General features: G+C 70.6%; 55 protein-coding genes and 1 pseudogene (1 of these 56 cut by a window edge). 25 read left to right on the plus strand and 31 right to left on the minus strand.

Annotated elements, in window-relative coordinates; genetic code table 11:
- Window positions 1-150 precede the first annotated feature (150 nt).
- The 10 genes from AC0IY0_RS22155 to AC0IY0_RS22200 all read right to left on the minus strand — a co-directional run bounded on the left by AC0IY0_RS22155 (window position 151) and on the right by AC0IY0_RS22200 (window position 6,683).
- On the minus strand, window positions 151-411 hold the full coding sequence (locus AC0IY0_RS22155; protein ID WP_471765546.1) for an exodeoxyribonuclease VII small subunit: 261 nt from the start codon (window positions 409-411) through the stop codon (window positions 151-153).
- A gap of 226 nt (window positions 412-637) precedes the next feature.
- Window positions 638-1,150, minus strand: a complete 513-nt coding sequence (locus tag AC0IY0_RS22160; RefSeq protein ID WP_471765548.1) for a tyrosine phosphatase family protein — start codon at window positions 1,148-1,150, stop codon at window positions 638-640.
- A gap of 76 nt (window positions 1,151-1,226) precedes the next feature.
- Window positions 1,227-1,847: an HD domain-containing protein gene (locus tag AC0IY0_RS22165; RefSeq protein ID WP_471765550.1), complete on the minus strand. Its 621-nt coding sequence runs from the start codon at window positions 1,845-1,847 to the stop codon at window positions 1,227-1,229.
- Window positions 1,844-2,458, minus strand: a complete 615-nt coding sequence (locus tag AC0IY0_RS22170; RefSeq protein WP_147908480.1) for a DNA-3-methyladenine glycosylase I — start codon at window positions 2,456-2,458, stop codon at window positions 1,844-1,846. The genes AC0IY0_RS22165 and AC0IY0_RS22170 overlap by 4 nt, the downstream gene beginning before the upstream one ends.
- A 75-nt stretch (window positions 2,459-2,533) precedes the next feature.
- A complete protein-coding gene (gene ygfZ, locus AC0IY0_RS22175) occupies window positions 2,534-3,388 on the minus strand; it encodes a CAF17-like 4Fe-4S cluster assembly/insertion protein YgfZ (RefSeq protein WP_471765552.1) in 855 nt (284 codons plus the stop codon).
- A 110-nt stretch (window positions 3,389-3,498) separates the two neighbouring features.
- A complete protein-coding gene (locus AC0IY0_RS22180; protein WP_007564226.1) occupies window positions 3,499-3,753 on the minus strand; it encodes a hypothetical protein in 255 nt (84 codons plus the stop codon).
- Window positions 3,754-3,912: 159 nt separating this feature from the next.
- Window positions 3,913-4,341 carry a TIGR02301 family protein gene (locus tag AC0IY0_RS22185; RefSeq protein WP_147940107.1) on the minus strand — a complete coding sequence of 143 codons (429 nt, stop codon included), beginning with the start codon at window positions 4,339-4,341 and terminating at the stop codon, window positions 3,913-3,915.
- Complete coding sequence (locus AC0IY0_RS22190; protein ID WP_419828951.1) at window positions 4,338-4,811, minus strand: NUDIX hydrolase; 474 nt, start codon at window positions 4,809-4,811, stop codon at window positions 4,338-4,340. Before AC0IY0_RS22190 ends, AC0IY0_RS22185 begins: the two co-directional genes overlap by 4 nt.
- Window positions 4,808-5,938 (minus strand): hypothetical protein, encoded by a 1,131-nt coding sequence (locus tag AC0IY0_RS22195; RefSeq protein ID WP_471765554.1) that lies wholly within the window; start codon window positions 5,936-5,938, stop codon window positions 4,808-4,810. The genes AC0IY0_RS22190 and AC0IY0_RS22195 overlap by 4 nt, the downstream gene beginning before the upstream one ends.
- 22 nt (window positions 5,939-5,960) lie before the next feature.
- The gene (locus AC0IY0_RS22200; RefSeq protein ID WP_058193267.1) at window positions 5,961-6,683 is read right to left on the minus strand and encodes an SDR family NAD(P)-dependent oxidoreductase; all 723 of its coding nucleotides are present in this window, start codon (window positions 6,681-6,683) and stop codon (window positions 5,961-5,963) included.
- Between the two features lie 176 nt (window positions 6,684-6,859).
- On the opposite strand from AC0IY0_RS22200, the gene AC0IY0_RS22205 reads away from it, so the two are divergent.
- The 4 genes from AC0IY0_RS22205 (at window position 6,860) to thiL (ending at window position 9,664) form a co-directional block, all read left to right on the plus strand.
- Entirely contained in the window at window positions 6,860-7,429 is a 570-nt protein-coding gene (locus AC0IY0_RS22205) for a carboxymuconolactone decarboxylase family protein (RefSeq protein ID WP_471765556.1), read from the plus strand.
- Window positions 7,430-7,541: 112 nt separating this feature from the next.
- A complete protein-coding gene (ribH, locus tag AC0IY0_RS22210; RefSeq protein WP_147908475.1) occupies window positions 7,542-8,030 on the plus strand; it encodes a 6,7-dimethyl-8-ribityllumazine synthase in 489 nt (162 codons plus the stop codon).
- A gap of 11 nt (window positions 8,031-8,041) precedes the next feature.
- Window positions 8,042-8,665 (plus strand): transcription antitermination factor NusB, encoded by a 624-nt coding sequence (gene nusB, locus AC0IY0_RS22215; protein ID WP_471765558.1) that lies wholly within the window; start codon window positions 8,042-8,044, stop codon window positions 8,663-8,665.
- A 3-nt stretch (window positions 8,666-8,668) separates the two neighbouring features.
- On the plus strand, window positions 8,669-9,664 hold the full coding sequence (gene thiL / locus AC0IY0_RS22220) for a thiamine-phosphate kinase (RefSeq protein WP_471765559.1): 996 nt from the start codon (window positions 8,669-8,671) through the stop codon (window positions 9,662-9,664).
- Here the strand turns inward: thiL and AC0IY0_RS22225 are convergent.
- Window positions 9,584-9,985 (minus strand): hypothetical protein, encoded by a 402-nt coding sequence (locus tag AC0IY0_RS22225; protein ID WP_147908473.1) that lies wholly within the window; start codon window positions 9,983-9,985, stop codon window positions 9,584-9,586. The genes thiL and AC0IY0_RS22225 overlap by 81 nt on opposite strands.
- A 503-nt stretch (window positions 9,986-10,488) precedes the next feature.
- Between AC0IY0_RS22225 and AC0IY0_RS22230 the strand changes: the two genes are divergently transcribed.
- Window positions 10,489-12,633 carry a sodium-translocating pyrophosphatase gene (locus tag AC0IY0_RS22230; protein ID WP_471765561.1) on the plus strand — a complete coding sequence of 715 codons (2,145 nt, stop codon included), beginning with the start codon at window positions 10,489-10,491 and terminating at the stop codon, window positions 12,631-12,633.
- 243 nt (window positions 12,634-12,876) lie between these two features.
- On the opposite strand, the gene AC0IY0_RS22235 is transcribed toward AC0IY0_RS22230, so the two are convergent.
- Window positions 12,877-13,155, minus strand: coding sequence for a hypothetical protein (locus AC0IY0_RS22235; RefSeq protein WP_419828953.1), 279 nt, complete (start codon window positions 13,153-13,155; stop codon window positions 12,877-12,879).
- On the minus strand, window positions 13,152-13,700 hold the full coding sequence (locus tag AC0IY0_RS22240) for a hypothetical protein (RefSeq protein ID WP_471765562.1): 549 nt from the start codon (window positions 13,698-13,700) through the stop codon (window positions 13,152-13,154). The genes AC0IY0_RS22235 and AC0IY0_RS22240 overlap by 4 nt, the downstream gene beginning before the upstream one ends.
- A 458-nt stretch (window positions 13,701-14,158) precedes the next feature.
- On the opposite strand from AC0IY0_RS22240, the gene AC0IY0_RS22245 reads away from it, so the two are divergent.
- The 3 genes from AC0IY0_RS22245 to AC0IY0_RS22255 all read left to right on the plus strand — a co-directional run bounded on the left by AC0IY0_RS22245 (window position 14,159) and on the right by AC0IY0_RS22255 (window position 18,264).
- A complete protein-coding gene (locus tag AC0IY0_RS22245; RefSeq protein ID WP_471765564.1) occupies window positions 14,159-15,250 on the plus strand; it encodes an alkene reductase in 1,092 nt (363 codons plus the stop codon).
- 436 nt (window positions 15,251-15,686) lie between these two features.
- Window positions 15,687-17,600: a PAS domain S-box protein gene (locus tag AC0IY0_RS22250; RefSeq protein WP_471765565.1), complete on the plus strand. Its 1,914-nt coding sequence runs from the start codon at window positions 15,687-15,689 to the stop codon at window positions 17,598-17,600.
- A 1-nt stretch (window position 17,601) separates the two neighbouring features.
- A complete protein-coding gene (locus AC0IY0_RS22255) occupies window positions 17,602-18,264 on the plus strand; it encodes an HAD hydrolase-like protein (protein WP_471765567.1) in 663 nt (220 codons plus the stop codon).
- Window positions 18,265-18,409: 145 nt separating this feature from the next.
- Here the strand turns inward: AC0IY0_RS22255 and AC0IY0_RS22260 are convergent, their stop codons facing one another.
- Window positions 18,410-18,907: an outer membrane protein assembly factor BamE gene (locus AC0IY0_RS22260; RefSeq protein ID WP_147857231.1), complete on the minus strand. Its 498-nt coding sequence runs from the start codon at window positions 18,905-18,907 to the stop codon at window positions 18,410-18,412.
- A gap of 191 nt (window positions 18,908-19,098) precedes the next feature.
- On the opposite strand from AC0IY0_RS22260, the gene AC0IY0_RS22265 reads away from it, so the two are divergent.
- The 12 genes from AC0IY0_RS22265 to AC0IY0_RS22320 all read left to right on the plus strand — a co-directional run bounded on the left by AC0IY0_RS22265 (window position 19,099) and on the right by AC0IY0_RS22320 (window position 31,360).
- Window positions 19,099-19,656, plus strand: a complete 558-nt coding sequence (locus AC0IY0_RS22265; protein WP_147908467.1) for a ubiquinol-cytochrome C chaperone family protein — start codon at window positions 19,099-19,101, stop codon at window positions 19,654-19,656.
- Complete coding sequence (locus AC0IY0_RS22270; RefSeq protein WP_147908466.1) at window positions 19,653-20,168, plus strand: YceD family protein; 516 nt, start codon at window positions 19,653-19,655, stop codon at window positions 20,166-20,168. Before AC0IY0_RS22265 ends, AC0IY0_RS22270 begins: the two co-directional genes overlap by 4 nt.
- 419 nt (window positions 20,169-20,587) lie before the next feature.
- Window positions 20,588-21,622 carry a phosphate acyltransferase PlsX gene (plsX, locus tag AC0IY0_RS22275; RefSeq protein WP_147857119.1) on the plus strand — a complete coding sequence of 345 codons (1,035 nt, stop codon included), beginning with the start codon at window positions 20,588-20,590 and terminating at the stop codon, window positions 21,620-21,622.
- A gap of 307 nt (window positions 21,623-21,929) precedes the next feature.
- Window positions 21,930-22,922, plus strand: coding sequence for a beta-ketoacyl-ACP synthase III (locus AC0IY0_RS22280; RefSeq protein WP_147908465.1), 993 nt, complete (start codon window positions 21,930-21,932; stop codon window positions 22,920-22,922).
- A 217-nt stretch (window positions 22,923-23,139) separates the two neighbouring features.
- Window positions 23,140-23,469, plus strand: coding sequence for an integration host factor subunit alpha (locus AC0IY0_RS22285; protein ID WP_147908464.1), 330 nt, complete (start codon window positions 23,140-23,142; stop codon window positions 23,467-23,469).
- A 157-nt stretch (window positions 23,470-23,626) separates the two neighbouring features.
- A complete protein-coding gene (locus tag AC0IY0_RS22290; protein ID WP_419828957.1) occupies window positions 23,627-24,112 on the plus strand; it encodes a MerR family transcriptional regulator in 486 nt (161 codons plus the stop codon).
- Window positions 24,113-24,207: 95 nt separating this feature from the next.
- Entirely contained in the window at window positions 24,208-24,627 is a 420-nt protein-coding gene (locus AC0IY0_RS22295; RefSeq protein WP_147908462.1) for a hypothetical protein, read from the plus strand.
- Between the two features lie 160 nt (window positions 24,628-24,787).
- Window positions 24,788-25,243: a 4-aminobutyrate aminotransferase gene (locus tag AC0IY0_RS22300; protein WP_147940118.1), complete on the plus strand. Its 456-nt coding sequence runs from the start codon at window positions 24,788-24,790 to the stop codon at window positions 25,241-25,243.
- 228 nt (window positions 25,244-25,471) lie between these two features.
- The gene (locus AC0IY0_RS22305; RefSeq protein WP_147854846.1) at window positions 25,472-27,424 is read left to right on the plus strand and encodes a PrkA family serine protein kinase; all 1,953 of its coding nucleotides are present in this window, start codon (window positions 25,472-25,474) and stop codon (window positions 27,422-27,424) included.
- Window positions 27,425-27,612: 188 nt separating this feature from the next.
- Window positions 27,613-28,914, plus strand: a complete 1,302-nt coding sequence (locus AC0IY0_RS22310; RefSeq protein WP_419828958.1) for a YeaH/YhbH family protein — start codon at window positions 27,613-27,615, stop codon at window positions 28,912-28,914.
- A 97-nt stretch (window positions 28,915-29,011) separates the two neighbouring features.
- Complete coding sequence (locus tag AC0IY0_RS22315; protein ID WP_147908459.1) at window positions 29,012-30,583, plus strand: SpoVR family protein; 1,572 nt, start codon at window positions 29,012-29,014, stop codon at window positions 30,581-30,583.
- A 348-nt stretch (window positions 30,584-30,931) separates the two neighbouring features.
- Window positions 30,932-31,360, plus strand: coding sequence for a PaaI family thioesterase (locus AC0IY0_RS22320; protein WP_147908458.1), 429 nt, complete (start codon window positions 30,932-30,934; stop codon window positions 31,358-31,360).
- Between the two features lie 244 nt (window positions 31,361-31,604).
- Here AC0IY0_RS22320 and AC0IY0_RS22325 read toward each other — a convergent pair whose 3' ends face one another.
- From AC0IY0_RS22325 to glyA, 4 genes are all read right to left on the minus strand, one after another.
- Window positions 31,605-32,249 carry a riboflavin synthase gene (locus AC0IY0_RS22325; protein WP_471765569.1) on the minus strand — a complete coding sequence of 215 codons (645 nt, stop codon included), beginning with the start codon at window positions 32,247-32,249 and terminating at the stop codon, window positions 31,605-31,607.
- A gap of 4 nt (window positions 32,250-32,253) precedes the next feature.
- Window positions 32,254-33,360: a bifunctional diaminohydroxyphosphoribosylaminopyrimidine deaminase/5-amino-6-(5-phosphoribosylamino)uracil reductase RibD gene (ribD, locus tag AC0IY0_RS22330; protein WP_471765570.1), complete on the minus strand. Its 1,107-nt coding sequence runs from the start codon at window positions 33,358-33,360 to the stop codon at window positions 32,254-32,256.
- On the minus strand, window positions 33,357-33,896 hold the full coding sequence (gene nrdR / locus AC0IY0_RS22335; protein WP_419828962.1) for a transcriptional regulator NrdR: 540 nt from the start codon (window positions 33,894-33,896) through the stop codon (window positions 33,357-33,359). Before nrdR ends, ribD begins: the two co-directional genes overlap by 4 nt.
- 102 nt (window positions 33,897-33,998) lie before the next feature.
- Window positions 33,999-35,303, minus strand: a complete 1,305-nt coding sequence (glyA, locus tag AC0IY0_RS22340) for a serine hydroxymethyltransferase (RefSeq protein ID WP_147940121.1) — start codon at window positions 35,301-35,303, stop codon at window positions 33,999-34,001.
- A gap of 914 nt (window positions 35,304-36,217) precedes the next feature.
- Between glyA and AC0IY0_RS22345 the strand changes: the two genes are divergently transcribed.
- Entirely contained in the window at window positions 36,218-36,664 is a 447-nt protein-coding gene (locus AC0IY0_RS22345; protein ID WP_147908453.1) for a hypothetical protein, read from the plus strand.
- Window positions 36,665-36,757: 93 nt separating this feature from the next.
- Here AC0IY0_RS22345 and AC0IY0_RS22350 read toward each other — a convergent pair whose 3' ends face one another.
- From AC0IY0_RS22350 to AC0IY0_RS22365, 4 genes are all read right to left on the minus strand, one after another.
- Window positions 36,758-37,075 carry a cupin domain-containing protein gene (locus AC0IY0_RS22350; protein ID WP_147856674.1) on the minus strand — a complete coding sequence of 106 codons (318 nt, stop codon included), beginning with the start codon at window positions 37,073-37,075 and terminating at the stop codon, window positions 36,758-36,760.
- Between the two features lie 75 nt (window positions 37,076-37,150).
- A complete protein-coding gene (locus AC0IY0_RS22355; RefSeq protein ID WP_471765574.1) occupies window positions 37,151-37,897 on the minus strand; it encodes a DUF937 domain-containing protein in 747 nt (248 codons plus the stop codon).
- Window positions 37,898-38,052: 155 nt separating this feature from the next.
- Window positions 38,053-39,489 carry an MATE family efflux transporter gene (locus AC0IY0_RS22360; RefSeq protein ID WP_471765576.1) on the minus strand — a complete coding sequence of 479 codons (1,437 nt, stop codon included), beginning with the start codon at window positions 39,487-39,489 and terminating at the stop codon, window positions 38,053-38,055.
- 8 nt (window positions 39,490-39,497) lie between these two features.
- On the minus strand, window positions 39,498-41,492 hold the full coding sequence (locus AC0IY0_RS22365; protein WP_147908449.1) for a monovalent cation:proton antiporter-2 (CPA2) family protein: 1,995 nt from the start codon (window positions 41,490-41,492) through the stop codon (window positions 39,498-39,500).
- 203 nt (window positions 41,493-41,695) lie between these two features.
- On the opposite strand from AC0IY0_RS22365, the gene AC0IY0_RS22370 reads away from it, so the two are divergent.
- Together AC0IY0_RS22370 and AC0IY0_RS22375 are read left to right on the plus strand one after the other, a co-directional pair.
- Window positions 41,696-41,941, plus strand: a complete 246-nt coding sequence (locus tag AC0IY0_RS22370) for a type II toxin-antitoxin system ParD family antitoxin (RefSeq protein WP_471765577.1) — start codon at window positions 41,696-41,698, stop codon at window positions 41,939-41,941.
- Window positions 41,942-41,945: 4 nt separating this feature from the next.
- Window positions 41,946-42,229: pseudogene (locus AC0IY0_RS22375) on the plus strand (type II toxin-antitoxin system RelE/ParE family toxin).
- A gap of 173 nt (window positions 42,230-42,402) precedes the next feature.
- On the opposite strand, the gene AC0IY0_RS22380 reads toward AC0IY0_RS22375, so the two are convergent.
- Complete coding sequence (locus AC0IY0_RS22380) at window positions 42,403-44,010, minus strand: glucosamine inositolphosphorylceramide transferase family protein (protein ID WP_471765579.1); 1,608 nt, start codon at window positions 44,008-44,010, stop codon at window positions 42,403-42,405.
- A gap of 334 nt (window positions 44,011-44,344) precedes the next feature.
- Here AC0IY0_RS22380 and AC0IY0_RS22385 point away from each other — a divergent pair, with 334 nt between their 5' ends.
- A complete protein-coding gene (locus AC0IY0_RS22385; protein ID WP_147899151.1) occupies window positions 44,345-44,644 on the plus strand; it encodes a hypothetical protein in 300 nt (99 codons plus the stop codon).
- A 351-nt stretch (window positions 44,645-44,995) separates the two neighbouring features.
- On the opposite strand, the gene AC0IY0_RS22390 is transcribed toward AC0IY0_RS22385, so the two are convergent.
- The gene (locus AC0IY0_RS22390) at window positions 44,996-45,487 is read right to left on the minus strand and encodes an RT0821/Lpp0805 family surface protein (RefSeq protein WP_246692151.1); all 492 of its coding nucleotides are present in this window, start codon (window positions 45,485-45,487) and stop codon (window positions 44,996-44,998) included.
- Between the two features lie 93 nt (window positions 45,488-45,580).
- Between AC0IY0_RS22390 and pdxH the strand changes: the two genes are divergently transcribed.
- Complete coding sequence (gene pdxH, locus AC0IY0_RS22395; RefSeq protein ID WP_147908444.1) at window positions 45,581-46,222, plus strand: pyridoxamine 5'-phosphate oxidase; 642 nt, start codon at window positions 45,581-45,583, stop codon at window positions 46,220-46,222.
- Window positions 46,223-46,421: 199 nt separating this feature from the next.
- Here pdxH and AC0IY0_RS22400 read toward each other — a convergent pair whose 3' ends face one another.
- From AC0IY0_RS22400 to AC0IY0_RS22430, 7 genes are all read right to left on the minus strand, one after another.
- Window positions 46,422-47,111 carry a 50S ribosomal protein L25/general stress protein Ctc gene (locus AC0IY0_RS22400; protein ID WP_147908443.1) on the minus strand — a complete coding sequence of 230 codons (690 nt, stop codon included), beginning with the start codon at window positions 47,109-47,111 and terminating at the stop codon, window positions 46,422-46,424.
- Window positions 47,112-47,692: 581 nt separating this feature from the next.
- Window positions 47,693-48,586 (minus strand): ABC transporter permease, encoded by an 894-nt coding sequence (locus tag AC0IY0_RS22405; RefSeq protein ID WP_147856256.1) that lies wholly within the window; start codon window positions 48,584-48,586, stop codon window positions 47,693-47,695.
- A 15-nt stretch (window positions 48,587-48,601) separates the two neighbouring features.
- Window positions 48,602-49,510: an ABC transporter permease gene (locus AC0IY0_RS22410; protein ID WP_471765580.1), complete on the minus strand. Its 909-nt coding sequence runs from the start codon at window positions 49,508-49,510 to the stop codon at window positions 48,602-48,604.
- 138 nt (window positions 49,511-49,648) lie between these two features.
- The gene (locus AC0IY0_RS22415) at window positions 49,649-50,911 is read right to left on the minus strand and encodes an ABC transporter substrate-binding protein (protein ID WP_147941866.1); all 1,263 of its coding nucleotides are present in this window, start codon (window positions 50,909-50,911) and stop codon (window positions 49,649-49,651) included.
- Between the two features lie 16 nt (window positions 50,912-50,927).
- Window positions 50,928-51,923: an ABC transporter ATP-binding protein gene (locus AC0IY0_RS22420; RefSeq protein ID WP_471765581.1), complete on the minus strand. Its 996-nt coding sequence runs from the start codon at window positions 51,921-51,923 to the stop codon at window positions 50,928-50,930.
- A gap of 48 nt (window positions 51,924-51,971) precedes the next feature.
- Window positions 51,972-53,399, minus strand: a complete 1,428-nt coding sequence (gene hydA, locus AC0IY0_RS22425; RefSeq protein WP_147910394.1) for a dihydropyrimidinase — start codon at window positions 53,397-53,399, stop codon at window positions 51,972-51,974.
- Window positions 53,400-53,606: 207 nt separating this feature from the next.
- Window positions 53,607-54,094: the 3' end of a GlxA family transcriptional regulator gene (locus AC0IY0_RS22430; protein ID WP_471765583.1), read on the minus strand. 520 nt of this gene lie beyond the right edge of the window; 488 of the gene's 1,008 nt are visible here — the last part of the coding sequence; its start codon lies off the right edge, out of view; its stop codon occupies window positions 53,607-53,609.

The raw sequence follows: 54,094 nt of genomic DNA on the forward strand, positions 1-54,094 counted from the left end.
CGCACCGCGTCCGCCACCGCCTGCAACTCGGATTCGGGAAGCTGCCGGAGCGCCGCAGGCTCCGGGATACGGTCGAGAAGTGCGCTCAGCTCGGGGGAAATCGCCACGGCATCAACCTCTATCGGACGGGATCGGTCTGACCGCCGAGCCTCAGGATATATCGAGCGGCGCCACGCCCTCGGGCCGCCCGTCGGCGCCGAGGGTGATCCTCTGGATCCGCGCCTCGGCCCGCTTCAGCAGCGCCTCGCAGTGCTTCTTCAGCACCTCGCCGCGCTCGTAGATCGCCACCGACTCGTCCAGCGGGACATCACCCCGCTCGAGCCTGCGCACGATCTCTTCGAGTTGCTCCAGCGCCTTCTCGAAGGGCAGGTCGCCGGCGGCCGAGGCCACCTCGGGTCTGCTCGCGTTCATCCCACACACATCCTTTGGGTCGGTTCTAAGGCGGCAGCCGGTGCGGCCACAACCCACGCGAGGGCGAGGCCGGCCGGATAGGCCGCGTTTTGGCAGCATGCGGCGGCGTTTGCGCCACACTCTCCGCGCCTTGGGGCGCCCCTTAGCGAACCCGGCGTGGAACGCCTACCGGACGGTCGTGCGCGGCGGCGGGGGCGCCGACAACCGGAGGTTATCCGCCCGGCTGTCACGTCAGCGTCAGGCAGAACGGCGTCCCCTCGAACGCCTCGGCGCCGCGGCCGATCCGCGCGACCGCCGCGATCATCCGGCCGTCACGGTCGAGCATCCGGTCCGCGATCGCCACGAACAGCGGATTGGGCGTCGCGGACGGGGATGCCGCGCGCAGGGCCTCGGCGATGTCACCCTCGTCGCGGTCCGGTGCCAGCGCGCAGGCCGCGATGTAGGCGGCCGCGGTGGACCGGCTGATCCCGGCATAGCAGTGGATCACCAGCGGCTTGTCCCGGGGCCAGGCTCGGGCGAAGGCCAGGATGCCGGCCACGTGCTCGTCGGCCGGCAAGACGTGTCCATCCCGGGGCTCGGCGATGTCGCTGACCCCGATGACGGAGTGGTTCTCCGCATCGATCAGCGCCGGGCGCTCGAGCGGCGTGCCGACGTTGACGAGCGTGAGCACGTGGCTCGCCCCGGTGGCGGCGACGGTCTCGGGCAGGCGCGAGAGCGGACAGACGTGAAGGGTTGGCATGATGGCGGGCACCTGACGCGTGATCGTGACGGATCGAGGGCGACGCGGCGGCGGCCCGCAGCCTCGGCATGGCGCCTCATTCCGGATCGGGAGATGGGGGCCCGGAATCTTCCGCCAGGGTATGAAAGCGGTCGAGGAACCGCGCCTGCGCCTGCGCGGTCGGCCACGGTTCGGCGAGCGCGAGGACACCCGCCGGCAGGTCCGGGGCGCGCCCGAAATAGCGCTCGGCCTCATCCAGGGCGAAGCCGGCGAGTTCGACGGCCTCGATATGGGCCGCGATCCGGTCGGCCCGCTTCACCAGCCGTCCGATGGCGGGCACGGGAGCCGCGAGGCCGAACCGGCGGCGCACGGCCGCGAGCAGGCGCAATTCGACCCCGCGATAGGCGTCGCCGATCGCCGCCTTGAGCGGGGAGATGATGTCGCCGACGACATATTCCGGGGCGTCGTGCAGCAGTAGCTCAAGTCCGTCCCGATCGGTGCAGCCCGGGGCGATGTGGCGGCCGACCGCCTCCACCAGCAGGCTGTGCTGGGCGACCGAGAAGACGTGCGGCCCCCGGGTCTGGCCATTCCAGCGTGCCACCCGGGCGAGCCCGTGGGCGATGTCGGCGATCTCGATGTCCCGCGGCGCGGGATCGAGGAGGTCGAGGCGGCGGCCGGACAGCATCCGCTGCCAGGCCCGGGGTGCCGGGTCGATCATGCCGGCTGGCCCAGCGCGGCGCAGGGCCCGTGGCGGTGGCAGCCGACAAGATGGTCGTTCACCATGCCGACCGCCTGCATGAAGGCATGCACGATGGTCGGTCCACAAAACGAAAAGCCCTCCGCCTTGAGGGCCTTGCCGATCGCCCGGGAGACCGGCGTCTCGGTCTGGATCTCGGTGCGGCTCCGGGCGCTCCCCTGGATCGGTCGGCCGTCCACGAAGTCCCACAGGAACGGTGCGAAGCCCGGACCGCTCTCTTCGATCCGCAGCCAGGCCCGGGCCCCGGCGATCGTACCGACGATCTTCGCGCGGTTCCGGATGATGCGGGCGTCGGCCATCAGCCGCGCCACGTCGGCCTCGGTGTAGCGGGCGATGGCCTCCGGGTCGAAGCCGGAGAACGCGTCGCGGAAGCCCTCGCGGCGGCGCAGGATCGTGATCCAGGACAGGCCCGCCTGGAAGCCGTCGAGGATCAGCTTCTCGTAGAGCGCCTGCCCGTCGCGCTCGGGCACGCCCCATTCGGTGTCGTGATAGGCGACGTAGAGCGGGTCGTAGCCGGCCCACCAGCAGCGGGGGCAACCGTCGGGATGGTCGATCAGGCCGGTCTCGGGCATCCCGGTGGTTTAGCGAGAACAGGAGCGGAACGCTATCGCCACGCCAAACACGTCACGTTACGCTGCGATCAGCGATCAGGCGGCCGGCGATGCAGAGGCCTCAGGCATCGAGAACGTCGCATAGGCCGGCTTCTCGAACGTCACTGGACGATCGCCGGCGAGAGGGGTTGCACCGGCCGCGAGGGCGTCGGCCAGGCGGTCGAGCCGCACCAGCGCGAGGCCGTACTCGCCCGCGGTACTGCCGGTGGTACCCAGTCCCTTGCCACCGGCGGTGATTTCGGTGCCGGGGGGAGGGGCCTCGCCCGTATAGCGAGCCGCCAGGATCCGGGTGCGGGCGGTGCCCCGGTGCTGCATGCGCGAAACCACCTCCTGGCCCACGTAGCAGCCCTTCTTGAAGTCCACGCCGCCGAGCTGGTCCAACAGCGCCTCATGGGGGAACGCATCACCGTAGACGTAATCGCGTCCGCCCTCGGGCACGGCGAGGCCGATGCGGCGCCGGTGGTATTCCGCCTCCGACGCGTCGGCCGAGAAGGCACCTTCGCCGGCGTAGATCCGGGCGCCGAGATCCACATGGCGGGCATCCGCCACGGTGTCCGACTCGGCCGCCGGCGAGGCCCCGGCCCAGGCCGCCGCCACCGCCACGGTTGGGTCGACCGCGATCGCCACCTGCGCGCGCAGCCGGTAAAGCGTGAGGCGTTTGGCCAAGTCGGCCGCCCGGTCGATCGCCGTGTCGAGCCGGAAACCGTCCGGGATCCGCGAGATCAGGAAGTCGAACAGAATCTTGCCCTGGGGCGCCAGGAGGGCGCCGAGGCGGGCCTCTCCGGCCTGCAGGGTCTCGACGTTGCAGGTCAGCACGCCCTGCAGCAGTGCGGTGGATTCAGGCCCTGTGACGGTGACGAGGGCGCGGTCCGGCAGCAGGGCGACGGGCATGGCAGTCAGATCCTCACGCGACAGGGGCAATCCGGAATTCCGGAGTGCAGGGCCGGGAGGTAGTCGCTGCGCACCCGTGCCTCAACCGTCCGGGCTCCGCGGCCGCCTCGTCAATGCTGGAGGGTCGTGGTGAAAGCACCCCCGCGGATGCGCTCGGGAAAGCCCTCGGCGTAGCGGGCGGTGGCTTCCTCGCCGTAGGTCATCACGAGTTCCTGGAAGGCCGCGAACAGGGCGGCCTGAGCCATGCAGTCGCCGTCGAGCCCGTCGAGACAGCCTTCCGCGAACGCCTCCGAGACATAACTCAGCGCGACGCGCTTCTCCTCGACATCGACCTCGATGGGGGCGGTCTGAGAGATGTGCTGCATGGACCCGGTACTTCCGTTGCGCCGGGCACGGGACCCGGCGGACCAACGAATGATAGGTGGCTCCCCGCGGCTCGGCCAGCCGAGAATTTCAGATCGGTTAACGCGGACGCTCGAAGTTGATCCTTTCGGGGGATGCATCCCGCCTGTGATGCCTCTGCATCACCCACCGAATCGCCCAGCCAAGGCGTGCGACAGCCTGTCACCCTCCGTGACGTAGCGGGCGGCCGCCTCGTGCGCGGCCGGGGTGCAGACCCGGTAGGTCAACGCGTAGCCGCGATAGCCGCGATTGTAAGCGCCGGCCAGTCGATCACGCCGGGCCGGCGTCACGCCTTCGGACTCGATCAGCGCCTTCATGCGGGCCGGCCATTCCCCGGCGTCGGGTGCCACGCAGAGGCCGCGCAGGAAGGCCAGCGCCCCGATGATCTCGGACATCCGCATCAGGTCGCGGTCGTAGGGAGCGGGCACGTCCGCCGGTGGGGACGCTTCCTTGGGCGCCTCCTTGACTGGCGCCGCACGGCTGCCGCGCTGCTGCGCCAGGGCCGGCCCCGCGAGCGCCACGGCGAGGCAGAGGATGACCGGAAGCCTCACGGGCGCGCCTCTCCTCTGTCGCCGACCCGGTCGAACGCCTCCTGAAGGGTCCCGATCAGGCCCGGCGTCGTCGCCAGGCCGGCGATCTCGGCGAGCGTCGCCCACCGGACCCCGAGGGCCTCCGGGCCCGCCACGGGCTCGCCGCCGCACCAAAGGGCTGCGTGCGGGTGGACGACGTAGTGGTGCCGGACGCGGCCGGCCTCGTCCCGGACGATGATCTCGGTGGGTGAGAGCACGCCGACCACCTCGGCCGCCAGGCCGACCTCCTCGGACAATTCGCGCAGGGCCGCCTCGGCCAGGGCCTCGCCGGCCTCGACCAGGCCGCCCGGCAGGGTCCACACGCCGCGCATCGGCTCGTTCGCCCGGGCCGCCAGCAGGACGCGATCGCCGCGGATCACCGCGATCGACGCGCCCACGAAGGGCCGGGTCGGGAACAGGCGCCCGCCGCCATCGGCTTCGCCCGCCGTCACGGCTTGCCTCCGTCGGGGGCGACGATTGCGACCCGCCCGTCGGCGAGGCCGACCACCAGCCGCGTCGCGGCGCCTTCGCCGAGTGCCACGATGCCGATCGTGGCCGGTGCCGGCAGCGGGATGCGCAGGCGCTCGTGCAGCGCACCCTTCGCCTGAACGAGGGCGATCTCCGGCCGTCCGGCCACCGGCACCGCGAGCTCGGGTGGGCCTGCGGCCGGGGCCGTGACGGCGAGGTCCGCATCTCCCTCGCCCGCCGCGTAGCCCGGGGCCTCGCCAGCGGCCTCGATCCGGCCCGCCTGCAGGGTCCAGAGCTGCAGCAGGCCCCGTGCGCTGACCGTGGCGGCCTGCACGATGCCGGAACCCGCGAAATCCGCGATGCCGGCGATCTTCAGGGGCGGGCCGGGCTGCACCGGGGTGCGGGCCGTGACGCTCCAGGCCTCAGCACCGTCGGGGCGGCCGATCAGCACGAGGCCGCCCGAATCCAGTCCCGAGAGGGTCGCGGCCAGGAGGGCCGGGCGGCCGGCGAGGCGCAGCAGGCGCGGCCGGAGCGGCGCGAACGCCGCGTCGCCCCCCGCCGGGACCGTGACGGTGGCGACCGGGACCGGCTTCGGATCGGTGCTGACGGCCATCGGCTGGCGTTCGCGGATCGTCAGGACGGCGGCGGCCTCGCCGCCATCTGCGGCCCGGGTACGGCCGGTCAGGTAGGCGCTCAGAGGCCCGGCCAGGACCCGGCGCGAACCCGGCAGGGCGCCCCGCGGCGTCTCGGCGGCGGTCAGCCCCTCGACCGCCTCACGGCCGATCGGCCGCGCCGTAACGGTGCCGTCCGCGAGGCCGAGCACGGCACCGCCGTCGTCGCCCCAGACCACGGCGATCGGGGCGCTCTCCTCGTCGCCGGCCGGCTGGCTCGTCTTCGCACCGGCGATCGGCAGCAGGCCGGCGGTCGCCACCGAGATCGCGACCTCGCTGCGCGGCCCGCGCAGCGCCCTCACCTTGAACGGCAGGTCCAGGATCCGGAGGCCGGGTGGCTCGGCACGGGCGGCGGCGAGCGGCGCCGCACACAGGACCAATCCCATGAGGGCCGCGACGATCCGGCGTTGCCGGGGCGGGAAATAGCGCATGGCGGTCATGTCCGCCGCCCGGAGCGGCGGGTCAAACGTGCTGGCCGCCGTTGATGTGCAGCTCGGCCCCGTTCACGTAGGACGAGGCGTCGGTGCACAGGAAGTAGATCGCCTTTGCGACCTCGTCGGGGGTGCCGAGCCGCCGCTGCGGGATCTGCTCGACGAGCTTCTCCGTTCCGGGCGACAGGATCGAAGTGTCGATCTCGCCCGGCGAGATCGCGTTGACCCGCACCCCGAGGGGCCCGAAATCGGCGGCCATCTCGCGGGTCAGGCCGGCGAGGGCGGCCTTGGAGGTGCCGTAGGCGGCACCCGCGAACGGGTGGACCCGGGAGCCCGCGATCGAGGTCACGTTGACGATCGAGCCCCGGGCCCGGGCGAGTTCGTCGCGCAGGCCGCGGGCCAGCAGGATCGTGGCGAAGACGTTGACCTGGAACACCCGCTGCCACCCGTCGAACTCGGTGGCCAGCGCCCCCAGGCGCTCGCCCGCGGGGCCCTTCGGCGAGATGCCGGCATTGTTGACGAGCGCGTGCAGCACGCCGCCCTCGGCATCGAGCCGTCCCCGGACCTCCTCGATGGCCCGCATCGTGTCCTGGGCGTCCGCCAGATCGACCTGGAGGTGGTCCTCGGGACCCATCTCCCAGGGGCAGTTCTCGGGGAACGCGTGGCGCGAGCAGGTGATCACCCGCCAGCCGGCCGCCGAGAAGCGCTTGACGGTGGCGTGTCCGATGCCCCGGCTCGCGCCCGTGAGCAGCATGATGCGCCGGCGTTCGTTGACGGGGAGGGCCAAAGCCGTAAGCCTCGCTGGCGTGTGTTCGGATCGCGTCCGGCCCGGGCGCTCGTCGTGCCGGTGAGCCTGAACGGTCTAGGCTCACGGGGGCCGGAAATCCAGAGCGCGTGCCGCGCGCACGGTGCTAGTGAGGGCAGGAAGCCATGACGGGTACGGACCGCTTGCCGGAGATCCCCGCCGACCAGTTCTCGGAGGCGCAGGCCGCAGCTGCCGAGGTGTTCCGCGCCGAGCGCGGGGTCCCGGTCTTCGGGCCGTTCGTGCCGCTGCTGCGCAGCCCCGAACTGATGCTATGCGCCAGCCGCATGGGGCTTTACCTGCGCTACGGCAGCGCCCTCCCGTTGCGGATCAGCGAGTTCGTCATCCTGATCGTCGCCCGGCTGTGGAGCCAGCAGGTCGAGTGGCAGATCCACCACCCGATCGCGCTCAAGGCCGGGGTCGCACCGGAGACCGCACAGGCCCTGGCAGAGGGCCGCCGGCCCGAGACCATGAGTGACGACGAGGCGCTGGCCTACGCCTTCTCGACCGAGGTGCAGCACAACCGTGCGGTGAGCGATGCGACCTACGCGTCCGTGGTGGCGCGCTTCGGCGAGCAGGGCGCGATCGATCTCACGGGGATCAACGGCTACTACGCGCTGCTGGCCATGACCATGAACGTGGCCCGCACGGCACTCCCGGAGGCGGGAGCGCCGCCGCTGCCGCCGCTGGTGCGGTAGCGTACCGCGGTGCTTGTCGCGCCGGCCGCTTCGGTCTAACCGTCCCTCTATCCCGAGGGCGCCCGAAGCGCGGCGCCCTCGCCAACCCCCGAAAAACCGACCGGACTCAGCCATGGTCGCCCATAACCGCGCCGCCACGGCGCCGATGCCCGCGGATCCGGCCCTTGCCGGCGCCCGGATCCTCGTCGTCGAGGCCCGCTACTACGAGGCGCTCGCCGACGAGCTGCTGGCCGGCGCCCTCGCGGTGATCGAGGCGTTCGCCGCGCACGCCACCGTGGTCACGGTGCCGGGCGCCCTCGAAATCCCCGCCGCGGTGGCGATCCTGGCGGATGACTACGACGCCGTGGTGGCGCTCGGCTGCGTGATCCGCGGTGAGACCGGGCATTACGACATCGTGGCCGGCGAGAGCGCCCGCGCCCTGATGGACCTCTCGGTCCAGCGCCGGCTGCCGCTCGGCAACGGCATCCTCACGGTCGAGACAGAGGCGCAGGCGCTGGAACGGGCCCGGGTCGCCGAGATGAACAAGGGCGGCGGCGCGGCCGAGGCGGCGCTCGGGGTGCTCGCCCTCAAGCGCGCAGCCGAGGCGGCGCGCCCGCGATAACGAGAACCGACATGACCGCGACGACCGAGACCAGGCCGGACGACACCGCCCAGGATGGCGCCGGAGGCGGTGCCCAGGAGACGGCTCACGAGACGGCCCGGGCTATCAGCCCGCGCAGCGGCGCGCGCCTGTCCGTGGTGCAGGCGCTCTACGAGATGGACATCTCCGGCAAGGGCGTCCTCGACGCGCTCGCCGAGTTCGAGGCCTTCTGGATCGGCCAGGAGGTCGACGGGATCATGCATCCCAAGGCCGAGACCGCCTTCTTCCGTGACCTGCTGCGCGGCACGGTCGAGGAGCAGCGGGCGATCGACCAGAAGCTCGACCAGGCTTTGGCCCAGGGCTGGCCGCTCCGGCGCATCGAGATCGTGCTGCGGGCGATCCTGCGGGCGGGCGCCTACGAGCTGCTGTTCCGGCCCGACGTGCCGGCGCCGGCGGCGATCTCCGAATATGTCGACGTGGCCCACAGCTTCTACACCGCCGACGAGCCCGGCCTCGTCAACGCCGTCCTCGACCGGGTCGCCCGGGAGGTCCGGCCGGGTGAGATGAGCGCGCCCAAGGGCGGCAGCAACAAGGGCGGGAGCAACAAGGGGGGCGGCAAGCCGGGCTCCGGAAAGCCGCCCGCCAAGAAGGCCTGAGCCGTGTCCCGGCCGGGCCGCGCCTCCGAGGAGGGGCTGATCGCCCGCTACTTCGCCCCGCTGGCCGGGCCGGGAGCGGACGGGCTCCGGGACGATGCCGCGACCCTGACGCCCACCCCCGGGCATGATCTCGTCGTTACCGCCGACGCGGTGGTGGCCGGGATCCACTACTTTCCCGACGATCCCCCGGCCTCGATCGCCCGCAAGGCGCTCGGGGTGAACCTGTCCGACATCGCGGCCAAGGGGGCGGTGCCGCGCGGCTTCCTGCTGACCCTGGCACTTCCGGACGACTGGACGGAGGCGTGGCTCGCCGGCTTCTCCGGTGGACTCGGGGCGGCGGCGGCCGAGGTCGGCTGCCCGCTGCTCGGCGGCGACACGGTGCGTTCCGGCGGGCCGGCGCTGATCGGGGTGACGCTGTTCGGCGAGGTGCCGTCCGGCGGCATCGTCCGGCGCGGCACCGCCCGGGTCGGCGACCGGATCTGCGTCAGCGGCACGATCGGCGATGCGGCGCTCGGCCTGCGGCTGCGCCTGGAGCCGGACGCCGCCTGGGCGGCGGCCCTCGACCCGGCGCTGCTGGCGGTGCTGGCCGACCGGTACCTGCACCCGCGCCCGCGCCTCGCCCTGGCGACCGCGATCCGCCGCCACGCCTCGGCCGCGATGGATGTGTCGGACGGGCTCGCCGGCGACCTCGCCAAGATGCTGGGCGCGGGCCGCAGCGCCCGGATCGCGGTTGGATCCGTGCCGCTGTCGGAGGCCGCGGCCCGGGCGAGCGCCGCCGAGCCGGGCCTGATCGACCCGGTCCTAACCGGCGGCGATGATTACGAAATTCTCTGCACCGTAGCCCCCGAGGACCTCGACGCGCTCCGGGCCGAGGCGGCGGAAGCCGGGGTCCCGCTCACTGCCATCGGGACCGTCACTTCAGGCGACGGCCCGCCCCGCTTCGAAATGGGCGATGGCGCTGCGCGCGTGTTCGCGGCTGGGGCGTTCAGCCACTTCTGAGGCGGGGCCCGGATTGGTCCGGCCGAGGACGATGTGGGTCACCCCCTCGGGCTGGCGCCCGATCTGGCGGCGGACCTCGTCCATCATCCCGGCCGCCACGATCGGCATCCACAGGGCCAGGTCGCCGCTGGTCAGCGCGGCGCGGCCGGTGAGCGCCTCCTCCGGGCGGGGCGGCGTCGAGAAGGCGCGCTGCAGGATGTGCAGGAGGTCGCCCTGGACCGCCTCGGGTTGGGCCGAGACCCGCTCGGCGATCAAAAAGTGCACCGCCCCGGTCAACACCTCGATCGTCGCCGCCAGCTTGGCGACTTGGTCGCTGCTCATGTCCAGCCCCATCCGTTATACAACCGGAAGTAGAGATCCGTATGGTTAACCGCGGGTTAAGGCCCTGCGTAGCCGCGAAGAATTCGGCGGCCGGGGCGGCGCGGGGGCGGTCGGATCGGTCCAGACTTCGACGAACCGACACCTCGGACGCCGCTTCGCTGCGAAGAGCCTTCGCGGTCTGGGTCCGCATCCTGGCATGGCGCAATGCAGCATCGGCATGATGCAGTGCCCAAGCCGGAAAACGCGGCGTTTGCGCTCACCGGCGAAGTTTGGCAACTAGACTCCGCCCGATCACGCCATGCTCGGGCCGACTCTTATCCTTTGCTGAGACGGCTCACTGTCGCCGAACCGGTCTGCACTTCGGCGGCGGACGCGCTAAGACTTACCGACTGGGAAGGAATGCACTGATTCGCGCACAACGTCCCATGGTCGTCCTGCGACGGCCAAGCGCGACACCGATCACAAGCCCCCGCCAGGCACGATAAGAACAAGGACGGTAGAGCATGATCCCCTTGGCTTTGATCATCGTGGGCGGGCTCTGTGCCGTCGCCTACGGCATCGTCACGATCCTCGACGTGATGCGGCGGGACGCCGGCACCCAGCGCATGCAGGAGATCGCCGCCGCCATCGCGGAGGGCGCGCAGGCCTACCTGAAGCGGCAATACCTCACCATCGGCGTGGTCGGATTGGTGCTGTTCGTGCTGCTGGCGGTGTTCCTCGGGATCAAGGTGGCGGTCGGCTTCCTGATCGGCGCGGTCCTGTCGGGGGCCGCCGGCTTCATTGGCATGAACGTGTCGGTGCGGGCCAATGTCCGCACCGCCCAGGCCTCCTCGACCTCGCTGGGGGCGGGCCTCGACATGGCGTTCAAGTCCGGGGCGGTGACCGGCATGCTGGTCGCCGGCCTCGCCCTGCTGGGGGTGGCCCTCTACTACCTCTACCTCACCCGCGGCGCCGGGCTCGACCCGTCGAGCCGCGAGGTGATCGACGCGCTGGTGGCGCTCGGCTTCGGCGCCTCGCTGATCTCGATCTTCGCCCGGCTCGGCGGCGGCATCTTCACCAAGGGCGCCGACGTCGGCGGCGACCTCGTCGGCAAGGTCGAGGCCGGGATCCCGGAGGACGACCCCCGCAACCCGGCCACCATCGCGGACAACGTCGGCGACAACGTCGGCGACTGCGCCGGCATGGCGGCCGACCTGTTCGAGACCTACGCGGTGACCATCGTGGCCACCATGGTGCTGGCCGCGATCTTCTTCTCCGGGCCCACCGGCAGCGGCCGGGCGGTGCTCGAACCGATGATGCTCTATCCGCTGGCCATCGGGGCGGCCTGCATCGTCACCTCGATCGCCGGCACCTACGCGGTGCGGCTGTCCGCCAACCAGTCGATCATGGGGGCCCTGTACAAGGGCCTGATCACCGCGGGCGTGCTCTCCGTGGTGGCGATCGCGATCGTCAACCTGACCCTGCTGGGCGGCTTCTCGACGGCGTTCACCACCGCCACGGGCGTGACCTTCACGTCGGGCGGCCTGTTCGGCTGCGCGGTGATCGGGCTCGCCATCACGGCGCTGATCGTGGTGATCACCGAATACTACACCGGCACCAACTTCCGCCCGGTGAAGTCCATCGCGGACGCCTCGGTGACCGGCCACGGCACCAACGTGATCCAGGGCCTCGCGATCTCGCTCGAATCGACCGCGCTGCCGGCCATCGTGATCGTGGCCGGCATCATCGCGACCCACGCCCTGGCCGGCCTGTTCGGCATCGCCATCGCGGTCACCGCGATGCTGGCGCTCGCGGGCTTCATCGTGGCGCTCGACGCGTTCGGGCCGGTCACCGACAATGCCGGCGGCATCGCCGAGATGGCCGGGCTACCGCCGGACGTGCGCAAGTCCACGGACGCGCTGGACGCGGTCGGCAACACCACGAAGGCGGTCACCAAGGGCTACGCGATCGGCTCGGCCGGCCTCGGCGCCCTGGTTCTGTTTGCCGCCTATACGTCCGACCTGAACTACTTCATCGCGAATGCCAGCCCGACGCAGTACCGGTTCTTCCAGGGCGTCAGCGTCGATTTCTCCCTGTCCAACCCGTACGTGGTGGTCGGGCTGCTGCTCGGCGGCCTGATCCCGTTCCTGTTCGCCGGCATCGCCATGACGGCGGTCGGCCGGGCGGCGAGCGCTGTGGTCGAGGAGGTCCGGCGCCAGTTCCGGGAGAAGCCCGGGATCATGCAGGGCACCGCCCGGCCGGATTACGGCCGGGCGGTCGACATGCTGACCCGGGCGGCGATCAAGGAGATGATCGTCCCGTCGCTGCTCCCGGTGCTGTCGCCGCTCGTGCTGTTCTTCGTGATCCAGGCGATCGCGGGCAAGAGCCAGGCCTTCGCCACGGTGGGGGCGAGCCTCCTCGGCGTGATCCTCACCGGCCTCTACGTCGCGATCTCGATGACTTCGGGTGGCGGCGCCTGGGACAACGCCAAGAAGTACATCGAGGACGGCCACCACGGCGGCAAGGGCTCCGACGCCCACAAGGCCGCGGTGACCGGCGACACGGTCGGCGACCCCTACAAGGACACGGCCGGCCCCGCGGTGAACCCGGCGATCAAGATCACCAACATCATCGCCCTGCTGCTGCTGGCGGTGCTGGCGCATTATTGAGGGGCGGGTCCGGCGCGGATCCGCGCCGGACTCGGCGCTCAGCGCGCCGCCCGTGAAGGTCGCGTGTCCCTGGGTTGCTTCGCTGCGCTCGCAATGACGGTGGGGCAGCGATAACGCCTCAGTGGCCATCCCAATCCCTCACCCCATCCTGAGGCGACGGAGCGAAGCGGAGGCCTCGAAGGAGGGCTCCAGCCTGGCGCGCGAGCCCTGGAGGGTGCCTTCAAGTGTGCCCTCGCGAACAACTCAACGCGGTGGAATGACGTGTCGCGGACTCCGGGGCACAGTCGGCGGCACCCGTACATGGCGGATCGTAGCTAAATCCGTGTCGTAGTCACCGAGATGGACATTGAGACCGTTCAGGATGCGTTCGCAGGCCCCGACGACCTTCGTGCGGTCTGTGATCGGATTGCTATGATAGAGTTCGTTGCGAGCTTCCTTGATGACCCGCATCGTATCCTCGAACATCTTTCTGTCGAGCTTGAAGCCGAGTTCTGCGTCCGAGCAGAACATTCCGCGTGTCATCGACCAGTCTGCACTGAGGATGTTCCACAGGTCGCCGAGGTTGAGGGTGTAGAAAAACTCATCGGTGCGACCCGGTCCGAGACGCTCTGCACGTGGAGCGGATTGGCAATGGTATCGAATGCCCGCCAGACCGCCTTTAAGAAGGCAGCGCTCACGGGGATCGTCCAAATGGTTGGGAGGGCTTGAGCCGTCTGGCCGCGTGCCCGGGCATCCCGGATCAAGGTCCACCAATGCACACCGTTGAACTTGATCGCTGACTGCTCTGCCAGGGCCGACCTGAGGCCGTTCTCCACCGCGAACAGGAACGGGTAGATCGCGGAGAATTCCTTGATCTTCCGGGTGTAGATCTGATGCACCAGGGATCGCTGTGCGTCAGGTGGTACCAACCGGAGCTTGCGTATTTCCGTGGCCTCGCGAATCGCGTCCCGGAGCAGCGTTGGGTTCAGCGTCCGCATGTCCTTGTCGAGCAAGTCGACCTCATGCGAGCGAGGCGTGAACGTCAGGTACGCTCCGAGCAGTTCGCGAGTCGGGACATGGCGCTTCAAGATAGGCATCAGCACTTGTGATGGTCTGAGTCTCGCCTTATAACAAGCCTACTCGCTTGGTGGCGGCGCAATGGTGTCGCGAGCCCATGGGATTGCCATGGCACCTTGAGAGTCTAAACCAAAATTTTTGAAAGGCGTGGCTCGTAGGGGCCGCGCCTTTTTCTGCTTATAGACTGTCTCGAGCGTCAATTGCCGCGTGCGCTATACTGAGATGGGCGCACTTCTTTTCAGTGCCGAGCGATGCATTTGGCTCCCTACGATCGGCTGCGCCGACCGACCCCTGGAATCGTTCCACCCCCAAATCCAAAGAAAACCGGGATGATTCCACCCCCCTGGGACGTGCGCTCGCGCACGGACCGAGCCCCCATGCTGCGCTGCACCCTGGCATCACCGCGCCGCGACGCCACCTCGGCGGTTGAGTTTCGGACGCGGCGTCGCCGCACCAGCACGAGGTATCCATGCCGTCCCTGCACGACCCGATCCGCATCGGCGCCATCGAGGCGAAGAACCGGATCTTCATGGCCCCGCTCACCCGCGGCCGCGCCACCCGCGAGCACGTGCCGACCCCGATCATGGCCGAGTATTACACCCAGCGCGCCGGCGCCGGGCTGATCCTCACGGAGGCCACCGGCATCTCCCAGGAGGGCCTGGGCTGGCCGTTCGCGCCGGGGATCTGGTCCGATGCGCAGGTCGATGCCTGGCGGCCGATCGTGAAGGCCGTGCACGACCGCGGCGGCAAGATCGTCTGCCAGATCTGGCACATGGGCCGGCTGGTCCATCCGGACTTCCTCGGCGGCGAGAAGCCGGTCTCGGCCTCGCCCCTCGCGGCCCCGGACCAGGCGCACACCTATTCCGGCAAGAAGCCCTACGCCGAGCCGCGCGCGCTGGAGGTCTCCGAGATCCCGCGTCTGCTGGCCGATTACGAGCGCGCCACCGCCAACGCCCTGGCGGCCGGCTTCGACGGGGTGCAGATCCACGCCGCGAACGGCTACCTGATCGACGAGTTCCTGCGGGACGGCAGCAACCACCGCACCGACGCGTACGGCGGCACGATCGCCAACCGCGTGCGGCTGCTGCGCGAGGTGATCGACGCGGTCGCGGGCGTCGCCGGGCCGGAGCGCACCGGGGTGCGCCTGTCGCCCAACGGCGCGATCCAGGGCACCAACGATTCGAACCCGGAGCCCCTGTTCGTGGCCGCCGCCCAGGCGCTCGCCGACAGCGGCATCGCCTTCCTGGAGATGCGCGAGCCCGGCCCGGACGGGACCTTCGGCAAGGCCGACCACCCGCCGATCGCCCCGGCGATGCGCAAGGTGTTCCGCAACCCGATGATCCTCAACGCCGATTACGACGGGGTCAGCGGCCAGAAGGTGCTGGATGCGGGCGACGCCGACGCGATCGCGTTCGGCCGGACCTACATCGCCAACCCGGACCTGGTCGAGCGTATCGCCAAGGGCGCCCCGCTCGCCAAGGACGAGGCCGCGACCTGGTACAGCCAGGGGCCGCAGGGCTACACCGACTACCCGACGCTCGGCGAAGCCCGCGCCGCCTGATCGACCGGCACGGCGCCGGGGCCCGCGGCGGGTCCCGGTGCCGGATGCCGTCTCGATCGACAGGCCAACGCCGGCCGCGTGGACCGCCTCGTCATTCCGGGGCGCCGCAGGCGAGCCCGGATTGCGGGGTCACCGACGGCGCAAGGCCTCGCGATGTCGGCGGATCCGGATCCCGGGCCCCGGCATGGCGCAGCGAACCGCGCGCGTCCCCGCGACGATCAAGCCGGCCGAAAACGGGCGCGGTCCATACGGAATGGTGCAGAGTCCGGGCGCCGCGCCGACGCCGGGTGGATCAGCCGCCCCAGGGCGGCGATGTCGCCGACCCGACTGCGCGGGCCGGTGAAGCGAATACCCCGCCGCGCACCCTGACACGGGGCCTTAATACGCGGCCATGCCTATGCAGCCGCCCGTCGCGCGCCTATGTGAGCGCCAGACCATGGATGTGCCGCCCCCCAATTCACGCGCGGATCGCGAACCGACCGACCGGCGCTGGAGCAGAGCGGACCGGCTGGCGGAACTGCACGACCTCGCCATCCTCGATAGCGCGCCCGAGCCGCTCTACGACGACCTCGTCCGCATCGCCGCCCATGTCTGCCGGGCGCCGGTGGCCCTGGTCAGCCTGGTCGATGCCGAGCGGCAATGGTTCAAGTCGGAATTCGGCCTCGGCCAGCGGGAATTGCCGATCAACTGCTCGGTCTGCGCCCACACGATCGAGGCCGGCGACTGCCTCATCATCCCGGATCTCGCCGACGACCCGCGCACCATCGACAACCCTCTGGTGACCGGCGGGGCGGGCTTCCGCTTCTACGCGGGGGCGGTGATCCGGGGCGCGCAGGGCATTCCGCTCGGGGCACTCTGCGTCCTCGACCGGACGCCCCGGCCCGAGGGGCTCGACGCCGACCAGGCCGCCACGCTGTCCGCCCTGGCGCGCCAGATCTCGACGCTGCTCGAGAACCGCCGGACCCACGCCCAGGTCGCCGCCCGGGAGGCCGAGATCGCCGCCAGCGCGCGCCGCTTCCGGGTGATGACGTCGGCGATGCCCCAGATGGTCTGGACCACCCTGCCGGACGGGTTCCACGATTATTTCAACGACCGCTGGTACGAGTTCACCGGCATGCCGTACGGCTCCACCGATGGCGAGGGCTGGAACGGCGTGTTCCATCCGGACGACCAGGAGCGGGCCTGGACCCGCTGGCGCCATTCCCTGAAGACCGGCGAGCCTTACGAGATCGAGTATCGCCTGCGCCATAAAGACGGCGCCTACCGGTGGACGCTGGGCCGGGCCATGCCGATCCGCGACGCGGAGGGGCGGATCGAGCGCTGGTTCGGGACCTGCACCGACATCGACGACCTGAAGCAGGCGGAGGCCGAGGCGCGCAAGCTCGCCGCCATCGTGGAGACCTCCAAGGACTTCATCGGCCTCTTCACCCTGGACGGCGCCGTCACCCATCTCAACGAGGCCGCGCTGGCGCTGGTCGGGCTGCCCGACCTCGCCGCCGCCCGCCGGCACCGGATGGAGGATTTCTTCGGCGACGACAGCCGCCGGGTGCTGACCGGGACGGTGATGCCGGCGGTTCGCCGGAGCGGTTACTGGGAGGGCGAACTGGCCTTCCGGCATTTCGGCACGGGCGAGCCGGTGGCGGTGCTGTACAACATCTTCCCGGTGCGCGACCCGACCGGGGCCGAGATCGGCTACGCCACCGTCACCCGGGACCTGCGCGAGGCCAAGCGCGCCGAGGAGGCCCGCGACCTGCTGATCCGCGAGCTGTCCCACCGGATCAAGAACATCTTCGCGGTGGTGGGCGGCCTGGCGGCCCTCACCGCCCGCAGCGACCCGGCGGCCAAGCCGTTCGCGGCGGCCTTCCGCGAGCGGCTCGGCGCGCTCGCCCGGGCCCACGAATACGTCCGCCCGCATTCCCCCGACAGCGCCCCCGAGGTCGAGGGCCAGACCGTGCTCGGGCTGATGCGCCTGATCATGGCCGCCTACGAGGAGGACGGCCGGGCGCGCGTCGCGATCTCCGGGGACGATGCCGCGATCGGCGAGCGCACCGCCACCGCGCTCGCGCTGATCATGCACGAGCAGGCCACCAACGCGATGAAGTATGGCGGGCTCTCCACCAAGGCGGGCGGCGTCACGCTGAGCGGGCTGCGCGACGGCGCCCGCTACACCCTGACCTGGGCCGAGTCCGGCGGCCCCCCGGTCACGCAAAAGCCCTCCCGGAAGGGATTCGGCACCGTGCTGGCCGAGCGCAGCGTCGCGGGGCAGCTCGACGGCGTGCTGGAGCACGATTGGGCGCCGGGCGGGCTGCTGATGCGGCTCAGCATGCCGCTGGCCAACCTCCGGCACTGAGATGGCGCGCAGCCCCGGCGGGGCCGGGCCCGCGCTCGTCGTGCTCGATTTCGACGGCACCCTCGCGGACAGTTTCGGCTGGTTCTGCTCGGTCCTGAACGGCGTCGCCGACCGCTACCGCTTCCGCCGGGTCGAGGCCCACGAGGTCGAGGCGCTGCGGCTGCAGGGCGCGCGGGCGATCGTGGCCCATCTCGGCATCCCGCGCTGGAAGCTGCCCTTCATCGCCCGGCACATGCACGCGCTGGCCGCCCGCGACGCCGGTGCGATCGCGCTGTTTCCCGGGGTGCCGGAGATGCTGGCCGACCTCGCGGCGGCGGGGGTGCCCCTGGCGATCCTGTCGTCGAACCGCGCCGACACCGTCCGCCGGGTGCTCGGCCCCGAGAACGCGGCCCGGATCGACGCCTATGCCTGCGGCGCCTCGCTGTTCGGCAAGGCCCGGCGGCTGCGGGCGCTGCTGGCCCACCGGAAGGTCGCGCCGGAGCGGGCCCTGTGCATCGGCGACGAGGTCCGCGACCTGGAGGCGGCCCGGGCGCTCGGCTGCCCGTTCGGCGCGGTGGCCTGGGGCTACACCGAGGCGGGCGCGCTGGCGGCGCTCGGGCCGGAATACCTGTTCGCCGAGCCGGCGGACATCGCCCAGCTGGTGCGACGACGCGAATTGGTCTGAGACACGTCAGGGTTTCAAAAGGTCTGCGACCTTTTGCGGGTGCAGGGCAGAGCCCTGCGGCAGAGCCCCGCTCTGGGTGCTCAGGGGCTCCGCCCCCGAACCCCGTCAAAGGGCTGAGCCCTTCGGAAACCCCTGACGCTCGTTCTTACAGGCCGCGGTTGGCGCCCGGGACGACGCTGGTGCCCTTGCCGGAGCCGAACGGCTCGTAGCGGGTCAGGCCGCGGAACAGCTGGCTGAGGAACGCCCGGTCGGCGCCGCTGGTCGGCGTGGTGCGCTCGATGAAGTCGAACACCCGGCCGTCTTGCAGGCCGTAGAGCGCCACCCGCTCGACCTTGAAGCCGGGGGTGAAGTAGACCGCCGTGACCTTCTGGTCCTCGACCTGCTCGCCCAGGAACATGATCGTCCGGCTGGTGTTCTGCGAGATGTAGTACCAGGACTTGTTGCCCACCGTAGAGACCGTCGACGGCGTGCCGAGGATCTGCAGCACCTGCTCGGGGGCCATGCCGGGCTTGATCGTGGCGAGCGCCGCCTGGTCGATCTGGTAGCCGTGGCGGAGCTCTTCGCCGACGCAGCCGGCGAGGCCGGCACCCGCGAGGCCGATCAGGGCGAGGCGCGCAAAGGACTGGACGAGACGGCGCCGCATCGGGCCCCCAAAGAGCGTGTTGACGGACGAGCGACGCAGGCCGCCGCCGGTCCATGTCTCCGACGGCGCTTGCGCCTTGGGCGTGGGTTGCCGTACCGCGGGGATATGGCTTTGACAAGGCAAGCTTGGCCACACGCCCCGGCCGCCCGATGCCGCCGCGGCGCGGCATCGCCCTTCTTTCGGAGGCATCCATGATCGCCGCGCTGTTCCGGCGCGATGGCGCGCGCCGCCGCGCCGTCGAGGGGCTGCACGCGGCCATCAGCCTGGCGGCGCGCCGGCCGGGCCTCTACACGGGGCTCGCCGTGCCCGACACCGTGGAGGGCCGGTTCGAGGCCCTGTGCCTGCACGTGATCCTGGTTCTGCGCCGGCTGAACCGGTTGCCGGCCCCGGCGGCCGACGTGGCGCAGGACCTGGTCAACGCGGTCTTCACCCAGCTCGACGCGGCTTTGCGCGAACTCGGCGTCGGCGATATGGGCGTCGGCAAGCGGATGAAAAAACTCGGTGCCGCCTTCTACGGCCGGGCCACGGGCTACGATGCTGCGCTCGACGCCCGCGACGACGCGGCCCTGCGGGTGGTGCTCGCCCGCAACGTGCTCGGCGGGGAGGGCGACCCGGCGGGCCTCGCCGCCTACGTGCTGGCGGCCGATGCGGCCCTGGCCGGGGCCGACCTCGACGGGCTGCTCGGTGCCGGGCCGCCCTTTCCGGAGCCGGACGCGTTCGCGCCGGCCCCGACCGGAGACAGGACATGAGACACCGTACGGGCCCGGAGAGCGGGCCGCTTTCCCGCTGGGTCAACGTCGATCGCCTGCCGCAGGGGCGGGGCGCCGTCACCGTCGAGGCGAGCCAGGCCGAGTGCGACGCGCTCGCGGCCGACTTCAAGATCCCCGCCATCCGCGACCTGGTCGGGCGCTTCGACATCTCGGGCTCTACGAACCGGATGACCGTCACCGGCACGGTCGAGGCCGTGGTGACGCAGGTCTGCACCGTCAGCCTCGAGCCGTTCGAGGGTCCGGTCCGCGAGCCGGTGGAGGTCGTGTACACCGACACCGACCAGCTCGCCGGCACCGACGCCGAGGACGTCGAGGTGCCCGACCCGCTGGTCGGCGGCCGGATCGATTTCGGCGCGCTCACGGCCGAATTCCTGGCGCTGGGCCTCGATCCCTATCCGCGCAAGCCCGGCATCGCGTTCGAGCCCGTGGTGGCGGGCGAGGATGCCGGCCCCTTCGACGCGTTGCGCCGGCTCCGCGACGGGGAGGGCTGAGGCCGTCCGGCTCGGCGCTGTCAGCAGTCGGGTCGCTGCGCGAGAGGGAAGAATCGGGCGTTCGGTTTCCACCAAGAGGAATCTCCAACCTACGCCCTCATCCTGAGGTGCCGGAGCGCAGCGGAGCCCTCGAAGGAGCCCTCCAGCCGGCCGCGCGATCCCTGGAGATCTCCTTCGAGGCTCGCTGCGCTCGCACCTCAGGATGAGGGGGGTGGACGGGATCGCTCGCAGAAGCAGAAGCCCCCCGCAGAGCCCCGCTCCGGCCCGCCCCGAAACAATTGCCTGACCCGTCCGGCCCGAATTCATTTGCCCGGCGGGCCTGTATCGCTATGGTCCGGCGCGCCCGGCGGGCGGCCCTCGTCCGTCCCGCCGCCGTTCCCGCCGCCGTTCCCCCTGCCGAGACCGCGACCCGCAAAGACATGTCCCAACGCGTGTGCATCTCGCTCGACGCCATGGGCGGCGACCACGGGCCCTCGACCGTCGTGCCCGGCGCCGCCCTGGCCCGCGAGCGCCATCCCGACATGACCTTCCTGCTGTTCGGCGACGAGGCGGTGATCGCCCCGCTGGTCGCCAAGGAGCCGCGGCTGAAGGACTGCGTCGAGATCCGCCACACCACCGTGGCCGTGGCCATGGACGACAAGCCCAGCCAGGCGGTGCGCCAGGGCCGCGGCAAGTCCTCGATGTGGCAGGCGATCCAGGCGGTGCGGGACGGGCAGGCCGATGCCTGCGTGTCGGCCGGCAACACCGGCGCCCTGATGGCGATGTCGAAGATCTGCCTCAAGACCATGTCGGGCATCGAGCGCCCGGCCATCGCGTGCCTGTGGCCCACCGTGCGCGGCGAGAGCGTCGTGCTCGACGTCGGCGCCACCATCGGCACCGATGCCGAGCACCTGGTCGAGATGGCCGTGATGGGCTCGGCCATGGCCCGCATCGTGTTCGATCTCGACAAGCCGACCGTGGGCCTGCTCAACGTCGGCACCGAGGAGATGAAGGGCAACGAGGCGGTCAAGGAAGCCGCGCGGCTGCTGCGCGAGATGGAGAGCACGCGGCTGACCTATCACGGCTTCGTCGAGGGCACGGATCTCGGGCGCGGCACCGTCGACGTGGTCGTGACGGAAGGTTTCACGGGAAACATCGCGCTCAAGACCGCCGAGGGCACCGCCAAGCAGATCGGCAGCTACCTGCGCTCGGCCATGACCCGGACCCTGTCGGCCAAGATCGGCGCGCTGTTCGCCCGGCAGGCGTTCAAGGCCCTGAAGGACAAGATGAATCCGAGCCGCGCCAACGGCGGCGTGTTCCTCGGGCTGGAGGGCATCGTGATCAAGAGCCACGGCTCGGAGAACGCGCAAGGTTTCGCCGCCGCGATCGATCTGGCGCACGACATGGCCCGCCACGATATGATCCGCACGATCCGCGAAATGCTCGATCAGACGGCGGTCCTGGCGCCGGCTTGATTCTCTGTCTTCGGCCGTGGCGTTTCCCACAACGCCCGAACCTCCTCCCCGTCATTCCGGGGCGCCGCAGGCGAGCCCGGGATGACGGTGTGATCGGTGCTCGCGAGGTTGCTCCTCCGGTCACCGAACGTGGCCGGGGCGGCCCTGGACGATCTGCGATCGTGCGTGCGGCCGGACCGCTGTCCGCGCGCGTGCCGCGTTGGCCGGATCCCTATCTCGGCTCCGCGTGTTCAAACGGATGGAATTCGGACGTCCGGGGCGACACAACTGAGAATTGTGACGCCTGCGCCGTCCGGGAAGGAAAGCGATGTCAGCCCTCCGCACAGAGTCTCCGCAGGCGCCGCGCTCGGTGGTGGTCGGGACCGGGTCGAGCCTGCCCGCGCAGGTCGTCACCAACGCCGCCCTGACTGAGCGGGTCGACACCTCGGACGAATGGATCGTCCAGCGCACCGGCATCCGCCAGCGCCACATCGCCGACGCGAGCGAGACCACCTCGGTGCTCGGCGCCCGGGCCGCGCAGGCCGCCCTCGACGATGCCGGGCTCACCGCCGACGACATCGACCTGGTGATCTGCGCGACCTCGACGCCGGACCACACCTTCCCGGCCACCGCCACCCAGATCCAGGCGGCGCTCGGCATCCACCGGGGGGCGGCCTTCGACCTGCAGGCGGTCTGCGCCGGCTTCGTGTTCGCGGTCTCCACGGCCGACAAGTTCCTCACCACCGGCTCGGCCCGCCGGGCCCTGGTGATCGGGGCGGAGACCTTCTCGCGCATCGTCGACTGGGAGGACCGCACCACCTGCGTGCTGTTCGGCGACGGGGCCGGGGCGGTGGTGCTGGAGGCGCGTGCCGATGCGGGCGAGCGCGGCGTCCTCTGCGCCAGCCTGCGCTCGGACGGGCGGCACCGGGACAAGCTCTACGTCGATGGCGGGCCCGGCTCCACCGGCACCACCGGGCGCCTGCGCATGGAGGGCCGCGAGGTGTTCCGGTTCGCGGTCGGGCAGGTCACCGACGTGATCGCGGACGCGTTCGCGCAGGCCGGGATCACGGCCGCCGACCTCGACTGGTTCGTGCCGCACCAGGCCAACCGCCGGATCATCGAGGCCTCGGCCGACAAGCTCGGGATCGCCCGGGAGAAGATCGTCCTGACGGTGGACCGCCACGGCAACACCTCGGCCGCGTCGATCCCCCTGGCCCTCGACGTGGCCCGGCGGGACGGCCGCATCCAGCCCGGCGACCTCGTGATGATCGAGGCGATCGGGGGCGGCTTCAGCTGGGGGGCGGCGCTGATCCGCTGGTGACGCGGCACGGCCTCAGGTAGGCCTCGCCCGGCGCCGAAGCCGGCAGCCGCCATCCGTCGGGAGGCGCCGGGCCAATTCGTCCGCCCCGCGCGGTTGACCGGGCGGCGGACGCAGATTAGCGTGCCGGATCATAGGGATACACCTTCAGCTCACGGTGCGGCGAGGTTCGTCGCGCCCGTGGGCTGCCGGATGAGAACAGCAGGCGAGGGGACACGGCATGGCAGGCAAGACGGTGACGCGCGCCGACTTGAGCGAGGCCGTCTACCACCAGGTGGGCCTGTCGCGGACCGAATCCGCCGCCCTTGTCGAGACTGTGCTGTCGGAGATCTGCGGCTGCCTGGCGGGGGGCGAGACGGTCAAGCTGTCCTCGTTCGGCTCGTTCGTGGTCCGCAGCAAGGGCAAGCGCGTCGGCCGCAACCCCAAGACCGGCGTCGAGGTCGCGATCGAGCCCCGCCAGGTGATGGTGTTCAAGCCCTCCAACGTCCTCAAGGCCAAGATCAACGGCCAGGCGCTCAACGGCGCCGACGGGTCGGACGACGACGATTGAGCGGGGGCCGCCCTACCGCGCAGCGGGGGGGCGGGCGACGCGCGCTAAGCGGATGTCGTTCCGGCGCGGCAAACTTTATCGCCTCAACCCTCGGTAAGGCTTGAGCCCGGCCCCGCGGACCGTCAAGATCGCCGTCGTCCCGCCGCATCAGATAACCATGCCCCCAGCCCTCGCCGCCGACGTGCCCCTCGAACCGATCGGCGCGAAGAGCGCCGGCGCCTTCCGGACCATCGGCGAGGTCTCCGAGGAGCTCGACGTGCCCCAGCACGTCCTGCGGTTCTGGGAGACGCGATTCGGCCAGATCCGCCCGGTGAAGCGGGCCGGCGGCCGGCGCTACTACCGGCCGCAGGACGTCGAGCTCGTGGCCGGCATCCGGCAGCTCCTGTACGTGCAGCGCTACACCATCGCGGGCGCGCAGCGGGTGCTCAAGGAGAACGGCATCCGCTTCGTCCAGGCGGTCGGCCGCGGCGAGGTCCGGGCGGCCGAGCCCCGGATCCAGGAGGTCGAGGACGCCCCCGAGGCGACCATGCAGGACCTCGCCGACACCCCCGACCGGGCGGCCCTGCGGGACGTGCTCGACGACCTGCAGGCCTGCCGGGCACTGCTCGACGCCCTGCGCCGGCCCTACGACCGCGACGTGTAGCGTTCCCGCGGCATCTCGCCGATTGGTTGAGGATGCCGCGCACGCATCTTGCGGCGCGGGCGGACCTTCCGGCCCCAAACCGCGTTGTTGCCCGCATGGCCGTGCCAAAACCCAAGCTGTCTCCCAGCCAGGAACTGATGGCCCGCATCATGCGGATCGTCCGCACCTGCCCGGAGGCCGCCTCCGAAGTCCTCGAACTGATGTTCCTGGTGAGCCAGATCGAGGCCGCCACCAACGTCGACCGGGAGTACCGGGACGCCAAGCGGGTGATCAGCCGCCTGCGCAACCCCCTGTGGGAGATGGGGCCGCCCGACCGGGAGAAGCTGCTCGCCGCCGCCGAGACGATCCGCCGGGTCTGCCGCCTGCCCGAGGACCAGATCCCGCCGGTGCCGATCGCCGATGCCGGCGAGCGCGCCCGGGTCGAGGCCCGGCTCGCCGCGGCCCTCGCCGGCGAGTTCGATGCCGCGCAGATCGCCCGGGTCACGGGCGTCGTCGCCGCGGTGCTGCAGGAATAGGACCGGTTCCGGAAAAGATTCGGTCCGACAGCCGGGCCCGGAGCGGGGCATCGCTCGGAAAAACCCTCGACGGCCGTGCTCGGCGTCCCCACATGACTCCTCGACCGATGGCAGGGGAACCGGACATCCGGCCCCGGATCGGCACCGGAGTGACGCCGCCATGACCGCCCTACGTCCGCTCGCCGCGCTGCTCGCAGGCGGCCTGATCCTCGCCGGGACGGCGCAGGTCCCGGCCTTCGCCCAGACCACGGTGACCCGCTCCAAGACGGTGGCGCCCGGCAAGACCGTGCGGCTCGAGATCGCCCCGAACCTCAAGAAGGATTGCAGCCCCGGCCCGATGCCGGAGTTCAAGGTCTCGGGCGCGCCCAAGAACGGTTCCGTGATCACCAAGGTCGGCAAGCTGAAGACCCCGGCGAGCTACCGCTGCCCCAACAAGGAGGCCGCCGTGCAGGCGCTGTTCTACCAGCCCAACACCGGCTTCACCGGTTCGGACGAGGTGACGTTCGAGGTCAAGGGCGCCGACGGCCAAGTCCAGACTCACAATATCAAGATCACGGTCGGGGCCTCCGGATCAAAATCCGGCGACGATGCCAAGAAAGAAGGCACGGATCTCTAAGCAGAGGCAGGAAACCCTGGCGCGTGCATAGTTTTTCATCCTAAAATGCCCGCTCAAAGGAGATCGAAATCAACGTTCGACCACGTCGAGGCCAGGTTTTGGCCAGACGGGTGTTGCAAGCAATCGACAGGCCTGCGGCGCGTTCGCCGCGCTGCGACAAAAGCGGGCCTGTCGGTTGCATCCGAGCCGAGACAGGATGAAGCTGTCAGGGTCTGAGAGGGTTATCGAATGTCGATGCATGCGACGAACGACCTTTTCCAGAGCTTCGCCCGAGGGTACGAGGCGCGCCGCGATACGGAGATGACGCTCTCCGAGTATCTCGAAGCCTGCCGCGACGAGCCGCTGATGTATGCCTCGGCCGCCGAGCGTATCCTGGCGGCGATCGGTGAACCGGAATTCGTGGACACCGCCAAGGATTCGCGCCTCGGCCGGATCTTCATGAACCGGACGATCCGCACCTACCCGGCGTTCCGCGAATTCTACGGGATGGAGGAGACGATCGAGCGGATCGTCTCGTTCTTCCGCCACGCCGCGCAGGGGTTGGAGGAGCGCAAGCAGATCCTCTACCTGCTGGGCCCGGTCGGCGGCGGCAAGTCGTCCCTCGCCGAGCGCCTCAAGGCGCTGATGGAGGTCCACCCGGTCTACGTGCTCAAGGCCGGGGACGAGGTCTCCCCGGTGTTCGAGAGCCCGCTCGGGCTGTTCGATCCCGAGACGATGGGCGACGAGATCCAGAAGCGCTACGGCGTCCCGCGCCGGCGGCTCACCGGGCTGATGAGCCCCTGGGCGCTCAAGCGTCTCGACGAGTTCAACGGCGACATCTCGCGCTTCACGGTGATCAAGGTCCGGCCGTCGCGGTTGCGTCAGATCGCCATCGCCAAGACCGAGCCGGGCGACGAGAACAACCAGGACATCTCCTCGCTGGTCGGCAAGGTCGACATCCGCCGGCTGGAGACCCTGTCCCAGGCGGATCCCGATGCCTACTCCTACTCGGGCGGTTTGAACCGGGCGAACCAGGGCGTCCTCGAATTCGTCGAGATGTTCAAGGCGCCGATCAAGATGCTGCACCCCCTGCTCACCGCGACGCAGGAGGGCAACTACGTCGGCACCGAGAATATCGGCGCGATCCCGTTCACCGGCATCATCCTGGCGCACTCGAACGAATCCGAGTGGCAGACCTTCAAGACCAACAAGAACAACGAGGCCTTCATCGATCGCATCTACGTGATCAAGGTCCCGTACTGCCTCCGGGTCGCGGAGGAGCAGCACATCTACGAGAAGCTGATCTCCGGCTCGGAACTCTCGGACGCGGCCTGCGCCCCCGGCACCCTGGAGATGCTGGCCCGGTTCTCGGTCCTGTCGCGCCTGCGCGAGCACGCCAATTCCAACGTGTTCTCGAAGATGCGGGTCTACGACGGCGAATCGCTCCGCGAGGTCGATCCGCGCGCCCGCTCGATGCAGGAATACAAGGACACAGCCGGCGTCGACGAGGGCATGGACGGGATCTCGACCCGCTTCGCCTTCAAGGTGCTGGCCGCCACCTTCAACCACGATACCACCGAGGTCTCGGCCGACCCGGTGCACCTGATGTACGTGCTGGAGCAGTCGCTGCGCCGCGAGCAGCTCCCGCCCGAAACCGAGAAGAAGTACCTGGAATTCATCAAGACCGAGCTGGCCCCGCGCTACGCGGAGTTCATCGGCCACGAGATCCAGAAGGCCTACCTCGAATCGTACCACGATTACGGCCAGAACCTGTTCGACCGCTACATCGACTACGCCGATGCCTGGATCGAGGATCAGGACTTCAAGGACGCCGAGACCGGCCAGCTGCTGAACCGCGAATTGCTGAACCAGGAACTGACCAAAATCGAAAAGCCCGCCGGGATCGCCAACCCGAAGGACTTCCGCAACGAGGTGGTGAAGTTCGCCTTGCGCTCGCGCGCCCAGCACGGGGGCCGTAACCCGAGCTGGACCAGCTACGAGAAGCTGCGCGAGGTCATCGAGCGGCGGATGTTCTCCCAGGTGGAGGAGCTGCTGCCGGTGATCTCCTTCGGCTCGAAGAAGGACGGCGACACCGAGAAGAAGCACGGCGAGTTCGTCGAGCGCATGGTGGCGCGCGGCTACACCGAGCGGCAGGTCCGCCGCCTGGTGGAATGGTACATGCGGGTGAAGCAGGCGGGCTGAGGGGCGGGGGCCCGGCGGAGCGAATCCGACCGGGCCCGGTTTCGACCCTCCGCCGCCACAGTTTCGGACGACCGGCCGGCGAGGCTCTCGGGCCTGCTGCGAAAGAGGGATCCATCCCTCCCTGAACAGCATGGTACGACACGGGGCCCGACCCGGCCGGAACACGCGGACGAGGGTTTTCGCAGCGTATGCACATCGTCGACCGACGCCTGAATCCCGGGGGCAAGAGCCTCCCCAACCGGCAGCGCTTCCTGCGGCGCGTGAAGGACGTGGCCCAGCGCGCCGTGCGCGAATCCGCCCGCGAGAAGGACATCAAGGATCTCGGCAAGGACGGCCGGGTGACGGTGCCCGCCGACGGCGTGCGCGAGCCGCGGTTCTCCCGCCAGCCCGGCACCGGCCTGCAGGACCACATCCTGCCGGGCAACAAGACCTACGTGGAGGGCGACACGATCGAGCGGCCCCCGGGCGGCGGCGGCGGTCGCGGCTCCGGCGAGGGCGGGGAGGGCGGCGAGAACAGCGAGGACGCGTTCCGCTTCGTGCTCACCCGCGAGGAGTTTCTGGAACTCTTCCTCGAGGATCTGGAGCTTCCGGATCTGGCCAAGCGGCGCCTCGCGGTGGTCGAGACCGAGGGGCTGCGCCGGGCCGGCTACACGGTGACCGGCTCGCCCGCCAACCTCGCCCTGACCCGCACCCTGCGCAACTCGATGTCGCGGCGGATCGCCCTCAAGCGCCCCAAGCCCGAGGAGGTCGCGGCGCTGGAGGCCCAGCTCGCGGGGATGCGCGACTCGGACCCGGGCCGGCCGGACGTGGAACGCGCGCTGCTGAAGTTGCGCGAGCGCGCCAAGCGCATCCCGTATGTCGACCCGATCGACCTGCGCTTCCGCCGGTTCGAACCCTATCCGCGGCCGATCGCGCAGGCGGTGATGTTCTGCCTGATGGACGTGTCCGGCTCGATGACCGAGCACATGAAGGACCTGGCCAAACGGTTCTACATCCTGCTCCACATCTTCCTGACCCGCCGCTACCGGCACGTGGAGATCGTGTTCATCCGCCACACCGACCGGGCCACCGAGGTGGACGAGGAGACCTTCTTCGGCTCCCGGGAGACCGGCGGCACGCTGGTGTCGTCGGCGCTGGTGGAGATGAAGCGGGTCATCGCCGAGCGCTACGACCCGAACGACTGGAACATCTACGCCGCACAGGCCTCGGACGGCGACAACGTCTCCTCCGACGGCCCGACCTCGACGGAGCTGCTGCGGGCCCACATCCTGCCGGCCTGCCAGCACTTCGCCTACCTGGAGGTCGGCGACGAGAACGGCCCCCGGGCCGGCTTCGTGGAGCACCGCACCACCCTGTGGCGGACCTACGAGGCGATCGCCAAGGCGGGCGGCCCGATCGCCATGCGCAAGGTCAACCACCGGCGGGAGATCTACCCGGTCTTCCGCGAGCTGTTCGGCCGCAAGGACGCACGGGCCGAGGCGGAGGCGTGACGGGACGCGCCGCCGCGTTTCCCTTCCCGCTCCATGGGGGGAGGGCGCCCGCGCCCCGCGGGCATACGAGACACGCTTCGGTCGATCGGGAGGCTGCATGACAAGCGTCAAGCCACGGACGCCCCAGACCATCTCCGGCGGCCAGAAACCCCTGTTCACCGGCAACGACTGGGACTTCGACACGATCCGGCGCATCCACGACGCCTGCGAGGGCATCGCCGGGCCGGAACTCGGGCTGTCCTGGTACCCGAACCAGATCGAGATCATCACGGCCGAGCAGATGCTCGACGCCTACGCGTCGATCGGCATGCCGCTGTTCTACAAGCACTGGTCGTTCGGCAAGCACTTCGCCCAGCACGAGGCCGGCTACCGGCGCGGCCTGATGGGGCTCGCCTACGAGATCGTCATCAACTCGGACCCGTGCATCTCCTACGTGATGGAGGAGAACACGGCGACGATGCAGACGCTGGTGATCGCGCACGCCGCCTTCGGCCATAACCACTTCTTCAAGAACAATTATTTGTTCCGGCAGTGGACCGACGCGGAAGGCATCCTGGATTATCTGGATTTCGCGAAAAGCTTCATCGCCCGCTGCGAGGAGCGCTACGGCCACCAGGCGGTGGAGCAGGTGCTCGACGCCGCCCACGCGCTGATGAGCCAGGGCGTCCACCGCTACCCGCGCAAGAAGCGGCCGGACCTCGCCTCCGAGCAGCGCCGCGAGCGCGAGCGGGTCGAGCACGGCGAGCAGATTTACAACGATCTGTGGCGGACCCTGCCGCAGAAGACCGGGGCGGTGCGCTCCGACGCGGCCGCCGAGCGGCGCAAGGCCCTGCTCGAACTGCCGCAGGAAAACATTCTGTACTTTTTGGAGAAGGTCGCGCCGCGGCTGCGCCCCTGGCAGCGCGAGATCCTGCGCATCGTCCGCCTGGTGGCGCAGTACTTCTATCCGCAGCGCCAGACCAAGGTGATGAACGAGGGCTGCGCGACCTACAGCCACTACCGGATCATGAATTCCCTGTCCGAGAAGGGGCTGATCACCGAGGCGGCCTACCTCGAATTCCTGCAATCGCACACCAACGTGATCCGGCAGCCGACCTACGACGACCGCTCCTATGGCGGCCACAACCCGTACGCGATCGGCTTCGCGATGATGCAGGACATCGCCCGCATCGTGGAGCAGCCGACCCAGGAGGACCGGGCGTGGTTCCCCGACATTGCCGGCACCGGCGACGCCATGGCGGTGCTGCGCGATTGCTGGGCGAATTACCGCGACGAGAGCTTCATCCAGCAGTTCCTGTCGCCCAAGCTGATGCGCGACCTGCGCCTGTTCCACGTGGTCGACGACCCCGACGAGCCGGAACTGCGCGTCGAGGCGATCCACGACGAGCGCGGCTACCGCAAGATGCGCCGCTCCTTCGCCCGCCAGTACGACGTCGCGTGGCTCGATCCCGATATCGAGGTGGTGGACGTGGACCTGGAGGGCGACCGCCGGCTGATCCTGCACCACAAGGCGCTCAACAAGATCACCCTGCAGAAGGACGACGCCAAGCGGGTGCTCCAGCACCTTGCCGACCTGTGGGGCTACGACGTGGTCCTCAAGGAGGTCGAGCCCGCCACCGGCACGGTGCTGGGCGAGATCAGCGCCAGCGCGCGGCCGATCTTTTTTTGACCAGTGGACCCGCTGCCATCGCGTGCATGCCTCTTGGCGGCACGGCAACGGTTGCTTGAAGAGTGATCGTCCAAAGGCCTACAGCTCGCACGGCCGGTTAAACATCCACTTTGTCATCCCGGGGCCGCGTAGCGGAACCCGGGATCCATAACCGCCGACAGTTCCAAGGTCCTGCACCGACAGCGGATCTGGATTCCGGGCTCGCCTGCGGCGCCCCGGAATGACAAGGCGGTTCATTCTGAACTGTTTTACCAGGCACGCTGAAGTAGATCGGGCTCGCCGCGACTTCAGGTGGATTGAGCGCGCTGACTGGATTGCCCCGGCCCCCACCCCATGCTGCAAGCAGGCATGAACGCCCCGATCCTCACCCTCGAAGAAACCAACACTTTCCTCGACCGCGAATTCCCTCAGATGCAGGCGGGCGGGCGCGCCTTCCATCTCGAGGCGGTGGGGCCGCTCACGGCGCGGATGCGGATGGAGGGGCAGGAACGCTTCCTGCGGCCGGGGGGCACGGTGTCGGGGCCGGCCATGATGGCGCTGGCCGATTACGCGCTCTACGCGGCGATCCTCGCCAATATCGGCCCGGTCGCCCTGGCGGTGACCACGAGCCTGACCTTCAACTTCCTGCGCAAGCCCGCCCCGGGAGACCTCGTGGCCGAATGCCGCCTGCTCAAGCTCGGGCGGCGGCTGGCGGTGGGCGAGGTCGGGATCACCGCGCCCGGCAGCGACGCCCTCGTCTGCCACGCCACCGGGACCTACGCGATCCCGCCGCGCTAGAGCACGATGACGCTGTCTTGGCAGGGCAGTCGGCGGAGCGGACTCAAACGTCGGTCCGGTCCTGATCAACGCCCGTCCAACTCTCACCCCTCATCCTGAGGTGGCGACGCGCAGCGGCGCCCTCGAAGGAGCCCTCCAGTCTGCTCGCGATCCCTGGAGGGCTCCTTCGAGGCTCGCTTCGCTCACACCTCAGGATGAGGGCGGTGGGCTGGATGAGCGTCGATCAAGATCAAGCCGGACCCTGTCATGTACCGTGCCCGCGGTTAGGCCCCGGCCGCGCCTCGGTGAGCCGGGCGGCGTAGCGGGCGATCAGGTCGACCTCCAGGTTCAGCTTGTCGCCGGCGCGCCGCTCCCCCCAGGTGGTGACCTGGAGGGTGTGGGGGATCAGCAGCACCGAGAAGACGTCGCCGTCCACGCTGTTCACCGTGAGCGAGGTGCCGTCGAGGCAGACCGAGCCCTTCTCGGCGATGAAGCGCGACAGGCCCGCCGGGGCGCGCAGGGTGAAGCGGTCGCTCGGTCCCCAGGCGCCGGCCGTGACGCTCTCCCGCTCCAGGATTTCGGCGACGCCGTCGACATGGCCGGTGACCAGGTGGCCACCGAGCTCGTCGCCGATCTTGAGGGAGCGTTCCAGGTTGATGCGCGCCCCCGCCGTCCAGCGGCCGACCGTGGTGCGGGCCAGGGTCTCGGCGGCGGCATCCACCGCGAAGACGCAGCCGCCCGCATCCGGCTCCACCGAGACCGCCGTCAGGCACGGGCCCGAGCACGCGATCGAGGCGCCGAGCGCGATGGTGGACGGGTCGTAGGAGGCGCGGATCGCGATCCGGCGCAGGTCGCCTTCGCCCGCGATCGAGACGATGGTGCCGACGTCGCTGACGAGACCGGTGAACATTGTTTTACGACATCCTCTCGTAGGTGGCGGCCTCGTCGGGGCCGAGCTGCAGCCGCTCGGCCAGCGTGAATCTCTCGCTCGCCAAAGCGTCGCTCAGATCCGGGCCGAGCGCCTTCAGGCCGCCCGCCGGGCCGAGTTCGTCCGGTCCCGTGACCAGCGTGCAGGCCTCGATCAGATCGGCCCGCGCCAGGGCATCGGCAAGGCGTGGGCCGCCCTCGCTGCACAGGCGCGTCAAACCGCGCTCCCCGAGATGCGCCAGCGCGGTCGGCAACTCGACGCGGCCCGTGACATCCGCGGGCAGGATGGCGATCTCGACGCCCAGTGCCTCCAGGGCCCGGCGGGCATGGGCGGGGGCCGAGCGGGTGGTGAGGACCAGCGTGGCGGTGTCCCGGGCGGTCCGGGCCAGCACGCTGGCGGGCGAGAGCATCAGGTGCGAATCGATCACGATCCGCAGGGGCGAGCGGGTGCCCAGGCCCGGCAGCCGCACCGTGAGGGACGGGTCGTCCGCCCGGGCGGTGCCGATGCCGATCAGGATCGCGTCGGCATGCGCCCGCCAGAGATGCACCGCGCCGTCGGCCACCGGGCCGGTGATCCGCAGCCGCTCCGGGCCGGCGCTCGCGCAGAAGCCGTCGCGGGTGCGGGCGAGCTTCAGGTGCACCGCCGGCCGGCCGCGGGTCACCCGGGTGATGTGGCCGATATGATCGCGGGCCGCGAGATCCCGCATCAGCCCGGTCTCGACCGCGACGCCGGCGGCTCGCAGGAGCGCGTGGCCGCGCCCGGCCACCCGGGCATCCGGGTCCTCGACGGCACTGACCACCCGGGCGATCCCGGCGGCCAGGATCGCGTCGGTGCAGGGCGGCGTGCGGCCGTGATGGGAGCACGGCTCCAGGGTGACGTAGAGGGTCGCGCCCCGGGCGGCGGCGCCGGCCTCGGCGAGCGCCAGGGGCTCGCCGTGCGGCCGGCCGCCGGGCGCGGTCGCCCCGGTGCCGAGGATCCTGCCGGTGCCGGGCTCGACCACGACGGCGCCCACCGACGGGTTCGGCCAGGTGGTGCCGAGCCCGCGCCGGCCGAGCGCCAGGGCGAGGCGCATGAAGGTCGCGTCGTCGCTCATGGCCGGGCGGTCCGGCGGCGGGGCGGTGAATCGGGCTCTTCGGGGTCCTCCGGGGCGGGATCCGGCCCGGCGCCCACGGTGAGCAGGCCGTCGCCCAGGGTCCCGAGCAGGTCCTCGAAATCCTTGGCCTCGCGAAAATTCTTGTAGACCGAGGCGAAGCGCACGTAGGCGACGTCGTCGAGACCTTTGAGCCCCGCCATCACCAGTTCGCCGATCGCCTCCGAGGTGACCTCCGGCTCGCCGGCGCTCTCGAGCTGCCGGGTGATGCCGCTGACCAGCCGCTCGATCCGGTCGGGCTCGACCGCGCGCTTGCGCAGGGCCACGTCGATCGAGCGCTGGAGCTTGTCCCGGTCGAACGGCACGCGCTTGCCCGAGCGCTTGAGCACCACGACCTCGCGCAGCTGCACCCGCTCGAAGGTGGTGAAGCGGCCGGCGCAATCCGGGCAGACCCGGCGGCGCCGGATCGCGGCGCCGTCCTCGGAGGGCCGCGAATCCTTCACCTGCGTCTCGGAGCCGCCGCAATAGGGACACCGCATGGGATCTGCACTCGACGCATGGAAACGGCCGCGGACCGGTCGGGTCCGCGGCCGTTTCCTAGACTACACGCGGACGGGCCGGAAGGCCGCCGCGCACCGGCCTCAGCCGTAGATCGGGAACCGGTCGGTCAGGGCGTGGACGCGGCTCTTCACCGAGGCCTCGACCTCCGGATCGCCGGCCTCGCCCTTGGCCACCATGCCGTCCAGCACCTCGACGATGAAGCCGCCGATCTGCTTGAACTCGGCGACGCCGAAGCCGCGCGAGGTGCCGGCCGGGGTGCCGAGCCGGATGCCCGACGTGATCGTCGGCTTCTGGGTGTCGAACGGCACGCCGTTCTTGTTGCAGGTGATGTCGGCCCGCGACAGGGCGGCCTCGGCCGCCTTGCCGGTGAGGCCCTTCCGCTGCAGGTCCACCAGCATCAGGTGGTTGTCGGTGCCGCCCGAGGTGATGTCGTAGCCCCCCGACATCAGGGTGTCGGCGAGCGCCTTGGCGTTCTCCACCACCTGGCGGGCGTAGATCTTGAACTCGGGCCGGAGCGCCTCACCGAAGGCCACCGCCTTGCCGGCGATGACGTGCATCAGCGGGCCGCCCTGGAGACCGGGGAAGATCGCCGAGTTGAACTTCTTGGCGAGCGCCTCGTCGTTCGTGAGGATCATGCCGCCGCGGGGGCCGCGGAGCGTCTTGTGCGTGGTGGTGGTGACCACGTGGGCGTGCGGGAACGGCGACGGATGCACGCCGGCCGCGATCAGGCCGGCGAAGTGGGCCGCGTCGACCATGAAGTAGGCGCCGACGGAATCGGCGATCTCGCGGAACTTGGCGAAGTCCCAGTGGCGCGGGTAGCCCGAGCCGCCGGCGATGATCACCTTCGGCTTGTGCTCCTCGGCGAGGGCGGCGACCTGCTCCATGTCGATGCGCTGGTCATCGCGGCGCACCGTGTAGGAGACCGGCTTGAACCACTTGCCCGAGACGTTGGGCGGGGCGCCGTGGGTGAGGTGGCCGCCGGCCGCGAGGTCGAGGCCCAGGAAGGTGTCGCCGGGCTGCATCAGGGCCAGGAACACGCCCTGGTTGGCCTGCGAGCCGGAATTCGGCTGCACGTTGGCGAAGCCGCAATCGAACAGGCGCTTGGCGCGATCGATGGCGAGGTTCTCGGCGATGTCCACGAACTGGCAGCCGCCGTAGTAGCGCCGGCCCGGATAGCCTTCCGCGTACTTGTTGGTCAGCACCGAGCCCTGCGCTTCCAGCACGGCGCGGGAGACGATGTTCTCCGAGGCGATCAGCTCGATCTCGTGCTGCTGGCGTCCGAGTTCCTTCGACACCGCCTCGGCGATCTCGGGATCGGCCTCGGTCAGCGGGGCCGCGAAGAAGCTGTTCGAGAAGTGCTTGTCGGCGGCGGTACCGGCGCTCATGGTCTGCCTCTGTTCTGGAAGGGGCGGTGCCCGGCCTTTCGTCGGCGTGCACGGGCGGGCATTCGTGCGGGATTCCTACACGGGCCGGCCCGTGCCGCCAAGCACAGGCATTTTGGATCGGCGCAAAGAATAATTTGCCGCAGGTGAGATGCTTCGCGCAGGTGGGATGTTTGGCGCTGTCGGCCCGCAGTGGGCGCGCGATCCTAGAAGTGCCCAGAATCGCTTGACATCAGGAAAAGAATCATGGAATAAAACAAGAACGAACGTGATGGGCAGCAGCGCCATGTGAAGTCATGACCAGGATCCGACCTTAGCGTATGCCATCGCAGAACTTCGTCTCAGTCTGGCTTTCATTGCCCTTCGCCTTCTAGACATCAAAGCCGGATTCAGACCCGATCAGCCGCGCGACTGCAATGGCCGATGGTGCGGAGGGAACGGCTCGCTGACCGTCGCTCGAAGGGACCGAACGGGCGATGCTCGGATCGACGCGAAGACGGATGAGCTTCTCGATGTTCTCAAGGACGTCGTCGAGAGCACGGAGCCTGGAGAGGGGTTTTTATACGGTCTTCAGATCCATGCGAAGCTGGCAGCGCGGCTGCGTGAATTGGATCTTCCCGGTATTGGCCGGGACGGTGTCGAGCAGAGTTTCTCGCCGGTGACGTCGTTCGGCACGGTTTTTCAGGAAGCATACGCACGGATGTGCTTCTCCGGGATGGTCGAACCAGCGCCGCGCCAATCAGGGCAATCTGGGACATCAAGACCGGTGAAGAAGGACTATCGCCAAATCGCGTTCGCGCATTGAGAACGGGTACGGGCGTCGACGAAAGCATTCCGGTTATCGAGATTCATCTTCTTCGGGGTATTTCAGTGAAAAGCCATTTCTCGGTTGCTGTTCGGGTCGGAGTTGGTGACGCATGAGTATGGAAGCGTATGCGCTATGCCCGCGACCGCTCACCAGCAGATCGGAGTGGCAGGCTGCCATTGACGCGCTTGGCTTTGATCTGCGGCTGGGCTCAGAAAAGATCCCCCCTGCTTCGTCGGGACATCTGCCGGCGATGCGGAAAGGTCGGGAGACGGGCTTCGAATGCTCAGTCATCCCGTTGTCGGATCTGACCGAAACCTATGCAGAGATTGATTTCGGTGGCTCTTGGCCTTGCGTGTATGCCTTCAGCTTCGGTGCCATCTCAGAATCGATCGGTGCACTGATTGCGATCGCGGCCTGCGTGAAGCTGGTCGGAGGGCTCGCCTTCTATCCGCAGGAGGGCCGATTGCTGACCGCCGATCAGGCGGTCGAGTACGCGCGCGACACGGTGCCCGCCGCCGAGGATCTGGAGAAGCGGCTTAACGGGGGAGCAGGATGATCCAGCACAGAACCGTGCCCTGACGGAGACCTGTTCTCGAGCGCGTCGCCTGACCGGCCGTGCCTTGGATGGGATTCCCGAAACGTATTCCTCTCAGCCCTGCGCTGAAAGATTCGTCTCCACCAGCACGGTCTCGGTCTCGAACGCGGCGGCATGCCACGTCCCGGCGGGGAAATGGAACACGCTGCCGGCGGCGAACGGCGTGCGGCCCTGCTCGGTCTCGAGGAATCCGGAGCCGGAGATCACCTGCACGAACTGCTCGTGATCGTGGCTGTGGCGCCCCGCCGAGACGCCCGCGGGCACCACGACCCGCACGAGGCTCGCACCGGCACCCGGGATCGTGCGCTTGGCGACGCCGTTGGCGGCGACGGTCTCTGCGCGGGCGTCCCAGGCGGTCAGGTGGTCGGTCATCGGGGCATCTCCTTCGCCGCGGGAGATGCGTCCCGGCCGCACCGGGTCAACCGGCGCCGTATCGCCGCCCGTGCGTCAACCGGTCCCGCCCTCGGGGCCGCGGCCGCGCCGGGGCTTGGGCGGGGTAGGCTCGGGCTTCGGCGGGGCCGGAGCCGCGGGTTGTCCCGACGACGGCCAGAAGGTCTCGAACAGCTCCTGCATCGCCCGGATGTTGTTGCCCTGCACCTCGGCGCCGGTGCGCATCATCTGCTCGATCATCGCGGAGCCCGCCTCGCCGGCCTTTTCCCCGGCCGACTTGGGGACGGGCTTCGGCGGCGGGGCCGGGGCCGCGGTGGCGCCGGGCATGAACGCCTTGGCCATCTCGCCCCAGGCCGGGCCGAACGGGAACGGCACGGGGGGCGGGGGCGCGGCCGGCCGGGCCTGCGCGGGCTCGGCCTGCGGCGGGTTGAGCATGACGTGGACGATGCTCGTCACCACGGCGCCGGCCATCATCGGCAGCATCTGGCGCAGCACCTGGGCGCCGACGCCGCTGGTGGCGGAGGCTTGGCGCAGCACCGCCTGCATCAGCGGGGCCGAGCCGAACATCTGGGTGAGGGCTTCGAGGCCCTGGGGCGCGGCGGCGCGGGCGGCCTCGGGCATCCCGAACATCCGGGCGAAGCTGCTCGGGTCGAGGCCGGCGCCGCGCTGGAGCCCGAGGGTCAGGGCCGGCATCAAGGCCTCGAAGGCGCGGGCGGTCTGCTCGGGGCTCAGGCCGAATTGCTGGGCCATCGCCTGGATCCCGGCCTCGCCCTGGGCCTGGAACATCTCGAGCGGGTTGAACATGACGCCTCGTCCCCGTCCCGGTCGAACCGGCCGGGACGGGGCATGGTGACCGGTTGCGCGGCGAAATACCAGTTCCCGCGAGAGGAACTTGTGCTCAGATCGGCCCGCCCCGGACGATCGGGCGGTATTCCGCGCCGGACCGGGCGCCTCCGGGCTCAGCTCACCGGCCCGGGATGGGGGTGGCCGGCCGGCAGCGGCGGGGCGTTCTGCGCCGGCTGCGGCTGCGGCTGCGGCTGCGGCACGCGCCCGCCCCGCGCCTCCAGCCGGTCGACGGTGCGGCGGGCGAGCAGGATGCCGAGGATGCCGAAGACCAGCGAGCCGAGGCCCATCCCGGCGACCACCCCGCGCGGGCCGTAGAGCGCGGCGCCGAGCATCGCGGGCGGCACGGTGCCCAGCGTCGCGCGGCCCCAGTTCAGCACGGTCGAGCGGACCGGGAAGCCGAGGTTGTTGAACGCGGCGTTGCCGAGGAACAGCAGTCCGTTGAAGAACCAGATCGCCCCGCCGGCGAGGCAGAAGAAGCCGAACAGGTCGCGCGCCACGCCCTGCAGCCCGAACAGGGACGCCAGGGGCTCGCGGGCGAGCGCCAGCAGCAGCCAGACCACGGCCACGTAGACCAGCGTCACCCGGACCGCCTCGCGCAGCACCCCGCGCATCCGGTCGAACCGGCCCGCGCCCCAGTTCTGCGCCAGGATCGGGCCGATCGCCCCCGACAGGGCGAACAGGCCCCCGAAGGCCACCGGGGTCAGCCGGTCGATCACGGCGGCGGCCGCCACCGCGTCTGCCCCGTAGCCGGCAAAGAGCCGGGCCAGGAAGGCGCTCGCCACCGAGGGCGCGAGGTTGGTCAGCACCGCCGGCCCGGCGACCGCCGCCAGCACGGGCGCATCGGCGACCATGTCGGCCACCCGCGGCAGGCCGAGCAGATGGTGCCGCATGACCCCGCGCAGGCCCACCGCCACGAAGGTCGCCCGCGCCACGCAGACCGTGATCGCCGCGCCCTCGACGCCGAGGCCGGCGCCGAAGATCAGCAGCGGATCGAGCGCCGCGGTGACGATGGCGCCCGCCAGCGTCACCAGCATGGCCTGCCGGGCCGCGCCGACCGCCCGGAGCAGGCCGGTGAACAGCATGCCGGCGGCGAGCAGCAGGTTCGACGGGAGCGTGATGGCCAGGAACAGCCCCGCCACCCGCAGCGCCTCGCCGCGCGCGCCGATCAGGCTCAGCAGCGGGTCCGACAGGGCGAAGATCAGCGCCGCGATGACGGCCGCGGCCAGGCTCCCCAGCCCCAGCGCCGAGCTCGACAGGCGCCGTGCCGCCGCCCGGTCGCCCGCGCCCACCGCCTTGCCCACCAGCGCGCCGGCGGCGATCATCAGGCCGATATTCACCGCGGTGGCAAAGAACTGCACGATCGCCGCGAAGCCGATCGCCGCGGTGAGGTTCGGGTCGCCGAGCTTCGAGACGTAGAACAGCGACAGCAGGTCGACCACGAAGATTGCCATCAGCCCCACGGAGCCGGTGGCGGCCATCACGACCACGTGCCGGAGGATCGAGCCGCTGACGAACCGGCCCGCCGGGGCCGGGGGCAGGCCGTCAGGCATCGGGACGCTCACGCATCCCGGGCGCTGCCTTCCGATTCCAGCTCGGATTCCGGCTCGCCCTCGGTCTCACCCTCGCCGTCGGCTCCGGGCGCGTCGGGCTCCTGCGGGGCGAGGGCGGGCTTGTCGAGGACCCGCTCGGCCGCCTCGCGCCGGTCGTTGCCGATCAGGTCGCGGGTCTCGGTGCTCAAGGCGCGCGCCGGGCGGATCGGCTCGGTCAGCGGCTCGGGTTTCAGCCCCGCGGCGGCGCCGCGCATCCAGCCGGCGCCGTCCGGCAGGGCGCCCGCCTGCTGCAGCACCAGGCGGGCGATGTCGCGCTTGCGCACGTCCTCGGCCCGGGCCGCGGCCACCTCCGGGGACAGGCCGAGCCCCTCCAGCGCCGCCCGCCCGAACGCGAGGGCGGATTCCGCGGTCTCGCGGATCTGGAAGTCGACGTCCCGGTTCATCAGCTCGACGGCGTGCAGGCGGTCGTAGGCCCGCACGAAGGTGCGCACGCTGGCGAATTCCTCGTGCACGATGTCGACGATCTTGAGCGCCCCGGCGCGGTCGTCGACGCAGATGCAGACCAGCTCGACCCGGCCGATCCCGGCGGCGCGCAGCACGTCGAGCCGTGTGCCGTCGCCGTAATAGATCCGGAAGCCGAAGCGCGAGGCCGCGCGCAGCTGCTCCACGTCCTTGTCGATCACGGTGACCGGGATGCCCTCGGCGAGCAGCACCTGGGTCAGCACCTGACCGAACCGGCCGAAGCCGATCACCAGCACCCGGGCCTCGCCGCTCTCGGCCAGCTCCGCGGAGGGCTCCGACACGTCGGGCTGCCCGCGGGCGGTGCGGCGCTCGATCAGCTTGTCGAGTCCCTTGGCGGCGATCGGCCCGATCAGCATGGTGAGCGCGGCCAGCGCCACCGCGAACCGCGTCGCCGTCGGGCCGGTGAGCCCGAGATCCTCCGCCTGCGGCAGCAGCACGAACGCGAACTCGCCCGCCGGCGCCAGCACGGCCGCGCCGCGCAGCGCCCCGAGCGTGTCCGAGCCGAACAGCCGGAACAGGCCGGCGACCAGCGCGACCTTGACCAGGATCGCCCCCAGCGTCGCCCCGAACAGGGCCGGCCAGACCTCCCGCACCAGGCTGCCGTCGATCGACATGCCGACGCTCATGAAGAACAGGCCGAGCAGCATGCCGCGGAACGGCTCGATCTCGGCCTCGAGCTGGTGGCGGAAGTTTGATTCGGCGAGCAGGATGCCGGCCAGGAACGCGCCCATCGCCATCGACAGGCCGACCTGCTCCATCAGCAGCGCCGTGCCGAGCACCACCAGCAGCGCCGCCGCGGTCAGCACCTCGCGGGCGCCGCTGGCCGCCAGCAGCCGGAAGAACGGGTTCAGGCCGTAGCGGCCGACCAGCACCACCGCCAGGATCGCCGCCACCGCCTTGCCGGTGGACATCGCCGCCGCCCCGAGCCAGGGGCCGCCGGCCCCGCCGCCCGCCGTGGCCAAGAGCGGCATCAGCGCCAGGATGCCGACCACCGAGAGGTCCTGGAACAACAGCACCGCGAAGGCGCGGCCGCCATAGGCGCTGCCGAGGTCGCCCCGCTCCTCCAGGAGCTGCAGCGCCACCGCGGTGGCCGACAGGGCCAGCGCGATGCCGATCACCGTGGCCGCCCCGAGGCTGAGCCCGGCGGCCAGCCCGACGCCGCCGAGCACCAGCGCGCAGGCCACGAGCTGCGCCGCGCCGAGGCCGAAGATGTCCCGCCGCATCGAGACCAGCTGCGACAGGTGCAGCTCCAGCCCGACGATGAACAGCAGCAGCACCACGCCGATCTCGGCGACGCTCGCCGCGGTTTCGGGCTCGGCGATCAGCGACAGGCCGGACGGGCCGATCAGCACGCCGGCGACCAGGTAGCCGAGCACCGCGCTCTGGCCGATCAGCCGGAACACCGGCACGCCGATCACCGCGGCCGCCAGGAAGGTCAGGACCGGCGGCAGGAAGCTCGCATGTTCGACGGGACTCGCCATGCAGGTCTTCTCGGCGGATGGCTTCGGGTTCGTGGGCGCAGGCCCGGCTTAGCGTGCGCGGCGCCGCGATGCGAGATGCGCGAGGGTGCCAATCGGCACAAGCGGGCTTTTCGGTCGGCGGGGATGCGGGCTCATGAGGGGCCGTCCGGTACCCTGCGCGTTCGATACCAAAATATGGTATCCTCTGGTATCAGGGGGCTGCCATGGCGAAGAACACATCCGTCTCGCTCGGGGACCATTTTGCCGGGTTCATCGATCGTCAGGTCACCGACGGGCGCTACGGATCGGCCAGTGAGGTCGTCCGCGCGGGTCTGCGCCTGCTCGAAGAGCATGAGATGAAGGTCACCGCACTTCAAGCAGCCCTTATCGCCGGGGAAGAGTCCGGTCCCGCGGCGGAGCTGGACAGTCCCGCGTTCCTGCAGGCGATGCGGGCCAAGTCTGAGCGCTAGAGCCGTGCACGGTTCACCCCCCCGCGCCCGCGCCGACTTGGAAGAAATCTGGCGCTCCACGTTCGGCCGGTGGTCACCGGACCAAGCCGATCGCTACCATCAGGGGATCGTGGACGTGGCCGACGAACTTGCCACCGGCGCGAAGGCCGGCTGCACCGTCGAGATCCGCGCCGGCTATCGCAATACGCGGTCGGATCGCATGTCATAGTCTACCGGCAGACAGGTGCCGGGATCGATGTCATCCGCATCCTGCATCGGCGCATGGATGTGCCGTCCGGCCTATCCTGACGCGGCTTGATCGCGACCAGCTGAGAGTTTCGACCTTCGTCAGTCGAGGGCGCGCACGGCGTTCAGTCGCTGTGTTCAAGAGCGTCATCGCGGGCCAGCGCGTGGCTCTGCTGGAAGCGTTGCTCGGGTCCGGCAGCGCGCGGTCGATCCGGGCGCTGGCGACGTGGCCCTGATCACCCCAGCAGCCGCGCCCGGGCCCGGCGCGAGCCGTCGATGAACTCGAAGCCGCCGGCCGCGCTCAGCATGTGCAGGCGCGAGCCGGGCCAGGCCGCCCCGGGGCCGAGGCGCGTCTCCACGCGCTGCTCGTAGCCGTCCCCGTCGAGGCGCAGGATCCGGGCGAGGCCGAGCGCCGCGCCGTAGCCCTGGCGGCAATCCTGCACCGGCCGGATCAGGGCGCCGTCGCGGGCCACGATCGGTCCCGCCGCCCGGGCCGAGCCGACATCGATCAGCACGGGGTTGCGCGGGTGCGGCGTCCAGGGGCCGCGGAAATGCGGCGCGTGCCAGAGGTGGAGGGTGTCGGAATAGCTCCCCCCGCCCGCCCGGACCGTGGCGAACATCCACCACCGCCCCTCGTGGTGCAGCAGCGTGGCGTCGCCCGCCACCACGTGGTCGACCAGCACCGCCTCGTGCACCCAGCCCCCCGGGAAGGCGGTCGCCCGATAGAGGTCGATCGTGCCCGAGGCGTGGGATTCCGGGATCATCCAGACCGCCCCGTCCGCCTCGAACACGAACGGGTAGGACAGGTGGGTGTCGAGCTCCAGAACCGGCTCCGGACGGCCGCGCGGCCCGGACGCGTCGAAGCTCAGGGCCGAGATCACGCCCTTGCCGCGGCGATAGTCGAATTCCTCGACGAACAGGGTGACCGACCCGCCATGCGCGATCGCGAACGGGTCGGCGTAGAAGCGCCGCCCGTCGTCGGGCAGGTCGGTCCAGCCGCCCTCGGGGTGGCGGCGCAGATCGATCAGGTCCGGGCCGACGACGCGGCGCCAGCCGACCCGCCATTGCGGGCGGTGGAAGCAGAGCGCGTAGAGCCGGCGGGCGATCTGCCGGGCCAGGCCGCCGGCGGCGCGCCGGCTGACGCCGAGGCCGTCGAGGTCGAAGCGCGACGCCGGTTGCAGCGCCGCCCCGGACCCGTCCGGCAGGTGCGTCGAGGCGGCGCCGTCCAGGGCGGCGGCGATCAGCGTGATGGTCCGGGCGAGGTAATCCTCGAACGCGGCCAGCATCACCGTGTGGGATTCCGCGCCGAGGCGCCCGACCGCCACCGGGGCACCGTCCGGACCGCGCAGGGCCGCCACCGGCGCGTTGCCGGCGAACAGGGCGGCGAGCAGCCCGGCCTCGCCCGGCATCCCGTCGAAATCGAGCCGCCAGACCGGGGGGGCGGTGCCGGCGGGATCGTCCGGCCCGCCCGAGAGGTCGAGGACGAGGTCGGAGTCCTCCGCCGGGGCGTCCGCCCCGTAGGCGGCCAGCGCCACCGGCTCGGCCGGCGTGGCCAGGCCCGGCCGGGGCAGGCCGTGGATCGCCGCCTCCAGGCGGAACAGCAACTCGGCATTGGGCGGCAGCCCGTGCTCGCCCGCGACCCAGGCGACCCGGACGCGCCGGCCAAGACCCTGTCCGAGCTGGTCGAGGAGGCGGATGTGCCAGCCGCGCAGGGTCCGGCGGTCGAGCCGCACGGCGATCCGCAGCAGGACCGGGCGCGGGGCGACCGCCCGGGGCTCCGGCCAGACCGGCCCGCGGCCGACCCCGGCGGCCGGCCCGTCGGCGCCTCCGATCGCCCGCTCCATCAGACGCACCCGCGCGGCGTGTCGAATCCCGTAGCGACGCTCACCGCGAATCCAGTTCCCGAACAAGCGCGAAGACAGCCGACGATATGGTTGTCGCACGCACGAATGCTATCGCTCCGTAGCACGATCAAACAAGTCTCGTCGCAGGTTCTCCGCGCTAAGCGGTTAATCCGCGCGGAGTCTGTTGATGAACGCGGGAGCCTGCCTCGAACGCATCGCGATAACCCACCGTTACGCAGCCGTGATACCATGCCGCGCGGCGATCCAGGCCCGCCTCGGGAACTCGCGGATCGGCTGAACGGTTCGACCGTTGGATGTGATGCGGAGACACGACATGACGCGCAAGACGCTGACGATGCCGCTGGCGGCGGCTCTGCTCATCGGCCTCCCGAGCGCGGCCTTCGCCTGGGGCGGCGGTGGTGGTGGCGGTGGCGACAGCGGCAGCGGCCTCTCGCCCTACGCGGCGCTGAGCGGCAACGACCGCTCCGCCGGGGTCAACAACGGCAATTACCGCGACCCCGCCCTGGACCCGTATATCCGCGCCTACGATCCGGAGGCCGCCGCCCGCGCCGCCACCCCGCCGGCCGCCCAGCCGCGCCTGCGCATGCGGCCGTATTACGGCTACCCGTACTGAGGACGGGTTCGGCCCACGGGCCGATCGAGCCGTTTTCGGCGATCGTACGGGTCCGTAGCGCCTCCCCAGGCCGCGACGGGCCCATTATCCGATGGGGTAGTCCTGCGCCCGTGCAGGAGAGGGGCTTCGCAGACCCTGGACGAAGCGCGGGTTCTCTTCTCCCCGCGCACCTCCCCGCGCACCGAGCGAGGGGATGCGTATTGGCACCCGCTCGCTGAAAGCGTCGCTCTTAGGTGTACGGACGCCCCGAACGCGATGCGGGAACGTCAAAGCCCGCACGGGACATGCGGGATCGACGCTGCCGGTTGCACGGCCCCGCTCCCGTCCGACGTCAGGAGCGACGCGCGCGCATCAGGATCGCTCCGATGCGGCGGACCGGACCCGCTTGAGCGTCCAATGGCCGCCGGACGGCTTGCAGCCGGTGCCGCGCACGAAGCGGCTGCGGCCCGGGCCGATGACCGAGGCCAGGAAGTTGCGGCAGATCAGGTCGTCGGCCACGTAAGGCAAGCCGGTCGGGTTGACCGCGCCGTGCAGCCCGGTCTCCGGGTTGTCCCACTTCACCGGCCGGCCGTTACCCTGCGGATCGAGGGCGACCGACAGCGCCGCCCGGGCGCGCCGCCAATCCTCCTCGCCGAGGTCGCTGCCGAAGCTCGCGGGCCGTTTCTCGATGCTGCCGGTGACCACGGGCTCCTCGGCCACGGGCGGGTTCGCCGCAGCGGGCTCGCCGCGGAACACCAGCAGCGGCTGGCTGCAGCTGCACAGGAGCATCGCCAGCGAAACGGCCGTCATCGCCACAGGGGCGCGCAACCGTCGGCTTGGCTCTTTACACGCGCATCGCCGCATTACACCTGACTCACGACGGGCTATCCGCTCGACCGAACATGCCGATGTCGGTGGCCCCCTCAGGCCCTGGACGCGGCAGGCAGGAGTCTTGCCGTGGATCAGTTAAGGACCGATGACCCGAGCGCCGGCGCGGTTGCCCCGACCTCGGACTTTACCCTCAGCGACGACCCCGTCGCGCTGTTCGACGCCTGGATGCGCGAGGCCCAGGCCGCCGAGCCGGAGGATCCGAACGCCATGGCGCTGGCCACCGCGGGGTCGGACGGGCTTCCCGACGTGCGCATGGTGCTGCTGAAGGGCTTCGATGCGCACGGTTTCGTGTTCTACACCAACCTCCAATCCGCCAAGGGCGAGGAGCTGGCGCAGAACCCGCAGGCCGCCCTGGTCCTGCACTGGAAGAGCCTGCGCCGGCAGGTCCGCGCCCGGGGGCCGGTCTCGCCGGTGACGCCGGAGGAGGCCGACGCCTATTTCGAGAGCCGCCGCCGGGAGAGCCGTCTCGGCGCCATCGCCAGCCGGCAATCGCGCCCGCTCGTCGACCGCGCCACGCTGATGGCCGAGGTGCAGGATCTCGCCGCCCGCTACGAGGACGGCCCGATCCCCCGGCCCGAGCACTGGACCGGCTTCCGCATCGCCCCGGTGTCGCTCGAGTTCTGGCAGAACGGCGATTACCGCCTGCACGACCGGGTCCGCTTCACCCGGACCGGCGACGGCTGGAGCCGGTCGCGGCTGTATCCGTAGAAAAAGTCCCGGTTTCAAAAGGTCGAGACCCTTTGCGGGCCCAGGGGAGAGCCCTGGCATCTCGAGGGCTCCGCCTCCGAACCCCGCCCAAAGGGTCGACCCCTTCGGGAACCCTGGATCTGGCGGTGCGCTTCCCCGGAAACGAAGAGAGCCCCGGCGGGGACCGGGGCTCTCGACGCGACGCGGGATGCGACGAGGCTCAGGCCTCCTCGCCGTCCTTCTTCTCTTCGTCCTCGGCAGCGGCCTCTTCGGCCTTCTCCTCGGCGGCCTCGGCCGACTGCGCCTCGGCGATCGCGGCCTCCTCGGCCTCGACCTCGGCGCCCAGCACGGTCGGCGGCACGATGTTGGCGACCGGATCGGTCGGCTCGCCGGTATGCGTGCCGGCCGGGATCTTGACGTCGGAGACGTGGATCACGTCGCCGATCTGGCGGCCGGTCAGGTCGACCTCGATCGCGTCCGGGATCTGGTCGGGGGCGACCTCGAGGGTCAGGGTGTGGGCGACGATGTTGAGGGTGCCGCCGAGCTTCTTGATGCCGGGGGCCGCGTCCTCGTTGACGAAGTGCACCGGCACCTCGACGGTCACGGTCTGACCGGAGACGACGCGCAGGAAGTCGACGTGCAGCGGGACGCCGGAGACCGGGTCGAGCTGGAAGTCGCGCGGGATCGCCCGGACGGTCTTGCCGCCGGCCTTGATCTCGAACAGCGTGGTCTTGAACCCGCCGGCATAGATCAGGGTCCGCGCGCGGACGAGGTCGATGGCGATGGATTGCGGCGGCTGGCCGCCTCCGTACACGACGGCGGGAACTTGACCCTGGCGACGAACGGCCCGGGCGGCCCCCTTGCCGACCCGGTCGCGTGCCACGGCCTCAAGCGTCTTGACTGCGCTCATGGCGTGATCCTTCAAATGATGGCTGGACCCGGAAAACGAAAAAGCCGCCCGACGCGGACGGCTGTGACCTTCCCGGTGCGCCCCTGCCTCCAAGGGTGTCGGAGGGCGCGCGGTGCGCATACACGGATGGGGGCGGATTGGCAATGTTCGGTGCGCTGTCGCTCGCACCTCAGCAGCATCGCGGGTCGACATGCCCGAGGCCGATTGCCGGCCCGGCCGGCGATTCCTGCCGTTGAAGTCTTCGCCGCGTTGCGCGCCCACCACGCCGAGCGGATGAACGCTGCCAAGCTTGACGCGTGATGGTCGCAGATTCCGGCTCCACGGAAACTGACTCGCAGAGCGTTGCCATGCGGGCGTCGCCCCTTGTCCCGAGCGCATGCGGCGTCAGCGGAATGGGACCCAGCACAGGACGACGCGAGGCGTCCCTTCGCGGCAACGCCGCGTCTCGATGGTGCCGCTTGCGCGGCGCATGGCCTGCGAGGTCCCGGATCGCCGTCCACTGACGTTCCAGGCGTCCGGGCCAGGCGTCCGGGAAAGGGCCGCGCCTCAACCGGCAACAGACTGCCCGTCCAACCGCCCCCTTACGGCCGCAGCCCCGCGAGCGCCCGCCGGGCCCGGCGCCGCTGCAGCCACACGGTCAGGCCGAGCGCGGTGCCGATCACCAGGGCGGAGAACGCCGTCGTGGTGGTGCCGAGCGCGTAGATCTCCGGGGTCGTCACCGTGGTGGTGAGGCCCTGCAGCTCCAGCGGCAGGGTGTTGCGGCCGCCGATCGCCTGGCTGGTGCGAGCGAGCTCGTCGAACGACAGGGTGAAGCCGAACAGCGCGACGCCGACCAGGGCCGGGGCCAGGATCGGCACCACCACGTGCCGCAGGGTCTGTGCCCCGGTGGCGCCGAGGTCGCGGGCGGCCTCCTCGTAGGCGGGGCTGAACCGGTTGAACACCGCGAACATGATCAGCAGCCCGAAGGGCAGCGTCCAGGTCAGGTGCGCCCCCAGTGCCGACGTGAAGAGGCCCATGAACGTGCCGTGGTCCTGCAGGAATCCCCAGCCCGTGGCCTCGGCCAGCGCCTTGACCGCGTCGTCCAGCAGCCGGAACTCCAGACCGATCCCGAGGGAGACCACGATCGAGGGCACGATCAGGCTCGACACCGCCAGGGCGAAGACCAGGCCGGCGCCGGCGAACCCCTTGCGGAAGGCGAGGCCGGCGTAGAACGCGAGGGTGACGGTGAGCGCCATCACCACCAGCCCGAGCATCAGCGAGCGCCGCAGCGCCGCCCAGATGTCGACGACGCCGACCCCCTCCCACAGCTTGGCGAACCAGTGGGTCGAGACCCCGTTCATCGGGAAGGTCAGGCCGCCGGACGGGCCCTGGAAGCTCAGGGTGAGGATCGTCAGGGTCGGCCCGTACAGGAACAGAACGTAGAGGCAGAAAATCCCGGCGAGCCCGTAGAAGGCGAAGCCGCGCGGCCGGTCCATCCTACAGCTCCATCCTCAGAGTTCCCTGCGCAGGTCGATCATCCGGGTGAGCCCCAGGATCATCAGCAGCACGGCGGCGAGCAGCACCACCGCGTTGGCGGCGGCGGCCGGGAACTGCAGGTAGGCCATCTGCACCTGGATCACCTTGCCGACGCTGGCGATCTGCTGGCCGCCCATCATGCCGACCGTGACGAAGTCGCCCATCACGAGCGTGACCACGAAGATCGACCCGATGGCGATGCCGGGCTTGGTCAGCGGCAGCACCACGTTCCACAGGGTCTGGAACCCGGACGCGCCGCAATCCCGCGCCGCCTCGATCAGCGACCGGTCGATCCGGGCCAGGCTGTTGAAGATCGGCACGATCATGAACACCGTGTCGAGGTGCACGAAGGCCAGCACCACCGCGAAGTCGGAATAGAGCAGGCCCTCGATCGGCGCCCTGATCAGCCCGAGGCTGCGGAGCGTGTCGTTGACCAGGCCGTTGCGCCCGAGCAGCGGGATCCACGAGATCATGCGGATCACGTTCGAGGTCCAGAACGGGATCGTGCAGAGCAGGAAGAGGCCCATCCGCACCGTGTCCGAGCGGACGTGGAAGGCCAGGAAGTAGGCGATGGAGAAGCCCAGCGGCAGGGTGATCGCCAGCGTCAGGGCGACGAATTTCAGCGTCGAGAGATAGGTCCGGATCGTGGTGCAGAGGTCGGCCGACAGGCAGCCGTCGAACAGGTCGGCGTAGTTCTGCAGGGTCAGCGCCGGGGTGATCGCGTACTCGTTGTACTCCCAGAACGACACCACGGCGGTGAGCAGCAGCGGCACCACCAGGAAGACCAGGAACACCAGGGCCAGCGGCGCCGCCTGGAGGTAGGCGAGGCTGCGGCGCCGGGCCCGGGGGGCGGCCGCGACCGGTGCGACGGTTCTGGGTTTCACGCCCGTCGCGACTTTTCCGGATACGGCGCTCCCCTCTCCCGACCCGCTTCGCGGGCCACCCTCCCCCGCAGAGGGGGGAGGGGACCGGCTCTCGGGCAAGCCCGAGAGCTGGGGCGGAGAAGGGGCCAGGCACGGCGCTCACGCGGCGATGAACTCGTTCCACTTGCGCACCATGTAGGTGTTCTCGTCCATCACGGCGTTCCAGCAGGCGACCGAGCCCATGCGCTGGTCGAAGGAGCCGCCGTCGCGTGTGGCGCCGGCCTTCTCGATCAGGGTGCCGTCCGGGCCCAGGATGTCCTTCTCGGCGGGCTTGCCCTCCATCCAGAACGCCCACTCGTAGGGCTGCATGTTCGCCTGCGCGGTCTCGAGCACCGCGGAATAATAGCCCTGGCGGTTGAGGTAGGCCCCGGCCCAGCCGGACAGGAACCAGTTGATGAACGCGTAGGCGGCGTCGAGCTTGCGGCCGCTCAGGGTCTTCGGGATGCCGAAGCCCTGGGCCCAGGCGCGGTAGCCTTCCTTGAGCGGCTGGTAGGTGCAGGGCACCCCTTGCGCCCGCACCTTGGTCACGGCGGGCGACCACATCGACTGGATCACCGTCTCGCCGGACGCCATCAGGTTCACGGATTCGTTGAAGTCCTGCCAGAAGGCCCGGAACTGGCCGGCGCGCTTGGCCTCGATCAGCACCTTGATGGTGCGGTCGATCTCGGGCTTCGTCATGTTGCCCTTGTCGCCGTAGGTGTAGTCGCCGGTGGCCTCCACCACCATGGCGGCGTCCATGATGCCGATGGAGGGGATGTTCAGGATCGACGCCTTGCCCTTGAACTCGGGGTTGAGCAGATCCTTCCAGCTCTCCACCGGCCGCTTGATCAGGTCGGGCCGGATGCCCAGCGTGTCGGCGTTGTAGGTGGTCGGGATCAGGGTCAGCCACTCGGTCGGCGCGGACGCGAAGGTCTTGGCGGCCTGACCCTCGAGGTAGAACACCTTCTTGGGCGCGGTGCCCTGGTCGCCGATCCGCTTGCCGGCCACCTCGCCCTTGGTGAACACCGAAGAGATCTTGTCGGCGAGTGCGATCCGCCTGGCGTCCAGGCCGCCCAGGTTGCCCGACGGGATGATCTTCTTGAGGCTGAAATACTCGGTGTCGACCAGGTCGAACGAGTTCGGCTGGGTGACCACCCGCTTGGTCACCTCGTCGGTCACCACCGGGATGTACTCGAGGGTGATACCCAGATCCTCCTTCACCTTCCGGGCGATGTCCGCCGACTGGCTCACCGCGGTGCCGAGGTAGCGCAGAGTCACGGGCTCGGCCGCGTGCACGGCCGGGAAGCCGGTCACCGGCGTCGCCGCCAGGGCCGCGGCGCCTTTCAGGAGCGTGCGCCGGCTCGGCTTCGAGAACGGATCCATGGTCGTCTCCAAAGGTCTACGCGTCGAGGCGGTGGGCTGCGGCTTCGTCCCAGCCGACCGGGACCGTGTCGCCCGGCCGGAGCGGGCGGGCCGCGAAGGCGGCATCGCTGAGCACGGCGGTCAGGGCAGCCGAGTTGTCGGGCGCCCGCTCCAGCCCTTCCGCGTCGAGCCCGACATGGACGCTGGTGCCCTGGTACTCGACCGCGACCACCCGGGCCGGCAGGGCCTCCGGGCCGGCCTCGGCGCCCAGCCGCATCCGGTCGGCCCGCACGGCGATCATCCCGTCCGGCAGGCGGATCACGTTGTGGCCGCCGATGAACCGGGCCACGAAGGCGGTGGCCGGCCGCTCGAACACGGTGCGCGGGTCGGCGGCCTGCTCGATCCGGCCGGCATTCATCACCACCACAAGGTCGGAGAGCGCCATCGCCTCCTCCTGGCTGTGGGTGACGTGGATGAAGGTGAGCCCGAGCTCCGTCTGGATCCGCTTCAGCTCGACCCGCATCCGCACCCGCAGGAACGGGTCCAGCGCCGAGAGCGGCTCGTCCAGCAGCAGCACCTTCGGGCCGGTGACGAGCGCGCGGGCGAGCGCCACGCGCTGCTGCTGCCCCCCCGAGAGCTGGGCCGGCAGGCGCCCGGCGAGGTGGCCCATCTGCACGAGGTCGAGCATCGCCATCGCCTTGGCCCGGCGCTCGGCCTTGCTGACGCCGCGCATGCGCAGGCTGAAGGCGACGTTGTCCCGCGCGTCGAGATGCGGGAACAGGGCGTAGCTCTGGAACATCATGGCGGTGCCGCGCTCGGCCGGCGTCGCGTCGCCCACGGCTTTCGGGCCGATCACCACGTCGCCGGCGCTCGCGCGCTCGTGGCCGCCGATCATCCGCAGCGTCGTGGTCTTGCCGCAGCCGGAGGGCCCGAGCAGGCAGCAATAGGCCCCGGACGGCACCTTCAGGTCGATGGCGTCGACCGCGGTGGCCGCGCCGTAGCGCTTGGTCAGGCCGATCAGCTCGACATTCATGCGAAGCTCCCCCGGAGACGGCACGCAAGCGGCGGGCCAGCGTCGCCGTCACGCACCCCGCCGCTCGGCCGGATCGACCGCCCGGTCGAGCACCCGGCCGCGGCCCGGCTCGGACAGGACCTTGCCGTCCTCGGCGATCACCTGGCCGCCCGCGATCGTCATCACGGGCCAGCCCGTGACCGCAAAGCCCTCCCAGGGGGTGTAGTCGGAGCCGTGGTGCAGGATCTCCTGGCGGATCGTCTCGCGCTTGTTCGGGTCCCACAGGGTGAGGTCCGCGTCGAAGCCCGGGGCGATCGAGCCCTTGCGCGGATACAGGCCGTACAGCTTGGCGTGGTTCGTGGCGGTGAGCGCGACGAACTGGTTGAGGCTGATCCGCCCCTTCGAGACGCCTTCGGAGAAGAACACCGGCAGCCTTGTCTCGACCCCCGGGATGCCGTTCGGGATCCAGCGGAACGAGGATCTGCCGCGCGGGTTCAGCTTGCCCTGTGGATCGTCGTAGCGAAACGGCGAGTGGTCGGAGGAGACCACGTCGAAGATCCCGCGCCGGATGCCGGACCAGACCGCCTCCTGGCTGGCCTCGTCCCGCGGCGGCGGCGAGCAGACGTACTTCGCGCCCGCCATCGGGTCGTCGAGCCCGAGCCCCTTCATGTGCTCGGCCGTCAGCGTCAGGTATTGCGGGCAGGTCTCGGCCCGGATCTTCAGCCCGCGCGCCTGCGCCCAGGCGATCTGCTCGGTGGCCTCGCGGCCGGAGACGTGGACGATCACGATCGGCAGGTCGATCAGCTCGGCATGACTGATCGCCCGGTGCGCCGCCTCGCGCTCGACCACCTCGGGCCGGGACAGGGCGTGGCCGTAGGGCGCCGTCTCGCCCGCCCGCTCCAGCCGGTCGCTGAGATAGCGGATCGCGTCGTAGCCCTCGGCGTGGACCATCACCCGGGCGCCCTGCCGCCGCGCGACGTGGAACACGTCCAGCAGCTGGCGGTCGTTCAGGACTAGGTCGTCGTAGGTCATGAACACCTTGAACGAGGTGTAGCCGTCGGCCACCAGCGCCGGCAGCTCCTGGCCGAGCACCGCCTCGCTCGGGTCCGAGACGATCATGTGGATCGCCACATCGACGTGGCACTGGCCCTCGGCCTTGGCCCGGTAGGCATCCACCGCGCCGCGCAGCGATCCGCCCCGGGGCTGGACCGCGAACGGCATCACGCAGGTGTTGCCCCCGGCCGCCGCCGCCCGGGTCGCGCTGGCGAAATCGTCCGCCATGACGATGCCGGGGCCGGGATCCTGGGCGATGTGGACGTGGCTGTCGATGCCGCCGGGCAGGACCAGCAGCCCGGAGGCGTCGATCACCCGGGCGGCGTCGGCAATGCCCTCGGCCACAGCCACGATCCGCCCGCCGCGCACGCCGACATCCGCCCGCACCGTGTCGCTCGCCGTGACCACGGTGCCGCCGCGGATCGCCAGGTCGAATTCGGGCATGACGCGCTCTCCTCCGCGCCCGCAGGCGCCTGTCGGGACGGGCGGATGCATCGTCCGCGCCGATTCGGGCGACGCGAGGAGGGCACAGCCGTCCGGCGGGGTCCAGAGTGCCCAAGTCATGGGTTCCCGAAGGGCGCAGCCCTTTGGCAGGGGTTCGGGGGCGGAGCCCCTGAGGCACCCAGGGCTCCGCCCTGGACCCGCGAAAGGTCACGGACCTTTCGAAACCGGGATTTTGGCTCTGAGGCTCGAGGGGGCGGCCGCGTGGAACCGGCCCCACACCCGCCGCATATGCCGGGCGGAGCCAAAACCCGCGCGGTCGGCGACCTGCTCCAGGGCGAGGTCGGTCTGGGCGATCAGGTCCCGAGCGAGCGCGATCCGGGCGCGGTTGACCGCGTCGGTCACGGTCATGCCGGCATGGAGCCGGAACAGGCGGGCGAGGTTGCGCGGGCTCGCCCCGGCGAGGCGGCTCAAGATCTCGGGGGACCAGTCACGCGCCGGCTCGGCCGCGATCGCGTCCTGGGCGCGGTGCACCACCGGATGCAGGTGGCTGCGGCCTTCCAGCCAGGGCGAGAGCTGCGGGTCGTCGGGCCCGCGGCGCATGTAGACGACCAGGGTCCGGGCCGCCGCCAGCGCCGCGGCGGGGCCGGCCCAGTCGGCGACGAGGTGGAGCATCAGGTCGACGCCCGCGGTGACGC

This window comes from Methylobacterium sp. AC315 (genome assembly GCF_979253755.1).

Bases quoted from the DNA above. Each gene is read 5' to 3' on its own strand.
- AC0IY0_RS22155 (WP_471765546.1), bottom strand. From the start codon at position 411: ATGAACGCGAGCAGACCCGAGGTGGCCTCGGCCGCCGGCGACCTGCCC.
- AC0IY0_RS22160 (WP_471765548.1), bottom strand. From the start codon at position 1,150: ATGCCAACCCTTCACGTCTGTCCGCTCTCGCGCCTGCCCGAGACCGTC.
- AC0IY0_RS22165 (WP_471765550.1), bottom strand. From the start codon at position 1,847: ATGATCGACCCGGCACCCCGGGCCTGGCAGCGGATGCTGTCCGGCCGC.
- AC0IY0_RS22170 (WP_147908480.1), bottom strand. From the start codon at position 2,458: ATGCCCGAGACCGGCCTGATCGACCATCCCGACGGTTGCCCCCGCTGC.
- ygfZ (WP_471765552.1), bottom strand. From the start codon at position 3,388: ATGCCCGTCGCCCTGCTGCCGGACCGCGCCCTCGTCACCGTCACAGGG.
- AC0IY0_RS22180 (WP_007564226.1), bottom strand. From the start codon at position 3,753: ATGCAGCACATCTCTCAGACCGCCCCCATCGAGGTCGATGTCGAGGAG.
- AC0IY0_RS22195 (WP_471765554.1), bottom strand. From the start codon at position 5,938: ATGACCGCCATGCGCTATTTCCCGCCCCGGCAACGCCGGATCGTCGCG.
- AC0IY0_RS22200 (WP_058193267.1), bottom strand. From the start codon at position 6,683: ATGCTGCTCACGGGCGCGAGCCGGGGCATCGGACACGCCACCGTCAAG.
- AC0IY0_RS22205 (WP_471765556.1), top strand. From the start codon at position 6,860: ATGACGGGTACGGACCGCTTGCCGGAGATCCCCGCCGACCAGTTCTCG.
- ribH (WP_147908475.1), top strand. From the start codon at position 7,542: ATGGTCGCCCATAACCGCGCCGCCACGGCGCCGATGCCCGCGGATCCG.
- nusB (WP_471765558.1), top strand. From the start codon at position 8,042: ATGACCGCGACGACCGAGACCAGGCCGGACGACACCGCCCAGGATGGC.
- AC0IY0_RS22225 (WP_147908473.1), bottom strand. From the start codon at position 9,985: ATGAGCAGCGACCAAGTCGCCAAGCTGGCGGCGACGATCGAGGTGTTG.
- AC0IY0_RS22230 (WP_471765561.1), top strand. From the start codon at position 10,489: ATGATCCCCTTGGCTTTGATCATCGTGGGCGGGCTCTGTGCCGTCGCC.
- AC0IY0_RS22235 (WP_419828953.1), bottom strand. From the start codon at position 13,155: ATGACACGCGGAATGTTCTGCTCGGACGCAGAACTCGGCTTCAAGCTC.
- AC0IY0_RS22245 (WP_471765564.1), top strand. From the start codon at position 14,159: ATGCCGTCCCTGCACGACCCGATCCGCATCGGCGCCATCGAGGCGAAG.
- AC0IY0_RS22250 (WP_471765565.1), top strand. From the start codon at position 15,687: ATGGATGTGCCGCCCCCCAATTCACGCGCGGATCGCGAACCGACCGAC.
- AC0IY0_RS22255 (WP_471765567.1), top strand. From the start codon at position 17,602: ATGGCGCGCAGCCCCGGCGGGGCCGGGCCCGCGCTCGTCGTGCTCGAT.
- AC0IY0_RS22260 (WP_147857231.1), bottom strand. From the start codon at position 18,907: ATGCGGCGCCGTCTCGTCCAGTCCTTTGCGCGCCTCGCCCTGATCGGC.
- AC0IY0_RS22265 (WP_147908467.1), top strand. From the start codon at position 19,099: ATGATCGCCGCGCTGTTCCGGCGCGATGGCGCGCGCCGCCGCGCCGTC.
- AC0IY0_RS22270 (WP_147908466.1), top strand. From the start codon at position 19,653: ATGAGACACCGTACGGGCCCGGAGAGCGGGCCGCTTTCCCGCTGGGTC.
- plsX (WP_147857119.1), top strand. From the start codon at position 20,588: ATGTCCCAACGCGTGTGCATCTCGCTCGACGCCATGGGCGGCGACCAC.
- AC0IY0_RS22280 (WP_147908465.1), top strand. From the start codon at position 21,930: ATGTCAGCCCTCCGCACAGAGTCTCCGCAGGCGCCGCGCTCGGTGGTG.
- AC0IY0_RS22285 (WP_147908464.1), top strand. From the start codon at position 23,140: ATGGCAGGCAAGACGGTGACGCGCGCCGACTTGAGCGAGGCCGTCTAC.
- AC0IY0_RS22290 (WP_419828957.1), top strand. From the start codon at position 23,627: ATGCCCCCAGCCCTCGCCGCCGACGTGCCCCTCGAACCGATCGGCGCG.
- AC0IY0_RS22295 (WP_147908462.1), top strand. From the start codon at position 24,208: ATGGCCGTGCCAAAACCCAAGCTGTCTCCCAGCCAGGAACTGATGGCC.
- AC0IY0_RS22300 (WP_147940118.1), top strand. From the start codon at position 24,788: ATGACCGCCCTACGTCCGCTCGCCGCGCTGCTCGCAGGCGGCCTGATC.
- AC0IY0_RS22305 (WP_147854846.1), top strand. From the start codon at position 25,472: ATGTCGATGCATGCGACGAACGACCTTTTCCAGAGCTTCGCCCGAGGG.
- AC0IY0_RS22310 (WP_419828958.1), top strand. From the start codon at position 27,613: ATGCACATCGTCGACCGACGCCTGAATCCCGGGGGCAAGAGCCTCCCC.
- AC0IY0_RS22315 (WP_147908459.1), top strand. From the start codon at position 29,012: ATGACAAGCGTCAAGCCACGGACGCCCCAGACCATCTCCGGCGGCCAG.
- AC0IY0_RS22320 (WP_147908458.1), top strand. From the start codon at position 30,932: ATGAACGCCCCGATCCTCACCCTCGAAGAAACCAACACTTTCCTCGAC.
- AC0IY0_RS22325 (WP_471765569.1), bottom strand. From the start codon at position 32,249: ATGTTCACCGGTCTCGTCAGCGACGTCGGCACCATCGTCTCGATCGCG.
- ribD (WP_471765570.1), bottom strand. From the start codon at position 33,360: ATGAGCGACGACGCGACCTTCATGCGCCTCGCCCTGGCGCTCGGCCGG.
- nrdR (WP_419828962.1), bottom strand. From the start codon at position 33,896: ATGCGGTGTCCCTATTGCGGCGGCTCCGAGACGCAGGTGAAGGATTCG.
- glyA (WP_147940121.1), bottom strand. From the start codon at position 35,303: ATGAGCGCCGGTACCGCCGCCGACAAGCACTTCTCGAACAGCTTCTTC.
- AC0IY0_RS22345 (WP_147908453.1), top strand. From the start codon at position 36,218: ATGAGTATGGAAGCGTATGCGCTATGCCCGCGACCGCTCACCAGCAGA.
- AC0IY0_RS22350 (WP_147856674.1), bottom strand. From the start codon at position 37,075: ATGACCGACCACCTGACCGCCTGGGACGCCCGCGCAGAGACCGTCGCC.
- AC0IY0_RS22355 (WP_471765574.1), bottom strand. From the start codon at position 37,897: ATGTTCAACCCGCTCGAGATGTTCCAGGCCCAGGGCGAGGCCGGGATC.
- AC0IY0_RS22360 (WP_471765576.1), bottom strand. From the start codon at position 39,489: ATGCCTGACGGCCTGCCCCCGGCCCCGGCGGGCCGGTTCGTCAGCGGC.
- AC0IY0_RS22365 (WP_147908449.1), bottom strand. From the start codon at position 41,492: ATGGCGAGTCCCGTCGAACATGCGAGCTTCCTGCCGCCGGTCCTGACC.
- AC0IY0_RS22370 (WP_471765577.1), top strand. From the start codon at position 41,696: ATGGCGAAGAACACATCCGTCTCGCTCGGGGACCATTTTGCCGGGTTC.
- AC0IY0_RS22380 (WP_471765579.1), bottom strand. From the start codon at position 44,010: ATGGAGCGGGCGATCGGAGGCGCCGACGGGCCGGCCGCCGGGGTCGGC.
- AC0IY0_RS22385 (WP_147899151.1), top strand. From the start codon at position 44,345: ATGACGCGCAAGACGCTGACGATGCCGCTGGCGGCGGCTCTGCTCATC.
- AC0IY0_RS22390 (WP_246692151.1), bottom strand. From the start codon at position 45,487: ATGCGGCGATGCGCGTGTAAAGAGCCAAGCCGACGGTTGCGCGCCCCT.
- AC0IY0_RS22400 (WP_147908443.1), bottom strand. From the start codon at position 47,111: ATGAGCGCAGTCAAGACGCTTGAGGCCGTGGCACGCGACCGGGTCGGC.
- AC0IY0_RS22405 (WP_147856256.1), bottom strand. From the start codon at position 48,586: ATGGACCGGCCGCGCGGCTTCGCCTTCTACGGGCTCGCCGGGATTTTC.
- AC0IY0_RS22415 (WP_147941866.1), bottom strand. From the start codon at position 50,911: ATGGATCCGTTCTCGAAGCCGAGCCGGCGCACGCTCCTGAAAGGCGCC.
- AC0IY0_RS22420 (WP_471765581.1), bottom strand. From the start codon at position 51,923: ATGAATGTCGAGCTGATCGGCCTGACCAAGCGCTACGGCGCGGCCACC.
- hydA (WP_147910394.1), bottom strand. From the start codon at position 53,399: ATGCCCGAATTCGACCTGGCGATCCGCGGCGGCACCGTGGTCACGGCG.